57 protein-coding genes (1 of these 57 cut by a window edge) are annotated in these 56,407 nt (G+C 62.8%); 15 read left to right on the top strand and 42 right to left on the bottom strand.

All coding sequences use genetic code 11. The annotated features are described in order from the left end of the window. The first annotated feature begins 108 nt into the window (after positions 1 to 108). Entirely contained in the window at positions 109 to 1,584 is a 1,476-nt protein-coding gene (locus tag ASD63_RS30565) for a M81 family metallopeptidase (protein ID WP_060530307.1), read from the top strand. A 35-nt stretch (positions 1,585 to 1,619) separates the two neighbouring features. Here ASD63_RS30565 and ASD63_RS30560 read toward each other — a convergent pair whose 3' ends face one another. From ASD63_RS30560 to ASD63_RS30495, 14 genes are all read right to left on the bottom strand, one after another. Beyond that, on the bottom strand, positions 1,620 to 1,973 hold the full coding sequence (locus ASD63_RS30560) for a DUF1801 domain-containing protein (RefSeq protein WP_200949900.1): 354 nt from the start codon (positions 1,971 to 1,973) through the stop codon (positions 1,620 to 1,622). After that, positions 1,973 to 2,377, bottom strand: coding sequence for a VOC family protein (locus ASD63_RS30555; protein ID WP_060530306.1), 405 nt, complete (start codon positions 2,375 to 2,377; stop codon positions 1,973 to 1,975). The genes ASD63_RS30560 and ASD63_RS30555 overlap by 1 nt, the downstream gene beginning before the upstream one ends. Positions 2,378 to 2,432: 55 nt before the next feature. Beyond that, entirely contained in the window at positions 2,433 to 2,828 is a 396-nt protein-coding gene (locus ASD63_RS30550; RefSeq protein ID WP_034799542.1) for a VOC family protein, read from the bottom strand. A 126-nt stretch (positions 2,829 to 2,954) separates the two neighbouring features. Beyond that, positions 2,955 to 3,731 (bottom strand): helix-turn-helix transcriptional regulator, encoded by a 777-nt coding sequence (locus ASD63_RS30545; RefSeq protein ID WP_034799539.1) that lies wholly within the window; start codon positions 3,729 to 3,731, stop codon positions 2,955 to 2,957. 152 nt (positions 3,732 to 3,883) lie between these two features. Further along, on the bottom strand, positions 3,884 to 5,017 hold the full coding sequence (gene ugpC / locus ASD63_RS30540) for a sn-glycerol-3-phosphate ABC transporter ATP-binding protein UgpC (protein WP_034799536.1): 1,134 nt from the start codon (positions 5,015 to 5,017) through the stop codon (positions 3,884 to 3,886). Positions 5,018 to 5,112: 95 nt separating this feature from the next. Further along, positions 5,113 to 6,342, bottom strand: a complete 1,230-nt coding sequence (locus ASD63_RS30535; protein ID WP_034799533.1) for an ABC transporter substrate-binding protein — start codon at positions 6,340 to 6,342, stop codon at positions 5,113 to 5,115. 38 nt (positions 6,343 to 6,380) lie between these two features. Beyond that, positions 6,381 to 7,238 carry a carbohydrate ABC transporter permease gene (locus ASD63_RS30530; RefSeq protein ID WP_034799530.1) on the bottom strand — a complete coding sequence of 286 codons (858 nt, stop codon included), beginning with the start codon at positions 7,236 to 7,238 and terminating at the stop codon, positions 6,381 to 6,383. After that, positions 7,235 to 8,119 (bottom strand): sugar ABC transporter permease, encoded by an 885-nt coding sequence (locus ASD63_RS30525; protein ID WP_034799524.1) that lies wholly within the window; start codon positions 8,117 to 8,119, stop codon positions 7,235 to 7,237. The genes ASD63_RS30530 and ASD63_RS30525 overlap by 4 nt, the downstream gene beginning before the upstream one ends. A gap of 13 nt (positions 8,120 to 8,132) precedes the next feature. Then, positions 8,133 to 9,290: a Gfo/Idh/MocA family oxidoreductase gene (locus ASD63_RS30520; RefSeq protein ID WP_060530305.1), complete on the bottom strand. Its 1,158-nt coding sequence runs from the start codon at positions 9,288 to 9,290 to the stop codon at positions 8,133 to 8,135. A gap of 241 nt (positions 9,291 to 9,531) precedes the next feature. Beyond that, positions 9,532 to 10,344 carry a pirin family protein gene (locus ASD63_RS30515; RefSeq protein WP_060530304.1) on the bottom strand — a complete coding sequence of 271 codons (813 nt, stop codon included), beginning with the start codon at positions 10,342 to 10,344 and terminating at the stop codon, positions 9,532 to 9,534. 79 nt (positions 10,345 to 10,423) lie between these two features. Next, the gene (locus ASD63_RS30510) at positions 10,424 to 11,161 is read right to left on the bottom strand and encodes an ABC transporter permease (RefSeq protein ID WP_034799517.1); all 738 of its coding nucleotides are present in this window, start codon (positions 11,159 to 11,161) and stop codon (positions 10,424 to 10,426) included. Beyond that, positions 11,161 to 12,099 (bottom strand): ABC transporter ATP-binding protein, encoded by a 939-nt coding sequence (locus tag ASD63_RS30505; RefSeq protein ID WP_034799514.1) that lies wholly within the window; start codon positions 12,097 to 12,099, stop codon positions 11,161 to 11,163. Before ASD63_RS30505 ends, ASD63_RS30510 begins: the two co-directional genes overlap by 1 nt. Then, entirely contained in the window at positions 12,096 to 13,265 is a 1,170-nt protein-coding gene (locus ASD63_RS30500; protein ID WP_034799511.1) for an ABC transporter permease, read from the bottom strand. Before ASD63_RS30500 ends, ASD63_RS30505 begins: the two co-directional genes overlap by 4 nt. A gap of 99 nt (positions 13,266 to 13,364) precedes the next feature. Next, positions 13,365 to 14,231, bottom strand: coding sequence for an ABC transporter substrate-binding protein (locus ASD63_RS30495; protein ID WP_234798816.1), 867 nt, complete (start codon positions 14,229 to 14,231; stop codon positions 13,365 to 13,367). Between the two features lie 380 nt (positions 14,232 to 14,611). Between ASD63_RS30495 and ASD63_RS30490 the strand changes: the two genes are divergently transcribed. Continuing rightward, positions 14,612 to 15,079: a membrane protein gene (locus ASD63_RS30490; RefSeq protein ID WP_034799505.1), complete on the top strand. Its 468-nt coding sequence runs from the start codon at positions 14,612 to 14,614 to the stop codon at positions 15,077 to 15,079. Next, positions 15,076 to 16,452: an FAD-containing oxidoreductase gene (locus ASD63_RS30485; RefSeq protein WP_034799502.1), complete on the top strand. Its 1,377-nt coding sequence runs from the start codon at positions 15,076 to 15,078 to the stop codon at positions 16,450 to 16,452. The genes ASD63_RS30490 and ASD63_RS30485 overlap by 4 nt, the downstream gene beginning before the upstream one ends. A gap of 26 nt (positions 16,453 to 16,478) precedes the next feature. Here ASD63_RS30485 and ASD63_RS30480 read toward each other — a convergent pair whose 3' ends face one another. The 8 genes from ASD63_RS30480 to ASD63_RS30445 form a co-directional block, all read right to left on the bottom strand. After that, complete coding sequence (locus tag ASD63_RS30480) at positions 16,479 to 17,630, bottom strand: M20 aminoacylase family protein (protein WP_034799498.1); 1,152 nt, start codon at positions 17,628 to 17,630, stop codon at positions 16,479 to 16,481. A 10-nt stretch (positions 17,631 to 17,640) separates the two neighbouring features. Then, a complete protein-coding gene (locus ASD63_RS30475) occupies positions 17,641 to 18,405 on the bottom strand; it encodes an ATP-binding cassette domain-containing protein (RefSeq protein WP_034799495.1) in 765 nt (254 codons plus the stop codon). Between the two features lie 14 nt (positions 18,406 to 18,419). Beyond that, entirely contained in the window at positions 18,420 to 19,121 is a 702-nt protein-coding gene (locus tag ASD63_RS30470; protein ID WP_060530303.1) for an ABC transporter permease subunit, read from the bottom strand. Then, positions 19,121 to 19,834, bottom strand: a complete 714-nt coding sequence (locus ASD63_RS30465) for an ABC transporter permease subunit (RefSeq protein ID WP_034799489.1) — start codon at positions 19,832 to 19,834, stop codon at positions 19,121 to 19,123. The genes ASD63_RS30470 and ASD63_RS30465 overlap by 1 nt, the downstream gene beginning before the upstream one ends. Before the next feature lie 160 nt (positions 19,835 to 19,994). After that, complete coding sequence (locus ASD63_RS30460) at positions 19,995 to 20,795, bottom strand: transporter substrate-binding domain-containing protein (RefSeq protein WP_034799485.1); 801 nt, start codon at positions 20,793 to 20,795, stop codon at positions 19,995 to 19,997. 27 nt (positions 20,796 to 20,822) lie between these two features. Continuing rightward, entirely contained in the window at positions 20,823 to 21,626 is an 804-nt protein-coding gene (locus ASD63_RS30455) for an arginine deiminase family protein (RefSeq protein ID WP_034799482.1), read from the bottom strand. 31 nt (positions 21,627 to 21,657) lie between these two features. Beyond that, positions 21,658 to 22,629, bottom strand: coding sequence for an arginine deiminase-related protein (locus ASD63_RS30450; protein ID WP_060530302.1), 972 nt, complete (start codon positions 22,627 to 22,629; stop codon positions 21,658 to 21,660). Position 22,630: 1 nt separating this feature from the next. After that, on the bottom strand, positions 22,631 to 23,713 hold the full coding sequence (locus ASD63_RS30445; protein WP_060530301.1) for an ornithine cyclodeaminase: 1,083 nt from the start codon (positions 23,711 to 23,713) through the stop codon (positions 22,631 to 22,633). Between the two features lie 92 nt (positions 23,714 to 23,805). Here ASD63_RS30445 and ASD63_RS30440 point away from each other — a divergent pair, with 92 nt between their 5' ends. From ASD63_RS30440 to ASD63_RS30420, 5 genes are all read left to right on the top strand, one after another. Next, positions 23,806 to 24,231, top strand: coding sequence for an Lrp/AsnC family transcriptional regulator (locus tag ASD63_RS30440; protein ID WP_034799473.1), 426 nt, complete (start codon positions 23,806 to 23,808; stop codon positions 24,229 to 24,231). Between the two features lie 52 nt (positions 24,232 to 24,283). Beyond that, entirely contained in the window at positions 24,284 to 24,805 is a 522-nt protein-coding gene (locus ASD63_RS30435; RefSeq protein WP_060530374.1) for a hypothetical protein, read from the top strand. Positions 24,806 to 24,821: 16 nt separating this feature from the next. Beyond that, entirely contained in the window at positions 24,822 to 25,346 is a 525-nt protein-coding gene (locus ASD63_RS30430) for a GNAT family N-acetyltransferase (RefSeq protein WP_060530300.1), read from the top strand. 69 nt (positions 25,347 to 25,415) lie between these two features. Beyond that, positions 25,416 to 25,811 (top strand): MarR family winged helix-turn-helix transcriptional regulator, encoded by a 396-nt coding sequence (locus tag ASD63_RS30425; RefSeq protein ID WP_060530299.1) that lies wholly within the window; start codon positions 25,416 to 25,418, stop codon positions 25,809 to 25,811. Between the two features lie 185 nt (positions 25,812 to 25,996). Beyond that, positions 25,997 to 27,292, top strand: coding sequence for an MFS transporter (locus ASD63_RS30420; protein WP_060530298.1), 1,296 nt, complete (start codon positions 25,997 to 25,999; stop codon positions 27,290 to 27,292). Positions 27,293 to 27,373: 81 nt separating this feature from the next. Here the strand turns inward: ASD63_RS30420 and ASD63_RS30415 are convergent, their stop codons facing one another. The 3 genes from ASD63_RS30415 to ASD63_RS30405 all read right to left on the bottom strand — a co-directional run bounded on the left by ASD63_RS30415 (position 27,374) and on the right by ASD63_RS30405 (position 30,211). Further along, a complete protein-coding gene (locus ASD63_RS30415) occupies positions 27,374 to 27,802 on the bottom strand; it encodes an OsmC family protein (RefSeq protein WP_034799464.1) in 429 nt (142 codons plus the stop codon). Positions 27,803 to 27,927: 125 nt separating this feature from the next. After that, positions 27,928 to 29,517 (bottom strand): ABC transporter substrate-binding protein, encoded by a 1,590-nt coding sequence (locus ASD63_RS30410; protein WP_060518279.1) that lies wholly within the window; start codon positions 29,515 to 29,517, stop codon positions 27,928 to 27,930. A gap of 10 nt (positions 29,518 to 29,527) precedes the next feature. Further along, positions 29,528 to 30,211: an XRE family transcriptional regulator gene (locus ASD63_RS30405; RefSeq protein ID WP_034799462.1), complete on the bottom strand. Its 684-nt coding sequence runs from the start codon at positions 30,209 to 30,211 to the stop codon at positions 29,528 to 29,530. A 210-nt stretch (positions 30,212 to 30,421) separates the two neighbouring features. Between ASD63_RS30405 and ASD63_RS30400 the strand changes: the two genes are divergently transcribed. The 5 genes from ASD63_RS30400 (at position 30,422) to ASD63_RS30380 (ending at position 34,478) form a co-directional block, all read left to right on the top strand. Next, on the top strand, positions 30,422 to 31,414 hold the full coding sequence (locus ASD63_RS30400) for an ABC transporter permease (protein WP_244497291.1): 993 nt from the start codon (positions 30,422 to 30,424) through the stop codon (positions 31,412 to 31,414). Positions 31,415 to 31,427: 13 nt separating this feature from the next. Next, positions 31,428 to 32,333: an ABC transporter permease gene (locus ASD63_RS30395; protein ID WP_034799460.1), complete on the top strand. Its 906-nt coding sequence runs from the start codon at positions 31,428 to 31,430 to the stop codon at positions 32,331 to 32,333. After that, positions 32,333 to 33,166, top strand: coding sequence for an ABC transporter ATP-binding protein (locus ASD63_RS30390; protein ID WP_034799458.1), 834 nt, complete (start codon positions 32,333 to 32,335; stop codon positions 33,164 to 33,166). The genes ASD63_RS30395 and ASD63_RS30390 overlap by 1 nt, the downstream gene beginning before the upstream one ends. Beyond that, on the top strand, positions 33,163 to 33,903 hold the full coding sequence (locus ASD63_RS30385) for an ABC transporter ATP-binding protein (RefSeq protein WP_060530373.1): 741 nt from the start codon (positions 33,163 to 33,165) through the stop codon (positions 33,901 to 33,903). Before ASD63_RS30390 ends, ASD63_RS30385 begins: the two co-directional genes overlap by 4 nt. 68 nt (positions 33,904 to 33,971) lie before the next feature. Further along, positions 33,972 to 34,478 (top strand): GAF domain-containing protein, encoded by a 507-nt coding sequence (locus ASD63_RS30380; RefSeq protein WP_034799456.1) that lies wholly within the window; start codon positions 33,972 to 33,974, stop codon positions 34,476 to 34,478. Between the two features lie 43 nt (positions 34,479 to 34,521). Here the strand turns inward: ASD63_RS30380 and ugpC (ASD63_RS30375) are convergent, their stop codons facing one another. The 15 genes from ugpC (ASD63_RS30375) to ASD63_RS30305 all read right to left on the bottom strand — a co-directional run bounded on the left by ugpC (ASD63_RS30375) (position 34,522) and on the right by ASD63_RS30305 (position 52,546). After that, positions 34,522 to 35,613, bottom strand: a complete 1,092-nt coding sequence (ugpC, locus tag ASD63_RS30375; protein ID WP_034799453.1) for a sn-glycerol-3-phosphate ABC transporter ATP-binding protein UgpC — start codon at positions 35,611 to 35,613, stop codon at positions 34,522 to 34,524. Positions 35,614 to 35,698: 85 nt separating this feature from the next. Continuing rightward, the gene (locus ASD63_RS30370) at positions 35,699 to 37,153 is read right to left on the bottom strand and encodes an extracellular solute-binding protein (RefSeq protein WP_060530296.1); all 1,455 of its coding nucleotides are present in this window, start codon (positions 37,151 to 37,153) and stop codon (positions 35,699 to 35,701) included. A gap of 40 nt (positions 37,154 to 37,193) precedes the next feature. Beyond that, complete coding sequence (locus tag ASD63_RS30365; RefSeq protein ID WP_034799447.1) at positions 37,194 to 38,222, bottom strand: carbohydrate ABC transporter permease; 1,029 nt, start codon at positions 38,220 to 38,222, stop codon at positions 37,194 to 37,196. Further along, positions 38,219 to 39,094: a sugar ABC transporter permease gene (locus ASD63_RS30360; RefSeq protein WP_034799444.1), complete on the bottom strand. Its 876-nt coding sequence runs from the start codon at positions 39,092 to 39,094 to the stop codon at positions 38,219 to 38,221. Before ASD63_RS30360 ends, ASD63_RS30365 begins: the two co-directional genes overlap by 4 nt. Beyond that, positions 39,091 to 40,023 (bottom strand): ribokinase, encoded by a 933-nt coding sequence (rbsK, locus tag ASD63_RS30355; RefSeq protein ID WP_060530295.1) that lies wholly within the window; start codon positions 40,021 to 40,023, stop codon positions 39,091 to 39,093. Before rbsK ends, ASD63_RS30360 begins: the two co-directional genes overlap by 4 nt. A gap of 103 nt (positions 40,024 to 40,126) precedes the next feature. Next, positions 40,127 to 40,579, bottom strand: a complete 453-nt coding sequence (locus ASD63_RS30350) for an RbsD/FucU family protein (protein ID WP_060518285.1) — start codon at positions 40,577 to 40,579, stop codon at positions 40,127 to 40,129. Positions 40,580 to 40,713: 134 nt separating this feature from the next. Further along, the gene (locus tag ASD63_RS30345; RefSeq protein ID WP_060530294.1) at positions 40,714 to 43,098 is read right to left on the bottom strand and encodes an aldehyde dehydrogenase family protein; all 2,385 of its coding nucleotides are present in this window, start codon (positions 43,096 to 43,098) and stop codon (positions 40,714 to 40,716) included. A gap of 5 nt (positions 43,099 to 43,103) precedes the next feature. Beyond that, positions 43,104 to 44,117, bottom strand: a complete 1,014-nt coding sequence (deoC, locus tag ASD63_RS30340; RefSeq protein WP_060530293.1) for a deoxyribose-phosphate aldolase — start codon at positions 44,115 to 44,117, stop codon at positions 43,104 to 43,106. 173 nt (positions 44,118 to 44,290) lie between these two features. Continuing rightward, positions 44,291 to 45,022 carry a DeoR family transcriptional regulator gene (locus ASD63_RS30335; RefSeq protein WP_034799429.1) on the bottom strand — a complete coding sequence of 244 codons (732 nt, stop codon included), beginning with the start codon at positions 45,020 to 45,022 and terminating at the stop codon, positions 44,291 to 44,293. 222 nt (positions 45,023 to 45,244) lie between these two features. After that, positions 45,245 to 47,047: an aminopeptidase P family protein gene (locus tag ASD63_RS30330; RefSeq protein ID WP_082573028.1), complete on the bottom strand. Its 1,803-nt coding sequence runs from the start codon at positions 47,045 to 47,047 to the stop codon at positions 45,245 to 45,247. A 10-nt stretch (positions 47,048 to 47,057) separates the two neighbouring features. Beyond that, entirely contained in the window at positions 47,058 to 48,086 is a 1,029-nt protein-coding gene (locus tag ASD63_RS30325; protein WP_060530291.1) for an oligopeptide/dipeptide ABC transporter ATP-binding protein, read from the bottom strand. Further along, the gene (locus ASD63_RS30320; protein WP_060530290.1) at positions 48,083 to 49,096 is read right to left on the bottom strand and encodes an ABC transporter ATP-binding protein; all 1,014 of its coding nucleotides are present in this window, start codon (positions 49,094 to 49,096) and stop codon (positions 48,083 to 48,085) included. The genes ASD63_RS30325 and ASD63_RS30320 overlap by 4 nt, the downstream gene beginning before the upstream one ends. A 1-nt stretch (position 49,097) precedes the next feature. Then, on the bottom strand, positions 49,098 to 49,967 hold the full coding sequence (locus ASD63_RS30315; protein ID WP_082573027.1) for an ABC transporter permease: 870 nt from the start codon (positions 49,965 to 49,967) through the stop codon (positions 49,098 to 49,100). Further along, positions 49,964 to 50,905: an ABC transporter permease gene (locus ASD63_RS30310; RefSeq protein WP_060530289.1), complete on the bottom strand. Its 942-nt coding sequence runs from the start codon at positions 50,903 to 50,905 to the stop codon at positions 49,964 to 49,966. Before ASD63_RS30310 ends, ASD63_RS30315 begins: the two co-directional genes overlap by 4 nt. Positions 50,906 to 50,968: 63 nt before the next feature. Next, positions 50,969 to 52,546, bottom strand: a complete 1,578-nt coding sequence (locus ASD63_RS30305) for an ABC transporter substrate-binding protein (protein ID WP_060530288.1) — start codon at positions 52,544 to 52,546, stop codon at positions 50,969 to 50,971. 227 nt (positions 52,547 to 52,773) lie between these two features. Here ASD63_RS30305 and ASD63_RS30300 point away from each other — a divergent pair, with 227 nt between their 5' ends. After that, on the top strand, positions 52,774 to 53,394 hold the full coding sequence (locus ASD63_RS30300; protein ID WP_082566307.1) for a cupin domain-containing protein: 621 nt from the start codon (positions 52,774 to 52,776) through the stop codon (positions 53,392 to 53,394). A gap of 71 nt (positions 53,395 to 53,465) precedes the next feature. Here the strand turns inward: ASD63_RS30300 and ASD63_RS30295 are convergent, their stop codons facing one another. Both ASD63_RS30295 and ASD63_RS30290 read right to left on the bottom strand, forming a co-directional pair. After that, positions 53,466 to 54,497: a proline racemase family protein gene (locus tag ASD63_RS30295; protein WP_034799409.1), complete on the bottom strand. Its 1,032-nt coding sequence runs from the start codon at positions 54,495 to 54,497 to the stop codon at positions 53,466 to 53,468. Between the two features lie 293 nt (positions 54,498 to 54,790). Then, positions 54,791 to 55,690 (bottom strand): GNAT family N-acetyltransferase, encoded by a 900-nt coding sequence (locus ASD63_RS30290; protein ID WP_060530287.1) that lies wholly within the window; start codon positions 55,688 to 55,690, stop codon positions 54,791 to 54,793. 253 nt (positions 55,691 to 55,943) lie between these two features. Here ASD63_RS30290 and ASD63_RS30285 point away from each other — a divergent pair, with 253 nt between their 5' ends. After that, positions 55,944 to 56,407, top strand: partial view of a GntR family transcriptional regulator gene (locus ASD63_RS30285; RefSeq protein ID WP_051659493.1) — the 5' portion only. The gene runs 202 nt beyond the window's last position; 464 of the gene's 666 nt are visible here — the first part of the coding sequence; the start codon lies at positions 55,944 to 55,946; the stop codon falls past the right edge of the window.

Here is a 56,407-nt window from a genome sequence, read left to right as displayed (position 1 = left end):
ATGCATCCGGGAAAAATCATGCGCCAGACTTAGAGCCCGCAGCGACCTTAGCACATCCGGCCGGATGAGCGGCGCTGCAGGCGTGACGCAATAGAAAAGGCAACGGCATTGCGGATCTTCACAGCGGCGCTTGCGACCGAGACCAATACCTTCTCCCCGATCTGCATCGACCGCCGGGCCTTCGAAGCCTCGCTCTACGCCCCGCCGGGAGAACACCCGGAAACACCGACGCTTTGCACGGCGCCGATCACCGTCGGCCGGCGCGTCTGCGTTGAGAAGGACTGGGAACTGATCGAGGGAACCGCGACCTGGGCGGACCCGGCTGGCCTCGTCAACCGCGAGACCTATGAGGGCCTGCGCGACGAGATCCTCGGCCAGTTGCGCGCCGCCATGCCCGTCGATGCCGTGGTGCTCGGCCTGCACGGCGCCATGGTCGCCGACGGCTACGAAGACCCCGAAGGCGACCTGCTGACGCGCGTCCGTGCGATCGTCGGTCCCGATATCCTCGTCTGCGCCGAGCTTGATCCCCACAGCCACCTGACGGCCAACCGCGCCGCCGCATCGAACTTCTTCGTCTACTTCAAGGAATTCCCGCACACCGACTTCGTCGACCGCGCCGAGGACCTCTGGAAGATCGCTGTCGACACGCTCGAAGGCCGCATCACGCCCGTCATGTCGATCTTCGACTGTCGCATGATCGACGTCTACCCGACATCTCGCGATCCGATGCGCTCCTTCGTCGACAAGTTGATGCGGATCGAGAAGGAAGACGCAGACGTGCTTTCGCTCTCCGTGATCCACGGCTTCATGGCAGGCGACGTCCCGGAAATGGGAACGAAGCTGCTCGCCGTCACCGACGGCAAGCCGGAGAAAGGCGCGAGCCTCGCACGGGAATTGGGTCTGGAACTCTTCTCCCACCGCGGCACCTTCATCATGCCGCAGATCGACGAGAGGCAGGCGGTCGATGAGGCACTCGCAGCAACCAAAGGTCCCGTCGTCATCGCCGATGTCTGGGACAACCCGGGCGGTGGTACGGCCGGCGACGCGACAGTTCTGCTCGAAGAACTGCTGGCTCGCGGCGCAACCGACGTTGCGGTCGGCACGATCTGGGACCCGATGGCGGTGCAGATCTGCATGGCGGCCGGCGAAGGCGCCGACATCCCCTTGCGCTTCGGCGCCAAGTCGGCGCCGGGAACCGGCAATCCGGTCGATGGCACGGTCAAGGTGGTCAAGCTGGTGCGCGACGCCGAGATGCGCTTCGGCGAGAGCTTCGCCCCCTTCGGCGATGCGGCCCACATTCGCTTCAAAGGCATCGACATCATCCTCAACTCGACCCGCGCGCAGAGCTTCGATCCAAGCCTGTTTTCGGTAATGGGCATCGACCCGACAAGCAAGAAGATCCTGGTCATCAAGTCGACCAACCACTTCTACGCCTCGTTCTCCAAGATCGCGTCCGAAATCCTCTATTGTTCGGCCGGCACGCCTTACCCGAACAATCCCGCCAAGACCGACTACAAGCGCGCGCCGAAGAACATCTGGCCGAAGGTCGACAACCCGCACGGAACCGAGAAGGGCGCGGCCTGAGGTTTGCGGCACCGTCGCCGGGCGCAACCGACCCTTCAGCGATCGGCAGCCTCGCGAGCCATCTTGATGTATAGCGCGACTTGTTTCTCATCTATATCCGCCGGGCCCAGGAGCTTGATGTGGCGGCGAAGCTTGCCTGAACCCTCCAGGACGGCATGTGGATCGGGCAAAGCGGCGCCCCGGCTAAACTCCAGCGTCACGTGTTGGGCGTAGGAAAAGACGCCGCAGAAGCTGTCCTTGGACGAAAACAGGATGCCGCCATACTTTACCTCTTCGGTGACTGCAGGACCCGAGGCAAGCGCGATTTCCCGTAGTCGGGTGACGATCACGAACTGATCGCCGCGATGAAGCTCGATCTCCCGCAGAAGGGTCTGGATCCGGTCATCCATCATGCCGCACCCGAAGCGATGACAAACGGCTTGAACTCCGGCGCGGGTTCGCGATTCGAGTAGATATAGAGCAGGACACCGTTCGGATCCTTTACGGCGAAGCCACGATCTCCCCATGGGTGATCCTCGATCGGCAACGCCGGGGCAAGGCCTGCTGCCCTGATCCGGCTATACTCGCCGTCGACGTCTGCGACGCAGAAATTGTAGGTGAGGCCTTCGGTGTTGCACACAGGCTGCCCCTGTTGCGGTTCCATGAACTGGAGGGACAGGCCTTGGCCGAGTTCCAGGCTGATGTACCAGCTGCAGTCAAACGTCAGCCGTGCGGCGAAATATGTCTGATAGAAGTCTCGCGACGCGGCGATCTGGGTGGTCGTGATGCAGGGCGAGGCAGTGGTCGGGCGCACAGGTGGGCTCCTCCTGAGTCATGGCGTTCGTGGGTTGCGTGGTCGGGCCGGGCGGCTAGGCGGGCGTGGCGGAACAGAGTTCGACAAGGCAGCCGTTGAGATCGCGAACATAGCCGACCACTTGCCCCGACGGCTTTTCTTCCGGCGGCTTCACCGGCGATGCTCCGGCCGAAACAGCCTTTTCATAGGCCTCGTGCGGTGCAGAGCAGACCAGCGCGATTTCGAACCCGGCGGCAAGATCGCTCCTGCGGTTCGCGCGAACAGCAAGACCATTCAGCTCCGCCATGGTTTCGCTGGCAAAGGCCAGAGCCGTCACACCCGTCTCCATCTCCGCATAGAGGCTGCTTTCGTGTACGAACCTGCGCTTCAGACCAAAGGCAGCCTCATAAAACGAGACCGTTGCCGGCACATCGGGAACATAGAGGATTGTGTATCCGAAACGGACGGCCATGGTTCGTCTCCAAGGGTTACTCGCCGCCGAAGTCGGCAACGCGCTAAGCGCGCTACCCGAAGCAGCGCGAACGGTTACGGGCGATCATCATTCATTGCCAGGCTCTGATCTTGAACAATTCGGACATCAGTCCGAGATCGTCACCAGTGTGACTTCGGGCAAGCGCGCCGGCGAGAACCCGCCCAGGCGCCGGAAGACCCGGGTCATGTGGGATTGGTCGGCGAAACCGGCTTCGAACGCGGCATCCGCAGGACTGAGATGGTGATCCCGCAACAGCCGCAAGGCGCGATGGAACTGGATGATGGCGGCAAACGCCTTCGGCGTGAGCCCAGTTGCGCGAAGGAGAACGCGTCTGGCGGTGCGCTCGGAGACACCGTGCATCGCGGCAAGCTCGGCGATGCGCAGCCGCCCGCCCGAGGCGTGCAGCGCGCTTATGATGTTGCGGCCGAGCGGCGCCACTTCAAAGTCGCTCTCGGCATCACGCTTGCGGACAAACCGCACCAGGCGGCCGGCAAGCTCCTGCTGGTCCGATGCCGGCACGCAAAGGGCGGCCATGTCGGGCCATTGACCCAGAACCGCTGCGCCGATCAGGGCGTCACCGTGCAACCGGATCGGCTCCAGGCCCAGAATTCTCTGGAAATGGCCAGGTCGCAGGCGCACGCCGACGAAGGCGGCGCCGGGTTCCAGCGGAACATCGCAATAGCCCGTGGTTGGACCGGTCACGATCGGCGTCAGCTCGCGGAGTGGCAGGGCGTTCAGCGCAAATCGGAGGATGATGTCGCATCGCCCATCCGGCAGGACCCGGTAGCTGCCCTCGTTGCGACTGACAGACGCCCAGACGGCTTCGATCCCGGCATTGGCGTCGGCCAGATGGGGAAGTTCCGTATAGCGGCCAAGCGTCATGATGCTCTATCCAAGTGCGCTTGATCGCCTTTGAATAGAGGGCGTCGGCGACCGGCAATCCTTACAGGTAGAGCTGCCGGATATCCAGCCACAACGGCCAAACACTGGCCGCGCCCTGATTGGCCGCGACCATGATCCTGGCTTCGACGACGTCAGGCAGCCGCGGGGTCGAGCACGCCCATATCGATGTCGGTCAACTCGACGCGACGTTCGAGCGCGAGGCCAGCCTCGTCGAACAGGTGGCAATCGACTGCCTTGATGCCTGTCTGGATGGTCTCCTCCGGTCGCACAGCTGCTGTTCCCGGCAGCATGGCACAGAAGTTCTCGCCCTCACCACCGATAGCCGCATAGGCGACCGTATGGGCGCCGAGCCGTTCGATGACCGTTGGCGTCACCTTGAGGGTCAGGTCGCCGGACCCGAGCATGATATGCTCCGGCCGCACGCCAAGCGTCAGCGTGCGCCCGGCAAGGCCGCTTTGCGGGGTGACGGGGATGACCGCCGTCTGCCCCTTGTAATCGACCTCGACGCCGGCATCGCTGACGCCCTTGCAGGTGACCGGCAGGAAGTTCATCTTCGGGTTGCCGATGAAGCCGGCAACGAAGGTATTGGCCGGCTTGTGGTAGAGCTCGAGCGGCGCGCCGGTCTGGGCAATCTCACCGGCATTGAGAACGACGATCCGGTCCGCCATCGTCATCGCTTCGACCTGGTCGTGCGTGACGTAGATCATCGTTGCTTTCAGTTGCCGGTGCAGTTTCGCCAGTTCGATGCGCATGTCGGCCCGAAGGGCCGCATCGAGGTTTGAGAGCGGCTCGTCAAATAGGAAGATCTTCGGCTCGCGCACGATCGCCCGCCCGATCGCGACACGTTGGCGCTGGCCACCCGAAAGCATGCCCGGCTTCTGCTGCAGCCGCTGGTCCAGGTGCAGGATGCGCGCGGCATGCTCCACCTTGGCTTTCAATTTCTCCTCGGCCATCTTTTCCACGCGAAGCGGAAAGGCGATGTTCTCGAAGACCGACATGTGCGGATAGAGCGCGTAGGACTGGAAGACCATGGCGATCCCGCGCTTGACCGGCGGCAGATCGTTGACGCGCTTGTTCTCGATCAGGATGTCCCCCGAGCTGGTCTCGTCGAGACCAGCGATCATCCTGAGCAAGGTCGATTTGCCGCAACCGGAGGGCCCGACGAAAACGACGAACTCACCGTTCCTGACTTCGAGGTCGATGCTTTTCAGCACCTCGAACGTCCCGTAGAATTTCTGAACCCGATTGAGATTGAGCTGTCCCAAGAAACTGTCTCCGGCCACCGGCGAGAAGCGGCTCATTTATAGCAGAGTTAGGTGGGGCCGCGAACCGATCTTGTCGGCGCGCGGCCCCGGTGGCCTTACTTGTACTCTTCGAGGCTGGAAGCCGCCTTCTTCAAGGCGTCGGCCGGCTCAGCCTTTCCGGTCACGACCGACTGAACCATCTCGATGATGACGTTCTGGAAGCCCTTGTAGTCGGTAAAGAGCGGCTCGGGACCACCATAGGTGATGCCGTCGATGAACGGCTTCCAATAGGGATCCTTCTTGACGAACTCATCGACCATCGGCGACGGACGCAGCGGCGTCAGGCCAGCGCCGCCCTGAAGCTCGTATTCGCCCTGCGGTCCTGGCGAGGTGATGAACTTGGCGAATTCGATCGCCTTCTCCTCAACGCCCGAGCCCTTGAAGATCGCCAGGCTGTCGGTGATGAGCAGCGTGCCCTCGCCCTTTGCTTCCGGGCCGAGCGGCAGCGGTGCTACGCCCCAGTTGACCTTGGTTTCCTTCAGGCGCGTTGCGGCACCCGAGCCCGCCTGGATCATGCCGACCTTGCCGTCAAGGAAGATGGCGCGGATTTCGTTCTGTTCGTAGGCGGTGGCGCCTTCAACAGAGAAAGGCGTGATGTCCTTGTAGGCCTGCAGCGCTGCGAGCACCTGCGGGCTGTCGATGACGATCTTGTCGCCGTCGATGACCTTGCCGTTGTTGGTGTACACCCAGTGCATGAACTGGTGCATGGTGTTGTCGAAGGTCTTGGCCGGCAGGCCGTAACCGGCAATGCCGGTCTTTTCCTTGATCGTCTTGGCGAATTCGATCTCTTCAGCCCAGGTCTTCGGCGGCGTTTCCGGATCGAGGCCGGCCTGCTTGAACAGGTCCTTGTTCCAGTAGAGCGCCTTGGTCGAGAAGGCGATCGGAACGCCCCACTGGTTGTCGTCGAAGGTCACGGTATCGACGATGTTGGGGTAGTAGGTCTTCTTTTCGTCGTCCGTCATCGGCACGGGAACGATAAGGTCGTTCTGTGCAAATTCCTTCAGCGTGCGCGACCCGACATAGGCCATGGCGACCGGTGTGCCGGCGGCGGCAAGGGTCGTTGCCTTGTCCTGGCACTGGGCCCAGCCGACGACTTCAGGCGTTACCTTCCAGCCCGGGTTCTTCTCTTCCCACTGCTTGATGTACTTCTGGTGGACCGCATCCATGGTGTCGCCGCAGTAGATCCAGCTGATCTCCTGGTCGGCCGCCTTGGCGGTCACGGCGCCCAGCGCGGTCGAGCCGAGCAGGGCAAGGGCGAGCACCCCCGTCTTGAATTGAATAGACACGTTTTTATGCTCCCGTTCTCTGGTGGTTGACTTAAGTCTTATTGTTTCACCGCGCCCGCGGTGAGCCCGCTGACGAGATAGCGTTGCAAGAGGAAGATCACGACGACGGCCGGCGCGATGCCGACGAAGCTTGCCGCCATCAGTTCGTTCCAGACCACTTCCTGGCGTCCGAAATAGGCAAACAGCCCGACAGGAAGCGGCATGTATTCGCTCTTGGAATTGAAGGTCAGCGCGTAGATAAACTGCTGAGCATAGGCGCCGATGAAGGTGGTGATCGCCACCACGGTGATGCCGGGCATGGCGATCGGCAGGATCACCCGGCGCAGCGTATAGAAGTGGCTGGCTCCGTCGACGAAGGCGGCCTCGTCCAGTTCACGCGGGATGCGCATCATGTAGGTGCGCAACAGCCAGATCGCCGACGGGATCAGGAAGGCAACGCCCGGCACGATCATGGCCAGATAGGTGTTGAGGACGCCGAAGGTGCGCATCAGCCGGAAGAGCGGGATCAGCAGCACCGCGCCCGAAAACATGTTGACGGCAAGGAATGCCCCCAAAAGCACGCCGGCGCCACGGAAGTTGAAGCGGGCGAAGGCATAGGCAGCGGGTATGACCAGCACCAGCACGATGGCCGTGACGATGGTGGAGATGAAGAAGGAATTGAAGATGTAGCGGGCAAAGCCCGGCACGCTCTCCCACATCGTAAAGTAGGCGGCGAACGAGCCGTTTTCCGGCCAGAAGCGATAGGGTGACGAGAACAGCAGCCCGAGCGGCTTCAGCGACACCAGAAAGCCCTCGACGAAGGGCGCCAGGATAAAGCACAGGAACACGAAGATACCGGCATAGATTCCGACAAGCTCGTACCAGCGGTAGCGATTGATCAGGGCAGGCTGGCTCATTTCTGTTCCCCCTGAGAAAGGCGGCTCGTCACCCGGAAATAGGCAAAGCAGAAGATCGACAGGAAGATGCAGATCAGCACGGCGCGCGCTGCCCCTTCGCCATACTTCTTCGACCCGATCGCGGTGCGATAGGTGTCGATGATCATCGTCGTCGTCTCACCGTTGGGTCCACCCTGGGTGAGGATCCAGATGATATCGAACGAGTTGAAGGTCGCGATCAGCGACAGCATCGACATGGTGATCAGCGACGGCACGAGCAGAGGCAACGTGATGCGGCGGAAGCGATAGAAACGCCCTGCCCCATCGGTCCACGCGGCCTCATAGAGATCCTGCGGGATCGCCTGCATGGCTGCCAGCATATAGAGCGTCACTAGCGGCACGCCGATCCACACGTCCGTGATGATCGTCGCCCAGAAGGCAGTCTCTCCGCGGGCGAGGAAGGCGATCGGCCCGTTCGACAACCCCATGTTCTGCAGCACGCCGGAGATCATCCCGAACTGGCCGTTGTACATCCAGCCCCACATGAAGATGCCGATGGCCATCGGCACGATCCATGGCGGCATGGTGAGCAGACGGAAAAGCGCCCGGCCGGGAACGGCCGCGTTCAGCATCGTTGCGCCGAAAACGCCGATGATCATCTTGATCGACACCGAAAAGAACGTCCAGATGAAGGTCCGGAAGATGACCTCGGCGAAGGTCTCGTTGAAGATCTTGTCGTAGTTGGTCCAGCCGACCCAATTGGTCGTCTTCTTCAGCGACGCGTCCGTAAACGACAGGATGAAGGTGTCGACCAGCGGATAGGCGACGATCACCGTGACGTAAAGAACAGCAGGAAGAAGCAGGATCCAGGCGAAGATGACTGTGCTGCGTTGAACACTCATCCGTCGCCTCCCCTTACGCCGCGCGGGAATGCAGGGCTTCGTCGAAACGGTCCCATATGGGCCGGAGGTCTATGACGCTCTTCTTGCGCCGAGCCTCGTCCATGGAGAGCGCCAGAATGCCGGCTTCCAGCGCATCGCGCGTCGAAACCGGCAGAGGTCGGCCGTCGCGGACGTGGCCGATGATGTCGGTCGCCATCTGCTCGTCGGCACCATAGTGCTGCGACAGTTCGGTGGCCTTATACTTGTTCTCGATGACCTTCTTGCCGGTCAGCATCTCGTGCACGTCGAAGTAACCGCGGATGAAATCGCCCTCGGCCATGCCGCGCGAGCCCATGATGCAGAAGCGGCGGAACTGATCCGGCACGTTGAGATTGGTGTGGAAGTTCATGCCGACGCCGTTGGCGTATTCGACGATCGCCACCTGGTAGTCGATGATGTCGCCGTCGCTGTCGAAGACCTTGTCGGACCCCATCCATCCGCTCGGCTTGCGATGGAACAGTTCGAGGTCGTTGATGCCTTCGCGGGCCGGGTCGTTGGCAGGGATGAAGCTCTTGCGGCCGCCAAAGCTTGCGACGCGTTCCGGCCGGGCTCCGACGACGCCGTTGTAGAGGTCGAGGTCGTGGCAGCATTTCTCCAGCATGAAGCTGCCGGAATAGCGCTCGTAGCGGCGCCAGTCGCGCATGAAGAAGGCGCCATGGTAGGGCTCGATATGCTCGGAAGCCTCGATCGAGACCACCTGCCCTAGCTTGCCTTCGGCAAGCGCCCGGCGGAGGTCGCGGTACATCGGCGCGTAGCGCAGCACGAGACCGACCATCAGCCGTTCATGGCCAAACTTCGCCATCAGCGCTGCGAGTTCCAGGCTTTCCTGGATCGTCGTGACGATCGGTTTTTCGCTGAAGACCTTCAGGCCGGCTTCAAGGCCGATCCGGATGTGGTCGAGGTGCATGTGGTTGGGCGAGCCGATCATCAGGAGATCGAGCTTCTCGTTGGCGATCAGCTCTTCGGGCGTCGCGTAGGCCTTGCCAGGCGAGATGCCTTTTTCGGTGAGCGGGACCAGACCGGCCGGGTTCGGATCGACGTATCCGGCGATTTCGAAGCTCTCGTCCATGGCCTTGAAGACATAGCCGAGATAACCCAAACGGAATCCGAGTCCGATGATGCCAACTTTCATGCTCGTCCTGTTCCCCTGCCTTTTGGCGTAATTTATTTTCGCAGACTGGGACAGTTTTTTCAGGCCGTCAACTCAAATCCGCATATTTTGTAAAATTGTGAAATTCATTTTCATATCTCAGGCAAATGCCGACAAAGCAGGCATTCTACAGACAACCAAGAAGGGTGCACGCATCGCAACTCTACGGCAGGAGGAAAGCGGTCCAGACCACTGCACGTTGCGTGAGGGGTCGCTGATCCACTTAGCTCCTCCGTCGGAGACGATCGCGCAAGCGTAGCAGTGTCAGCAAGGTCCGCGCCAGAACGGGTGACGGGATCTTGGGATGATCGCCGACCGTCCCCTTGCGCGCTGCCGGCGCCCGCGGATCGATCAGGAACGCGACGATCAGCGCGTTGCCGATGCCGACGAGGTCCAATGGTCCGTCCGACTGGTGGAGCCCCTGATCTCCCTCGTCAAACCGGACGCCCCCGACTTCCACCGAACCGGAGAACACATAGAAGTAAAGGTGCCTCCCCTCCTTCCGGGGAAACGCCACCTTTGCCGTCGCCTCGAGCCTGAGATCGAAGAAATCGATGGCGTTGCGCACGTAGAATGGCGCTCCCTCCCCCTCGGCCCCAACGAGATGCCGCCAGCAATTGAGGGGCGCCGGCTCGATCGGACCGTACTGAATGTTTGGCGGGAGATCGACGCTGTGGGGGCGCACGAGAATTTGCAGCATGCGCAGCGGAGGATCACCAGACAAGGTTTCCTCCGAATGCCAGAAGCTTTGCCCGGCGTTCATCACCATCAGATGCGCGCGATCGGTGACCAGTCTGCCGGTCGCCCGGTCGTCGTGGCGCATGACCCCTTCCGGCACCCATGACAGGATCTCGTCGTTCCTGTGCTCGTGCATGGCGACCAGCCTGCCAGGATCCAATATCGTTTCGGCGACCATCGCGAGCGGTCCGTAGCCATGGTCGCGCGGCCATGGCAACAGCCAGCCGGGCATGTTGAGCCTGACCTTGAATCCACCCATGTCCCTGACAACAGGACTTTTGGCGCCGCGGTAGAGCATCGGCCATCCTAACACGGGTAACGGCAGTTTGCTGAGACAGCCGGCCGATTGCCCGGTTGCGCATCTCCACCGCCTGCGCCTAGCGCCCCATCCGCGCGGCAAGCTTCCGCTCCGCCGCCTGCAACCCATCGTGCAAAAGCACCGCAAGCGTTGCGACGATCAGGCCGCCCTGGACGACGAAGGAAAGGTTGTTCGATTGCAGCCCGGCGATGATTACTTCGCCGAGTGTTTTTGCGGCGACCGTCGATCCGATCGTGGCGGTTGCCAGGCTGATGACGACCGAAAGCCGGATACCCGCCAGGATCACCGGCATCGCCAGCGGCAACTCCACCTTGAGAAGCCGCTGGCCGCTGGTCATGCCGGCGCCGCGCGCCGCCTCCATGACGGACGAAGGCAAGGTCGTCAGCCCCGTCAGCGCATTCTCGAAAATCGGCAGCAGGCCATAGAGAAAAAGCGCGATCAGCGTCGGCTTTTCGCCGAAACCGAAGATCGGAACAGCGAGCGCAAGAACCGCGACGGGCGGAAAGGTCTGACCGATATTCACCAGGCTGCGCGACAGCGGCAGGAATTCTGCTCCGGACGCGCGTGTGACGAGAATGGCAAGCGCAAGCGCAACCAGCGCGGCCGCTGCCACCGCCAGCGCCACCGTGCGCAGATGCAAGAACGTCAGGTGCAGCAGGCTTCCCTGGTTGTAGATGACAGGGGCGTTGTCCTGCACCAGCGGCCGCAGCAGCGGCTCGAACCAATGGGGCTGCAGCAGGAACGCGACGAGAACCAGGAAAACCGCGATGCGAATGAGAGTGGCGAGCTTCGGCATCAGGCTGGACCGGCCGCGCGTTTGGCCAACCCCTCCAGGCTGACCCTGCCGATTACGGCGCCGTCGGGACCTGCCACCGGCAACGCATCTCGTCCGGACCAGAGGAGTTCGGCCAGGGCTTCCCTTTGGCTGGCATCGCTCGATATCGGCGCGCCTTCGGCGGCCCCGGGCTCAACCGCGCTCGAGACCGGCGCGATCGCGAGCAGGCGGTAGGGCCGTTCGCCCGCCCCGATCAGGCTTTCGACGAAGGGCGTGGCCGGTTTCAGCAGCATTTCGGCGGGGGTCGCGTACTGCACCACTTTGCCCTTGTCCATGACGGCAATGCGATCGGCGAGGTGAAAGGCCTCTTCCATATCGTGGGTGACGAGAATGATCGTCGTCTGGAAGTGTTTCTGGATGGCAAGCAGGTCGTCCTGCGCCTTGGCGCGGATGATCGGATCGAGCGCCCCGAAGGGCTCGTCCATCAAGAGCACCTTCGGCTCGGCGGCAAGCGCCCGGGCAACGCCCACGCGCTGCTGCTGGCCGCCGGAAAGCTCGTGTGGGAAGCGTGGACCGAAATCTGCGGGATCGAGTTGGAAAAGGCGCAGGAGTTCTTCCACCTTCGCATCGATGCGCGCCCGTTCCCATCCGAGCAAGGTCGGCACGGTCGCGATGTTCTGGGCGACGGTGCGATGGGGAAACAGACCGTGCCCCTGGATTGCGTAGCCGATCCGCCGGCGCAACTCATAACCGGGCAGCGAACGATTGTCCTCGCCATCGAGACGGATCGCGCCCGAGGTCGGCTCAACCAGCCGGTTGACCATGCGCAAGAGCGTGGTCTTGCCGGAGCCGGAGGTGCCGACGACGACGGTGACGGTGCGCGGCGCGATCGTCAGGCTGACGTCGTCGACAACGGTGCTTTCGCCATATCGCTTGGTGATGTTCTCGATCTCGATCATGCGGCCTCTGCCTGCCTGGTGTTGGGTGTGGCCATCTCGATCACCGCGTCGAGCACGATCGCCGCGCCGAACGCCAGCACGACCGTCGGGACGGCGCCGAGCAGCACGAGGTCCATCGCGGTCTGACCGACGCCCTGAAAGACGAAGACGCCGAAGCCGCCGCCGCCGATCAACGCGGCAATGGTCGCAAGGCCGATATTCTGGACGAGCACGATGCGGATGCCGGTGAGGATCACCGGGAAGGCCAGCGGAAATTCGATGCCGACCAGCCGCTGCCAATCGGTCATGCCGATGCCACGCGCGGCATCATTCGCGTCCCGCGGAACGCCTGCCAGACCGACGACGGTGTTGGCGACGACAGGCAGCAGCGAATAGAGAAAGAGCGCAACAAAGGCCGGGGCAACACCGATGCCACGAATGCCGATGGCAGCCGCACCCGGCACATGGAGGGCGATCCAGCCGAGCGGCGCGATGAGAATGCCGAAGAGCGCAATCGACGGGATCGTCTGGATCGCGTTCAGGACGCCGAGCAACCCATCGCGCAGCCGCGTGACGCGGTGGCAGAGGATGCCGAGGGGGATGCCGACGAGGGTCGCAGCCACGAGCGAACCGAGCGCCAGGGTCACATGCTTGCGGCCCTCCGCCCAAAACGTGTCCACCCGGCTTGCATATTCCTTGAGAATCGACAGGCCGTCCCAGGCGCCGGCGAGAAGGATGGCCGAAGCAAAGGCCAGCACGACGGCGAGAACGACGATGCGCACGAAGGGCGCCGGGCGCAGTCGCGTCAAGGCGTCGGCGGCGAGCAACCCGAAGGCAAAGAGCATGATCCAGAAGCCCGAAGCCGGCGAGACGCGGGCATAGGTGTTGGCTTCGGGTGTCAGATGCGTGGCGGCAACGCCGATGCCGAGCGCCAGCGCGGCGAGCGCGACAAAGGCGGCAGCGAGACGCAGGTAAGCGGGCGATCGGACCAGCGCGACGATGACCGCGCAGACCACGATGCCCAGCAGCACGGCACTCCACCCCGCAGGCAGGGCGTCGGCCACCGACTTGACCTCACCGGCGACGATACGGTTGGCACGAAACGTTGCAAAAGGCGCTATGAAGGCGCCGCCGAGCGCCAGGGCCGCAATGATCGCTCCGAGCTTGTCAAAGCGGAGTGCTTTCAAACCACATTCCCTCCCCGCCTGTGCCGGCGCATCTCCGGCACCTGCAGGCCTATCCCCGGAACGCCAGCCATCCGACCAGCGTCCCGGATCTCCGTCAACTTATTTCAGAAAGCCGTTCTTCTTCAGGAAGTCCTCGGCGACCGCCTTGGCCGGTTCGCCGCCGACCTGCACGCGACCGTTCAGGTCTTGCAGCGTCACCAGGTCCAGTTTCTCGAACACGGGCTTCAAGAGTTCCTCGATCTGCGGGTTTTCCTTGAGCACCGCTTCGCGAATGATCGGGGCCGGCTGATAGACGGGCTGGACGGCCTTGTCGTCTTCCAGGACCACGAGGCCGGACGGGGCGATGCCGCCGTCGGTGCCATAGACCATGGCTGCGTTCGCACCGTTGGTCTGGTTTGCCGCGGCCGCGATCGTCGCCGCGGTATCACCGCCGGAAAGCGTGATCAGTTGGTCCTGCTTCAAGGTGAAGCCGTAGGTGGTTTGGAACGCCGGCAGTGCGGCGGCCGAATTCACGAATTCCGACGACGCCGCCAGCACGACCTTGCCGCCGCCAGCGATGTACTTGCCGAAATCGCTCAGCGTCTTCAGCTTGTTTTCGTCGGCGACTTCCTTGCGCAGGCCGATCGCCCAGGTGTTGTTGGCCGGCGATGGCGTCAGCCAGACGATCTTGTTGACATCGTAGTCTAGCTTCTTGGCCGTCTGGTAACCCTTGGCAGCATCCTTCCAGACCGGATCGTCGGCCTTTTCGAAGAAGAAGGCGGCATTGCCCGTATATTCCGGATAGATGTCGATCTCGCCGGCGGTGATCGCCTTGCGTACGACCGGCGTCGCCCCAAGCTGGACGCGATCGACCGTCTTGATGTTGTTGGCGTTGAGCACGGCAAGGATGATGTTGCCAAGCACCCCGCCCTCCGTGTCGATCTTCGAGGATACGACCACATCGGCGCTCGCCGCCGCGGCAGTCATGGTCAAGGCAAGGGCAGTTCCGATAAGCAGTCTGGTCAGGCGCATAGGTTTCTCCTCGGATTTCGATGCGCAAGTTTGATCACGGAACGTCCGCTCCGTCGGGGCAAGCCATTCCATATATGTCAGCCCCCGGCAAAAAATAGGGTTGCATCCAGAGACTGTGGCAGGCGAATATTTTCCTACATTGATAAACACGATCGAAAGCATAGACTACCGTTTATGGCGGTAGCTGATTGGGCGTTGCAATCGCCGGCGTTGTCGGCCACTCTGATCGCGGCCCGCCAGAAACATCCGCTTTCACTCTTGGTTGCGATGCCGCTCGACCCGAACCGCTTGGGGGCTGGTGGCTTGGGTTCGCCCGGCGAACGTTCGGGGACACGATGTCGATCTATTTTCTGACGCTCATTATCGGCGTGGTCGCTGGCCTGCGCACCATGACCGCACCCGCCGCCGTCAGTATTGGCGCAGCCGCGGGATGGCTGCCGCTCAGCGGTACCTGGGCGGCCTTCATGGGCTTTCGCTTCACACCTTACATCTTCGGCCTCCTGGCCCTAGTTGAGTTCGTCACCGACCAATTGCCGAGCACACCGAGCCGAAAGGTGCCGCAACAGTTCGGCGCCCGCATCGTCAGCGGCGCGTTCTGCGGGGCCGCGCTCGGATTGACCGGACATGCTATGCTCCAAGGATTGGTCGCCGGCGTCATCGGTGCCGTCATCGGCACGCTCGGCGGCTATGAAGCCCGCAAGCGCCTCGTCGCGGCCATCGGCGGCAAGGACCTGCCGATCGCCCTTCTCGAGGATGCTGTTGCCGTTCTCCTCGCACTCTGGGTGGTGTCCTCGGTCTCATGACGAAACATTTCGACGCAATCATCATCGGTGCCGGCCAGGCCGGCCCATCGCTTGCTGGCCGGCTGACGGCAGCGGGCAAAACCGTCGCGCTGATCGAGCGCAAGCACTTCGGCGGCACCTGCGTCAACACCGGCTGCATGCCGACCAAGGCGATGGTCGCGAGCGCCTATGCCGCGCATCTGGCGCGACGGGGCGCGGACTATGGCGTGACGACCGGTCCCATCACCATCGACTTTACCCGCGTCATGGCGCGCAAGGACACGGTGCGGTTCACGTCCCGGGGAAACATCGAAAACTGGCTGAAAGGCATGGAGAACTGCACAGTCTTCGAAGGCCATGCGCGCTTCGAAAGCCCGCATGAGATCCGAGTCGGCGCCGCGCTGCTCTCGGCCGACCAGATCTTTCTGAATGTCGGCGGACGCGCCGCAACCCCGGATTTCCCTGGTGTCGCGGAGGTGCCCTATCTCACCAACGTCTCGATCATGGATCTCGACACCCTGCCCCGCCACCTGATCGTCGTCGGCGGCAGCTATATCGGACTCGAGTTTGCGCAGATGTTCCGTCGCTTCGGCTCCGAGGTCACCGTAATCGAGAAGGGGCCGCGGTTGATCGGCCGGGAGGATGCGGACGTTTCAGACGCCATTCTCGCGATCCTCGAAAAAGAGGGCATCCAGTTTCGCCTCAATGCCGAATGCATCCGCTTTGCCAGGAGCGGCGACGATGTCGTCGCCGGCGTGGATTGCACGGCGGGCGCACCCGAGATCGTCGGCTCTCACCTGCTGCTGGCAACCGGCCGCCGGCCGAACACGGACGACCTCGATCTCGGCCGGAGCGGCGTCAAGACTGACGCCCGCGGCTATGTTGAAGTCGACGAGACGCTTAAGACCAACGTGCCGCACATCTTCGCGATGGGTGATTGCAACGGTCGCGGCGCCTTCACCCACACGGCCTATAACGACTTCGAGATCATCGCCGCCAATCTGCTCGACGGAGAGGCGCGGAAGGTCAGCGATCGCATTTCAACCTACGGCCTCTTCATCGATCCGCCGCTCGGCCGCGCCGGCATGACCGAGACCGAGGCGCGCAAGTCGGGGCGCAAGCTGCTCATCGGTACGAGGCCGATGACCCGCGTCGGCCGCGCCGTGGAAAAGGGCGAGACTGAAGGCTTCATGAAGGTGATCGTCGACGCCGACAGCAAGGAGATCCTCGGTGCATCGATCCTCGGAACGAGCGGCGACGAGGCTGTGCAGAGCATCCTCGACGTGATGTATGCGGGCAAGCCCTACACGACGATCACGCACGCGGTTCATATCCACCCAACCGTGTCGGAACTGATCCCGACGGTCTTCGGCGACCTGCACCCGGCCACCTGAGCGGCCGGGCAATTGATGCCGCGCGCTTAAACGAGCGCTGCGCGTGCGAGCTGGTAGAAATAGGTCGCGCCGCGCTCAAGGATGTCGTCGTTGAAATCGTAGCGGGTTGTGTGCAGCCCGCTGCTGTCGCCATTGCCGATCAGCACATAGGCGCCCGGCACCTTTTCCAGCAGGAAGGAGAAGTCCTCGCTGCCCATCAGCGGCTCGGGCAGTTCGACATAGGCATCCGCGCCGAATGTGTCGGCGATCACCGCACGCGCATCCTCGACCGCCTCAGCATCGTTGATCGTCGCGGGATACCCGACCTGCCAGTCAAAGACGGCTTCGGCGTTGTAGCTTTCCGCCTGCAGGCGGGCGACCTGCTCGACGCGCTCCTGCAACTGCTTGCGGACAACAGGATCCATCGCGCGCATGCTGATTTCCAGCACTGCGGTATCCGGAATGATATTCGAGGCCGAACCCGCCTGGAACGAGCCGACCGTCAACACGGACGGCTGGTGCGGCGACACATTGCGCGACACCAGCGTCTGCAGCGCCATCACCACGCTGGAACCGACGACGACCGGGTCGACCGTCAGTTCCGGCTGGGCGCCGTGGCCGCCCTTACCCTTGATCGTCAGCGTCAGCACGTCGATCGATGCCGCCATGGCACCGGCGCGGCTGGAGAACTGGCCGACCGGAAGACCCGGCCAGTTGTGAAGCGCATAGACCCGCTCGCAAGGGAAGCGCTCGAAAAGGCCGTCTTCGATCATCAGCTTGCCGCCGCCGAAGTTTTCCTCGGCCGGCTGGAAGATCAAATGAACCGTACCGTTGAAGCTTTCGTCCTTCGACAGCGCCCAGGCGGCACCGAGCAGCATGCTGGTGTGGCCGTCATGGCCGCAGGCATGCATCGCGCCCGGATGCTTGCTCTGGTAAGCAAGACCGGTCTCTTCGTGCATCGGGAGCGCGTCCATGTCGGCGCGAAAGCCGATGGCGCGGTTGCTGTTGCCACGCTTCAGCGTTGCAACGATGCCGGTTATCGCAAGACCGCGCGTAACCTCGAAACCCCAGGACTGCAGCAGTCCCGCAACGAACTCCGAGGTCTTCACCTCGGAAAGGCCGATCTCGGGCATTTCGTGCAGCTTGTGGCGGATATCGACGAGTTCGGGCAGGAACTCGGAAAAATTGGTGTCGCGCATCGGGGTTTCCTCAAGCCATCTGCAGGAACTGGCGCAGGCGCGCCGATTGCGGGTCACGCATCATCTGCTGGGGGGCGCCGCGTTCTTCGACCAAACCCTTGTGCAGGAAGATCACTTCGCTGGAGATATCACGGGCGAGTGACATTTCGTGGGTGACCATCACCATGGTGCGGCCCTCTTCGGCAAGCTTCTTGATGACGAGCAGCACCTCGTTGACGAGTTCCGGATCAAGCGCCGAGGTCGGCTCGTCGAAAAGCATCACCTCAGGCTTCATTGCCAACGCGCGGGCGATTGCCGCGCGCTGCTGCTGACCGCCCGAGAGCTGATTCGGATAGTGGTCGCGCTTGGGCGTGATGCCGACCTTCTCCATCAGCAGTTCGGCTTCGCCGATCGCATCCTTCTTGGTCATGCCGAGCACGTGGATCGGCCCTTCGATGATGTTTTCGAGAATGGTCTTGTGGGACCAGAGATTGAAGCTCTGGAACACCATGCCGAGGCGCGTGCGGATATGTTCGAGCTGCCGCTTGTCGGCTGCATGGAACTTGCCGTCCTTGCCCTTGATGGTGCGGATCACCTCGCCGGAGACGGAGATCTCGCCCTCGTCCGGCGTCTCCAGATAGTTGATGCAGCGCAGAAGCGTGCTCTTGCCCGAGCCGCTGCTGCCGATCAGCGAGATGACGTCGCCGGACTTCGCCTCGAAGGAGACGCCTTTCAGCACCTCGACGGATCCGAAGCTCTTGTGAATGTTGTTTACGGAAAGCGCTGATGCAGCCATGTCCGTTCCTCCTCTTATGCCTTCGCCGTGCGGTAGCGCGTCAGCCGCTTCTCGACCACGCCCATGACGCGCGTCAGGATGAACACGACGGTGAAATAGATGATGCCGGCGGCGATCAGCGGTTCGAAGATCAGCAGCGACTGGCGCTGCAGCATGCGGGCGGTGCCCATGACCTCAAGAATGGTGATGGTCGAGGCAAGCGACGTCGTCTTCAGCAGGATGATCAGGTCACCCGTCAAAACCGGCAGGCATGATCGGAACGCCTGCGGCAGGGTGATGCGGCGCAGGACCATCGACGAGCGCATGCCGATCGATTTTGCCGCCTCGATCTGGCCGCGCGGGATCGCCTTGATCGCGCCGCGGATGACCTCGGCATTGTAGGACGCCTGGTTGAGGCTGAGTGCAAAGATCGCATACCACAGGCCGTCACGCAGATAGGGCCAGAGGAAGCTATGTCGCACCCAGGTGCCGGGTAGGATTTGCCCGAGGCCGTAATAGATCAGGTAGATCTGCACCAGAAGCGGCGTGCCGCGGAAGGCGAAGGTGAAGACATAGGCCGGAACCGAAAGCACGCGGCGACCGGAAAGCCGGGCGAGCGCCACGAGCGTGCCGATGACGAGGCCGAAGACGCCGGCGACCGCCGTCAGAAGCAGCGTGAGCGGTGTCGCCTTGATCAGCGCCGGCAGGAAGCCGACGACGTTGGAGATCGTTTCCATCAGTTGTGCCCCCGATTGAGGCGGCGCTCGATCTGGGCGATCACCAGGACGGACACGAGCGTAATTGCCAGAAACAGAATGGCCGTCAGCCCGTAGAAGAAGATGTACTGCTTGGTGCCTGCCGCCGCGCGATAGCCCGTGTAGAGCAGCTCGCTGAAGGAGCCGAGCACGCTGATGATGGCGCTTTCCTTGGTGATAGACAGCCAGAGATTGCCCATGCCGGGGACCGCGTGGCGCATCATCTGCGGGAAGATGATGCGGGTGAAGACCTTGCGCCTGTTCATGCCGATCGAAACCGCCGCCTCGATCTGGCCCGGCGGCACGGAGAGGAAGGCCGAGCGCAGCACCTCGGTCATGAAGGCGCCGGAGACGAAGGCGAGCGCGATGATCGCCGCCCAGAACGAGCTGAACTGGAAGGTTTCGGCGACGAGCCCGAAGTGCTTCAACAGCCGCTCGGCACCGCTCGCGACCGAGAAATAGAGAAGCAGGATGACGAGCAACTCAGGCAGCGAGCGCACGACCGTCGTGTAGATATCGGCAAGGAAACGCGGGATCCGGTGCTTCGACAGTTTGCCGGCAGCGCCCAGGAAGCCGAAGAGAACCGCAACCGCATAGGCGACCACGGAGACCTGCAGGGTCATCACCAGGCCCCAGGCGAAATCGTCGCCCCAGCCCTCGCCGCCCCAGGCAAGCAATTGCCAGTAATAGTCCATCCGTCGTTACCTGTTCCCGATTGTCTCGTCAGCCCCTACGCCGCTGCCCGATCGGTGCGGGCAAGGTGGCTGTAGCGGTTGCTGCGATGGTGCCCCGGCGCTGCGGCCGGTTTTGGCGAATGAGGGCGGCGACGCTGGCCGCCGCCCTCCGAAATTCGGTTTACTTCTTGCCGAAGATCCACTTGTCGACGAGCTTCTGCGTCGTGCCGTCCTTTTCGAGCGCGGCAAGGCCGGCATTGACCTTGTCGAGGGTCGCAGCGTCACCCTTGCGGACGGCATAGGCGACGCCTTCGCCGAGCGTGACGTTCTTCGGCACTTCGACCTTGACCTCGTAGTCGGCGCCTTCAGGCGTCTTCAGGAAGGTCTGGATGTAGAGGTCGGGGATGAGCACGTAGTCGACGCGACCGGCGATGAGGTCGGCGACCGAGTTGTCGGCGGTGTCGTAGCTCTTGGCTTCGGCGCCGGTCAGGTACTTGGCGACATAGGCCGACTGCACGCTCGACGTCTGCACGCCGATGATCTTGCCCTCGACGCTTGCCGGGTCGATGATCTTGCCAGAACCGTCGGCGGCGTCGGCCGTCTTGATCTCGCTCGTGTCACCCTTGGAGCCAACGAAGGACGTGCCTTCGGTGTAATAGGGCGTCGAGAAATCGACGACCTGGCGGCGCTCGTCGGTGATCGAGAAGGCGCCGATGATGAAATCGACCTTGTTTTCCTTCAGCGACGGGATGAGACCGTCCCAGGCCATCTGGTTGATGTCGCACTTGACGGCCATCTTCTCGCAGAGCGCGCGGGAGAGATCGGCTTCAAGGCCCTCCCACTCGCCGCCGGCGTTCACCTGGGTGAAGGGCATGTAAGGCTCCGGCGTCATGCCGAGGCGCAGCGTCTCCTCGGCAAACGCGCTGCCGGCAGCCATGGAAAGGGCGATCCCTGCGAACAGGGCGGTCTTCAACGTCTTCATATGTTCCTCCTCGGGGATTGCGTCGGATCAGAGCGTGTTGCTGAACCAGCGTAGCGACATGCAGGAAAGACCTGCGTCGATCTTGCCGATCTCCGTCGTCTTCATCGGCACGACCTTGTAGCCGAGCTTGTCGAGCATCTCGATCGTGCGCGGGAAGTCCGAGCCGACCATGACGACGTCGTTGACGCGCAGCGCATTCGCTGCCGGCTCTTCGCCTTCGGGAATGATCACCTGCTTGAAGCGCTCGAAGGCGCCGGACTTGGCGAGGCGCGCGGTCGAAAGCACGGTCTCGTCGTCGAGCAGCGAGCAATCGGTCTTGAAGTGCAGCACGCCTTCAGGCGTGGCGACGATCTCGCTTTTGCGACCGAGCTTGGTCAGGCAGGCCTGAAGTGCTTCGGCGCCAACCTTGTTGGTACGGGCCGAAAGGCCGATCATCACGCTTTCGCGGGTGGTCAGAACGTCGCCGCCATCGGCAAAGCCGGTGCCTGGCAGATCGAGAACCGTTTCGAACATGGCGCGAAGCGTCGGCTCGATCTCCGGCGTTTCCTTGACGCGGGTTTCGGCACCCGGACGCAAGAGGATCGCGCCTTCGGTGAAGACCAGCGCCGGATCTTCGACGAAGATCGAGTCCGGGAAGGCTTCGAGCGCCGGCAGCACCGTCACCTTCACGCCCGCGTCCTTCATCGCCGCGATATAGGCATCGTGTTCTGCCTTTACACCTTCGAAGGTGGGGTTGCCGCGGTCATCGGCGCGAAGGCCGTTGACGACCGACTTCGACGGGGTGCGGACGATGATGTTGTTGAACTGGTAGACGGGGCGTGACTGCGACATTTGTAGTACCTTTGGCTTGGATGAGGTGCTTCTATCGATCGGACATGGCGGCGTAAAGCGGTTGCTTGTTCACGTTTTCCCGACGTGACAGGTGAACGCCAGCGAGCATGCAGCGCACGGAGCCGCCCGCGAGCTCGATGGTCGGAACGTCGAAGGCGAGAACATGGGCAGAGACTTCGAGCGCCTTGATCTGGTCGGCGCGGAGCGAGGCGAGCGCGCGAGCCGACATGACCACGACGCGGCCATCGGCACCGTCGAGTTCGATGGCATTGCCGGCGAAGTTCTCGATTTGCTCCAGCGTCAGATCGATGACCTGGCGGCCGGTTTCCTCAAGCCGCAAGCAGATCTCCTGGCGACGGGCGAGATCCGGGATCATGCTCGTGCCGATCAGCGCAAACTCGGTGCCGATGCACATCAGCACGTTGGTGTGGTAGATCGAGTTGCCCTGGCGATCGATCGCGCCGAAGATCATCGGCTCGAAATTGAAGTGGGTGCAGAAGCGTTCTAGCGCCACTTCATTGGTGCGGTTGGAACGTGCGGCATAGGCGACGCGACCGATATGGTCGAGCACCATGGCGCCCGTGCCTTCGAGATAGACGCCGTCCTTTTCAAGGCCGGAGTAATCGATCACGTCCTGAACGCGGTACTCGTTCTTCAGCATCTCGATGATGTCGGAGCGGCGCTCGCTTTGGCGGCTTTCCGAATACATCGGATAGATCGCGACATGGCCACCCGAATGGGTCGAGAACCAGTTGTTGGGGAACACCGAGTCCGGCCGCGTCGTCGTCTCGTCTTCGAAGAGATGGACTGCGACGCCGGCGTTCGAAAGCCCGTCGGCCATGCGGCTCACTTCGTCATAGGCGGCCTTGGCGATCGCAGTCGGCTGGCGCGCCGCGTCGGTCGCCTGGAAGGCATTGTCCTTGGCCGTCATCGGGTTGGGGCCGAAGTGGTGCGGGCGGATCATCACGACGCCCTTCGGCGCCTGTACGGACAGTCTCTTCATGTTATGCGGCACTCCGCTCGGCAGGGACCGCCGGCTGCTGCCGGAACAGGCCGTAGAGATCGCGCGGATGGTCCGGCTGGGTCGTAAGGTCGAGCTCGGTGTAGAATGCGGTACCCTGGATCTTGTCGCGCAGGAAGCGCAGGGCCGAGAAGTCTTCGGTAGCAAAACCAACGGAATCGAAGATGGTGATCTGGGCGCTCGAGCGACGGCCTTCGGCCTCGCCGGCAATCACCTGCCAGAGTTCGGTGACCGGGAAGTCCGGCGCCATCTGCTGGATCTCGCCCTCGATGCGGGTCTGTTCCGGATATTCGACGAAGACGTCGGCGCGGCGCAGGATGTCCCCCTGCAACTCCGTCTTGCCGGGGCAATCGCCGCCAACGGCGTTGATGTGAACGCCGGCGCCCACCATGTTGTCGGAGAGGATCGTGGCATTGCGCTTGTCGGCCGTGACAGTCGTGATGATGTCCGCGCCAGCAACCGCTTCTTCCGCCGTGGTTGCGACGACGATGTCGAAGTCCATATCCGAGAGGTTGTTGCAGAACTTGGCGGCGGCTTCCGCATCGATATCGAAGACCTGAAGGCGCTTGACGCCAAGAAGGGCGCGGAAGGCGAGCGCCTGGAATTCGGACTGGGCGCCGAGACCGATGATCGCCATCGAGCGGGCATCAGGACGTGCGAGGTACTTCGCGGCAAGCGCCGATGTCGCCGCCGTGCGCAGTCCCGTCATGATCGTCATTTCGGAAACGAGACAGGGGTAGCCGGTGCTGACGTCGGAAAGAACGCCGAAGGCGGTCACCGTCTGCAGGCCGACATTGGGGTTCTTCGGATGGCCGTTGACGTATTTGAAGCCGTAGTGCTCGCCGTCCGAGGTCGGCATCAACTCGATGACGCCGGTCTTCGAGTGGCTGGCCAGCCGCGGAGTTTTTTCGAAAACGTTCCACCGGCGGAAATCGTCTTCGATGTATTCCGCAAGACCCACAAGAAACGTCTCAATGCCGATCGATTTGACCAGCTCGATTACGTTGCCGACACCGACATACTGAACCACGTTTAAAACTCCATCGGAGAAATTCGATGAAGTCAGCCTAGGCTTGCAAGAAGTGAGTTGAAATTTTAAACCTGCGCAAAATTACAGGACATATTGAGCAATTTGCGCAATCGTAATATACACCTTTCATGCATATCTTCGATGACCTCGACCACCAGCTCATCTCGCTCCTGCGAGAAGACGGGCGCGCGCCCTACTCCAAGATCGCTGCGGTGCTCGGCATATCGAGGGCGACCGTGCAGACTCGCATCGACCGGCTGCTCGAAAGCGGCGCGGTCCTGGGCTTCACGCTGCGCGTGCGGCAGGATTATGACGATCGCGCCATCCGTGCGATCATGATGATCGAGGTGAGCGGCCGAAACACCACCAAGGTGATCAAATACCTGCGCGGCCTGCCGGAACTTTATGCCCTGCACACCACCAACGGCGGTTGGGACCTGGTCGCCGAAATCCGCGCTAACAGCCTTAGCGATTTCGACCGCATCCTGCGCGAAGTGCGCGACGTCGAGGGCGTGTCGAACAGCGAAACGAGCATTCTGCTCAGCACCGTCTGACGCTCCTACCCATCATCTGCGCAGCTCGCGCACGACCAAGACAGGCATGACCATGAGCCATATCCCCCAGATCGACTACGACACCGCCTCGGATGAAATCCGCGCCGCCCACGACGAGGAGGTGCGCGTGCGTGGCCGCATGACCAACATGAAGCGCACGCTTTTACATTCGCCGGTCGCGCACCGGATCTATGCGGAATGGTTCACGCTCCGCGAGGAACTACGCCCTACCCTCGACGACAGGGCGATCTGGTTCCTCTCCCATTCCATTTCGGAGGCCATGAAATCCCCAATCGCCATGGGCTTCTTTCGTCGCGCCTTCGCCAATGCCGGCATCGATTTTCACACGGACGTGCCGAGCGAAGACGAACAGCGCCTGATCGCGTTCGGCCGCGCCATCGTCGCCGACAGCAATGCCGTTCCGGAGGAAATCTGGGTTGGCCTCAAGGCACGCTACGACGCCAAGGCGCTGGTCGACCTCGTCGCTTTCTCCGGCATCATGGTGGCGACTGCGCTTTTCAACAATGTCGTCGAAGTGGAGTTCGACAAGGAACTGGAACCCTTCGTCGATTGAGACAGTGAAGAGCAGCGTGACAAACGATATGACGATCAGGCGCGCGACCGTCGCGGATGCGTCAAGCCTTGCGGCGATCAGCCTGGAAGTCTGGCTGAACACGTTTATCAGGGATGGCGTCAACGCATTCTTTGCCGATTATGCGCTGGAGCACTTTACCACCGCGCGCTTCGAAGAAATTCTGGGCGACCGCAACGAGACCGTCTGGGTTTCGCAGAACGTTGTCGGTATCGACGGCTTCTTGCACATGTCCGCGAATTCGCCGGCACCGGTCGATATCGCCTCCGACCTGGAAATCACGACGCTCTATATTCAGCCCCGTCACCATGGTCGCGGCCTCGGCAAGGCGCTCCTGAAGACCGGCCTGCAATTCTGCCTGGACACGGGCCAGCCAGGCACCTGGCTGGCGGTGAACGCCGAAAACGAAAAAGCCACGGCCTTCTACCTCGCGAGTGGCTTTGAGATGGCGGGACAAACCCATTTCACGATCGGCGACCAGGTTTACCCCAACCACGTTCTTCAGTTTCGCTTGGACCGCTGATCGCTTCGAACAGCGCCTTCACACCACGAAACGGTTGACGCCGATCGATTGCGTGTATATACACACATTATGTCTCGTTGCTATTGTGCCCTCTTACGCAAAGCCACCCGGCGAGTGACGTCAGTCTATGACGACGCGCTGCAGCCGATTGGTCTTAACCTTGCCCAGTTCAGCCTGCTTCGGCACATCGCACGCGATGAACCGATCTCGATGACCGAGCTTGGCCGCAAGATCGAACTCGAGCGATCGACGGTCAGCCGCAACGTCAAGGTGCTGGAGGGAATCGGGTTGGCCGCAACTGGAAACGGAAAGGATCAGCGGGAGGCCATTGTCGAACTTACGGAGAGCGGCCACCGAATACTGGCTGACGGCGCGCCGCTCTGGCAGGCCGCTCAGGACAAGATCGAGGCGCGGCTGGGAGCCGACGCCGCCGCCCAGCTGGAGGACCTGCTGCTGGCGCTCTAGCGCGTCGTTTCCAGACCAATTTTCTGGTCGCAGGCTGCGACTTGAGGCCAGAAGAATCCGGGCAGCCTAAGCCGCCAGGAACCGGCAGAAAACTGCCAAACAACCGCTCAATCTGCGACCTGCGCTCCGAAAGCCCGCGCAGCGCTGTCGCACGCCCTAAAAACACCGACGAAAGGAAGTCGACGATGCTCGGTCCGGCGCTTGCGCGTTATCTTGCCAGACGCAATATCCACTACGGCTGGGCTGTCGCCGCCGTCACCTTCCTGGTCATGCTTTCGACAGCCGGCGCCATGGGCTCGGCCGGCGTGCTCATCAAACCGCTCGAGACCGAATTCGGCTGGACCAATGCGCAAATCTCGCTGGCGCTCGCCATCCGGCTTTGCCTTTTCGGTCTGCTCGGTCCGTTCGCAGCCTCGTTCATGAACCATTTCGGCGTGCGCCCGGTCGTGTCTACGGCGCTGATCCTGATCATCTCCGGCATCGCCGCATCGTTCTACATGACGGAACTCTGGCACCTGGTGGCGATCTGGGGCGTCGTGCTCGGCGTGGGTACCGGCATGACGGCGCTGGTGCTCGGCGCGACGGTCGCAACGCGCTGGTTCGACAAACGGCGCGGGCTCGTCGTCGGACTGATGACCGCCAGCAACGCCACCGGCCAGCTGGTCTTCCTGCCGTTGCTCGCTTCTCTCACCGAAACGATCGGCTGGCGCTCGGCGCTGACGCTGATCATCGTCATCCTGCTTGCGGCCTTCACCCTGGTCCTGCTTCTGATGCAGGATCGCCCTGGGGACCTTGGCCTTGCGCCCTTCGGCGGCAAGCAAATGGTGGCGGCGCCGCCGAAGGCGAAGAGCTTCGGGGAACTGCTGATGGCACCGATCCGGGCGCTTTCCGACGCCGCCAAGACCAACACCTTCTGGGTGCTGTTTGCGACCTTCTTCGTCTGCGGCTTCAGCACCAACGGGCTGATCCAGACCCATTGGGTTTCGATCTGCGGCGATGTTGGTATTGCCCCCGTAGCAGCAGCCAGCCTGCTGGCGCTGATCGGCGTATTCGATCTGATCGGCACCATCGGTTCCGGCTGGCTCTCGGACCGTTATGACAACCGCTGGCTGCTCTTCTGGTTCTACGGCCTTCGCGGCCTGTCGCTGATGTTCCTGCCGTTCAGCGGCTTCAACATCTACACGCTGTCGATCTTTGCGATCTTCTACGGCCTGGATTGGGTCGCGACGGTACCGCCGACGGTGAAACTTTCGGCCGAACGCTTCGGTCCGGAACGCGCCGCCCTCGTCTTCGGCTGGGTCTTCACCGGTCACCAGCTGGGTGCGGCCAGTGCGACCTTCCTCGCAGGCGCCAGCCGGACGTCGCTTGAAACCTATACGCCGGCGCTGATTGCCGCCGGGACGCTCTGCATTGTCGCGGCCCTGCTGGTGCTGACGATCGGTCGGCGTCAACCGGAGGCGCTTACGCCGCAACCGGCCTGAGTCCTTCTGCCAGTTGCATCGAAAAGGGCGGGCTGCCAATGGCAGCCCGCCCTTTTGTTGGACGCTGAGACCCAATGAACGTCAGTGGGCAAACTCGGTCACGAATTCCGGATTGCCGCGGATCGTATTGCTAACGGTGCAGATCTCGTTTTCGGCGGCTTCCGCGATCGCATGGCGGACCGTGTCGTCAAAATCACCCTTGATGTCGAAGACGATGTTAAACTTCGCCACGCGGGACGGCTCGTCATGGGCTTTCTCGCCCGTCACCTTGGCACTCACTTGCGTCAGCCGGTCGAGCACGCCAAAACGGCTGGCGGCGATGCGGGCGCTCAGCACCAGGCAGCTTGCGAGCGACGCATAGAGCAGATCGAGCGGGCCGTAGCCCGCCTGCGACGGGCCGGTGACGATATCGAGTTCACCACCGGTGACCGAGGTCACATGCGGAAAGCCGGTCTTGCCGACCACAGCCGTCGCACCGGTTTCCCGCGTTCTCACCTTCACATCCGCCATGTCGTAAAACCTTCCCAGAACTTATCAAACCGATCGGTAGAAACACGTCGCCCCGGGCCGGAAGGCCCAGGGCGTTTTGATATGTGCGCCTTTTTCTCATCGGCGCAAGGGCGATCGCTGGCGGATCAGTTCTTCTTCACCAGGCGGTAGAAGACATAGTCCGAGATGGCGCCATTGACGTAGCCTTCGACCTTGTCCTTCATCGCGACCTGGGTCGCTGCCTGGAACATGATCACGATCGGCGACTTTTCCTGAACCTTGCGCTGCAGGTCGACATAAAGCGCGTCGCGCTTGGCCGGATCGGCTTCCTTGAGGGCTGCCTTGGTCGCTTCGTTGAGTTCCGCCGGAACCGCCCAGCCGTTACGCCAGGTGGTCGTCGACTGATACTTGTCGTCGGCGTTGTCTTCGTTGTAGGCGAAGGCCTTGGCGTTCGAATGCGGGTCCATGAAGTCCGGGCCCCAATAGAGCAGCATCGCTTCGTGGGTGCGCGCGCGGTATTTGGTGATGACCTGGCTACCGGTGCCCGGGATGATCTCGAAGTTGATCCCGGCTTCGGCGAAGGACGCCTGCAGTGACTGCGCCATGTCGGTGAACGGCGTCGAGTTGATGACGTCGAGGGTCACCTTGATCGGCGTCTTGATGCCGGCATCGGCGAGAATCTTCTTCGCCTTTTCGACGTCGTAGCTGTAGGGGGTCTCGTCGAGCGAGCCCGGGAAGCCCTTCGGCCAGAAAGCCTGGTGAACTTCCATCTGGCCTTTGAGGAAGCTGTCGGTCATGCCCTTGTAGTCGACCAGGTAGCGGGCGGCTTCCCAGACTGCTTCCGGCTGCAGTGCTGCGTCCTTCTGGTTGAACGACAGGAAGTGTACGGCGGCCTGCGGATAGGATTCGACCTTCACGCCGTCCTTGCCTTCAAGACCCGAAACCTGGTCCGGGGTCAGGTTCTTCGCCATGTCGACGTCGCCGGTCTGCAGCATCAGCTGCTGGGTTGCGGCTTCGGCCACGTGACGGATGATGACGCCCTTGATAACAGGAGCGCCGCCGAAGTAGTTCGGGTTGCTCGCAAGGTTGAGCAGCTCGCCGGCGCGGAAGGCCTTGAGCACGAACGGGCCGGTACCGGCCGAATTGGCCTTCAGCCACGCATTGCCGAAGTCGCCATCGGCCTCGTTGGCCTTGACGGTTTCCGCGTCGATCACCGAAGCCGGGCGAGCGGCGAGAACGTTGAGAACGAAGGCCGACGAGAAGTCGCCGTCATACTTGACCGTGACCTTGTTACCTTCGGCGGTCACCATCTTGTCGATGTTTTCGGGCGTCCAGCCGAGCTGCGTCAGGATGAAGGCCGGCGCCTTGTTGAGAACGACGACGCGCTTGAAGGAGTAGACGACGTCTTCGCCACGCAGCGGATTGCCGGAGGAAAAGGTAACGCCATCACGCAGCGTGAAGGTGATCGTCTTTGCCGCATCGTCGACCGTCCATTCGGAGGCAAGACCCGGTGCCAGCTTCTTCACGTCGGGCGCATCGTACTGCACCAGGCGGTCATAGGTCTGGGTGACGTATTCGCCCGAGGAGAACTCGTAGGCCTCGGCCGGGTCGATGCTGACGATGTCGTCGATATTCTGGGCAACGACCAACACATCGGCTGGCGTTTCGGCGAGTGCGGCCGGCGCCACGCTCATCATCAGGGACGCCGCGAAGACCGCGGCCTTGAACATTCTCATCATCATTCTCCTATTTTCGATGAGGCTTGGTTTTTGTCGGTGCCGGCTTCAGCGCCGATTGCGGCTGACCGGTCTCGTTGGATTGGGAAGCGCGGGGCCGGAAGAGCGGCAGGGTGCCGGTCCAGATCAACCGCACGGGTGCGTCTGTCTTGTTCCACCAGTAGTGGGGCTGGATGCCGCGGAAGTGCAGGCCGTCGCCAGGCGAAAGCATGGTGTCGTCGCCATCGAGCCCGAAGAGGATCTCGCCTTCGAGCATGTAGACGAGCTCTTCGCCCTCATGGCTGAAGACCTCGGAGCGATGCCCCGGCGGAATGGTGATGACGAAACTCGAAAGCTGGTTGCCGGCGAAATCCGCGCCAATGCGCTCATAGGAAACAGGCGAGCCGCCGACCGAAAACACCATGCGCCCCTCGGCGCGCGAAAGCCCGGTGTCGATCGCCGGTGCCAGGATGAAATGGTTGAGTTCGGCGCCCAGGCCTTGCGCAATCTGGGCCAGTGTGCCGAGCGAGGGCATGGCAAGATCGCGCTCGATCTGACTCAAATAGCCGACCGAAACGCCCGCTGCGTCGCTGAGCGTCTGCAGGGTCATATGCATCTGCCGGCGGCGCGCACGCACCAGCGCGCCCACCTTCGGCTGCCCTGCCCCGGCCGATTTGCCCGAAGCGGCTTGCGTATCCTCTGACGGATCGCTCACAGCGGTTATTCCTCCCGTTTCCGCCCCAGTAAAATTTTTTTGATTTAAGCAAACTTATTTATATACTCCAAGCAAATTTTTGCGGTATCGACAAGTGAGACCGCAAGCGAAGAGGGATGGTGACGCCACGTGGCAAACGACAGCACGACAGCAGCAGCGCCGGCGCGCCGCGCCGCCAGACCCAGTCGGGGACGGCAGCGCCTTCTTTCACTGGCAGGCTTCCTGGTAACGCTTGCGATAACCTTCCTCGGCCTGCTCGCAATCACCTTCTTCATCGGCCGCATCGTGCCGATCGACCCGGTTCTGGCTGTCGTCGGCGACCGCGCACCCGTCGCCGTCTATGAGCGCGTGCGCCAGGAAATGGGGCTCGACCAGCCGCTGATCACGCAGTTCGTCAGCTACGTACGTGACGTCGCCACCTTCAATTTCGGAACATCGGTTTCGACGGGCAAGCCGGTTATCGAGGACCTCGCTCGCGTCTTCCCGGCAACACTCGAAATGGCGACGCTCGGCATCATGCTCGGCGTGCTGATCGGCGTGCCGCTCGGTGTTTTTGCCGCCGCCCGCCGTGGCTCCTGGCTCGATCAGGGCATCCGCGTCATCGGTCTGCTCGGTTATTCGGTGCCTGCCTTCTGGCTCGGTCTCGTCGGCCTGGCGATTTTCTACGCGAAGCTGAAATGGGTCGGCGGCCCCGGCCGTGTCGATATCTTCTACGACGGCTTGGTGTCGCCGGTCACAGGCCTGATCCTTGTCGATAGCATCATTGCTGGCGAATGGGAGATCTTCCGCAACGCCGTCTGGCACCTGATCCTGCCGGCGTCCTGCCTCGGCTTCTTCTCGCTCGCCTATATCGCCCGCATGACGCGCTCCTTCATGCTCGACCAGCTGAGCCAGGAATATGTGACGACCGCCCGGGTCAAAGGCGTGCCGGAGCGCCTGGTCATCTGGCGCCATGCCTTCCGGCCGATCCGCGTGCCGCTGATCACCGTTATCGGCCTGTCCTATGCCGGCCTGCTCGAAGGCTCCGTGATGATCGAGACGATCTTCTCCTGGCCCGGCATCGGCAACTACCTGACCGTCGCTCTGCTCAATGCCGACATGTCGGCCGTGCTCGGCTCGACCCTCGTCATCGGCGCGGTCTTCATCGGCATCAACAAGATTTCGGACGTGCTCTACCGCGTGCTCGATCCGCGTGCACGCTAAGGGAGGAGCGACCATGACCACACTTCGCGACTGGCTGATCGACGACAGCCCCGCCTCGCCGATGCAGGCGCGCCTCGGGCGCTTCTATCGCATCTTCGGCGCGCTGATGCGCAATCCGCTCGCCGTTGTCGGCGCCGTCATCATCCTCGTTCTGGTGCTGACCGCGCTCTTTGCGCCGTGGCTCGCCACCCATGATCCGCTGCGCCAGTCGCTGAGCGAACGCCTGCTGCCGCCGAGTGCTGCCCACTGGATGGGAACCGACGAACTCGGCCGCGACATCTGGTCCCGCGTTGTCTACGGTTCACGCATCACGCTGGCCATCGTCACGCTGGTTGCAGTGCTCGCAGCCCCCGCCGGCCTGGTGATCGGCGTGGCCGCCGGTTATTTCGGTGGCTGGGTCGACCGTATCCTGATGGGCATTACCGATATCTTCCTGTCGCTGCCGAAGCTCATCCTGGCGCTTGCCTTCGTTGCAGCCCTTGGTCCCGGCATCGAGAACGCGATCATCGCGATCGCGATCACCTCCTGGCCCGGCTATGCCCGTGTCGCTCGTGCGGAGACGCTGACCTTCAAGAACTCCGAATTCATTTCGGCGGTGCGTTTGCTCGGCGCGTCGAGCCTCCGGGTCAATCTCGGCCACGTGCTCCCGCTCTGCACCTCATCGATGATCGTCCGCGTCACGCTCGACATGGCCGGCATCATCCTGACGGCCGCCGGTCTCGGCTTCATCGGACTTGGCGCTCAGCCGCCACTTCCCGAATGGGGCGCGATGATCTCGCGCGGTCGCTCCTTCATTCTCGATCAGTGGTGGGTCGCGACCATGCCCGGCTTTGCCATCATTCTCGTTAGCCTCGGCTTCTGCTTCCTCGGTGATGGCCTGCGCGACGTGCTCGATCCGAAGAGCGGGGAGCAGCGCTGATGAGCAATCTTCTCGAAGTCGAAAACCTGCGCGTCACCTTCCCGACGCCCCGCGGTGATCTCGAAGTCGTGCGCGGCATCTCCTTCACCCTCGGCCGCGAACGCCTCGGCATCGTCGGCGAGAGCGGCTCGGGCAAGTCGATGACCGGTCGCTCGATCCTGCAGCTGATCCGGGCACCGGGTCGGGTCACCGCCGACAAGCTCGTCTTCGACGGCGTCGACCTCCTGAAGCAGTCCGAGCGGCAGATGCGCGCCATCCGCGGCGCCCGCATTTCCATGGTGATGCAAGACCCGAAGTTCTCGCTGAACCCGGTCATGACCATCGGCGAGCAGATCGCCGAAGCGTTGCTGACGCACCAGAAGCTGCCGCGCCGCGAGGTCAACGCGCGCGTGCTTACGATGCTGGAATCGGTGCGCATTGCAGATCCGGAACGCGTCGCCAAGCTCTACCCGCACGAAGTCTCCGGTGGCATGGGCCAGCGCGTGATGATCGCGATGATGCTGATCCCCGAGCCGGACCTTCTGATCGCCGACGAGCCGACCTCGGCGCTCGACGTTTCCGTCCAGGCCCAGGTGCTCGACATCATCGACGAACTGGTGAAACGCAAGGGCATGGGCCTGATCTTCATCAGCCATGACCTCAATCTCGTCTCCAGCTATTGCGACCGCATCCTCGTGATGAACACCGGCGAGGTGGTCGAGGAATGCAAGGCCGGCGAACTGATGGCGGCCAAGCACCCCTATACGCGCGGGCTGATCGCCTCCATTCCGCGCCTCGATGAAACACGGGACGAGCTGCCGGTGCTCGACCGCAGCGCATGGGCCAAGGCATGACCGCGCTCTCTCTGAAGAACCTCGACATCTCGTACGGCGACGTGCAGATCACCCACAACGTCAATCTCGATATCGCCGACGGCGAGAGCTTTGCCCTTGTCGGCGAAAGCGGCTCGGGAAAATCGACGGTGCTGAAGGCAATCGCAGGTCTCGCGCCGGAATGGACCGGCGGGATCACCGTGCTCGGCTCGCCCCGCGGCCACGGCATCGACCGCGCCTTTTCGCGTCAGTGCCAGATGGTGTTCCAGGATCCCTACGGCTCGCTGCACCCGCGAAAGACGGTCGACGCCACGCTCGGCGAAGCGCTGACGATCCACGGCATCGGCGACCGCAACGCCCGCATCGAAGAGGTCATGACCTCGGTCGGCCTCGATCGCAAGTTCCGCTTCCGTTTTCCGCACCAGCTCTCGGGCGGCCAGCGCCAGCGCGTGGCAATCGCCCGGGCGCTGATGCTGAAGCCGAAGGTGCTCTTACTCGACGAGCCGACATCCGCGCTCGACGTTTCGGTCCAGGCCGAAATCCTCAACCTGTTGAAGCGCCTCCGGCGCGAGCAGAACCTCACCTTCCTGATGGTCACCCACAACCTGGCGGTCGTCTCCTTCCTCTGCGATCGCCTCGCTGTCATGCGCCAGGGCCGGATCGTCGAGATTGCCGATGTCGCCGACCTCAAGCGCGGTGACCTCAAGGATCCCTATTCGCGCGAGCTGATGCAGATCAGCGCCGCGCATGCCAACTAGGATATGACAACACCGACGATTTATTGTCTGTCCCCTTCTAAGATATCGAGTAACCCCAAGGACATAGCATGAACAGTGAACAGATCGCTGCCGCGCTGGCGGAATTCGACGCGGCCATTGCCAAGACCACCGATGCCGATGCGGTATGGACCGCATTGCAGACGCTTAGCCGCCAGGTGATCGGCGCCAAGCTCTTCACCATCATGACCGTAGACATGGTCAACGAAGTCGCGCGCCGCGCCTACACCTCGCACCCCGCGGAGTACCCGACCTCGGGCACCAAGCCGATCCGCTACGACAGCTGGTTCGACATCGTGCACAAGGCGCACCAGACCTTCGTCGCCAACACCATCGCCGATATCGCCAAGGTTTTCCCGGACCACGAGACGATCTGGTCGCTCGGCTGCGGCTCGGTTGCCAACATCCCGGTCGTTGTCGGCGGCGAGCTGCTCGGCACCGTCAACTGCCTCGACGTCGAGCATCACTACACGCCGGAGCGCGTGGCACTCTCCAAGCACCTGGAGCTGCCGGCGAAGCTCGCCTTCCTCGCCGCAGCACGCGCCGAGAAGAAGTAAGACAGCAGGCCGGAGGCGTCATCGCCTTCGGCCATCCATCCGCTCAGCGGCCGATCGCCCCACCGGTTTCCTTCAGGAAGAAATGCATTTTCTCCGTCTCGATCGGCACCGCGATCTGGTCATCGGGGCCGATGCGTGACGCAGCGTGAACCTGCGCCGTGAAAGCGGCGGGCCCGACCCGGCCAAGAGCCAGCGTATGCGGGCCGAGCGGTTCGATATCGCGCACGATCAGCCTGACTGTGGGCGCATTGGCGTCCGTCGCCATCGTATGTTCCGGCCGGATGCCGAGCACGACCGCTTTTCCGACGTAGGCGCCGAGTTTTTCGGCGCGGTTTTCCGGGATAGCCACTGCCACGTCCCCATCAGCTATGAACTGCATCCCTCCATCGCCGCGCTCCAGCCGCCCCTCGAGGAAATTCATGCTCGGCGCACCGATGAAGGCGGCGACGAAAAGATTGGCGGGGGCCTCATAGAGCGTGATCGGATCGGCCGCCTGCTCGATGCGGCCCTGGTTCATGACGACGACGCGGTCGGCCATGGTCATGGCTTCCACCTGATCGTGGGTCACGTAAACGGCAGTCGTCTGAAGACGCCGGTGCAAGAGCTTGATTTCGGTGCGCATTTCGATGCGAAGTTTGGCATCTAGGTTCGACAGCGGCTCGTCGAAGAGGAAGACATCCGGCTGGCGTACGATCGCCCGGCCGATCGCCACGCGCTGGCGCTGGCCGCCCGAAAGTGCGCTCGGCTTGCGATTGAGATAGGCGCCGAGGTTGAGGATGCGAGCGGCATCCGTTACCGCCTTTTCGATCTCCGCCTTCGGCGTGCCGCGCACCTTCATGCCGTAGCCGATGTTCTCGGCGACCGTCATGTGCGGATAGAGCGCGTAATTCTGAAACACCATGGAGCAATTGCGCAGGCCCGGTCTGAGATCGGTCACGTCGCGATCGCCAATCCGGATCGAACCCGAAGTCGCAGTTTCGAGGCCGGCAATCATCCTGAGCGTCGTCGTCTTGCCGCAGCCGGAGGGACCGACGAGCACGACGAACTCACGATCGGCAATGTCGAGATCGAGCGGCGGAATGACGGTGACGCTCCCGAAGGACTTGGTGATCTGCTGCAATCGGACCTGTGACATGCTGTAGCCTCTGATGCTGTCTGTGCCCGGTCTCGCCGGGGACGGTGGCGCCCGCCCCGATCGTTTCGGGGCGGGCGTGGGTTCGTTACTGCTGCGGCAAGCCCATCGAGGCGCGATAGGCGGCAAGCTGCTTGTCGCGGCCGAACTCGTCGGTCAGCTTGTTCCACTGTTCCGCGACGCTATCGAGCGCCTGTTGCGGCGTCACTTCGCCGGCAAGCGCCTTGGAAAGCTCGATCTCCAGCACTTCGGTATAGGAGAAGTAGCCGGGAAGGCGCATGTCGAGCGCGATGTTCTTGGCGGTCACCGCCTCCTTCTGCGCACCAAGATATTCCTTCGCCTCACGCTCGGAGAAGATCTTCGACCAGAGATCGAGATTGGTCGTGTGCGAGATGCGGTAAGGGTTCACACCGGTGCCGCCGGTAATCGCCGCCTGGCCCGAGACGGCCGGGCTCGTCAGGTACTGGATGTAGTTCCAGGCTGCTTCCTGCTTGGTCGAGGTCGCGGGAACTGCCGCCTGCCAACCGCCGAAGGCCATGAAGGAGGTCTGGACGACGTGGTCGAACTTGTCCCACTTCTTGGTCTTGTAGTTCCAGATCTCGTCCGATCCCGGCAGCGATGCCGAGCCGACATTGCCGGCCACCTTCGACTGCTTCGTGTCGGCACCGATGACGCCGGTATCACCCCAGCCGATCGATTCCGCCACCTGGCCGCCGGCAAAAGCGGCGTTCACTTCGCCGAAGGAGAAGTTCAGCGCGTTCGGCGGCGCGAGCTTTGAGGCCCGGATATATTCCTCGAGGCCACGAACCCAGCCGGGATTGTTGACCTGCGCATCCATCGTTTCCGGATTGAAGAACATGGCGCCCGGATTGTCCGGATGGCTGGTATAGCCGGCGACGTGGCTGAACAGGAACCAGAACTGCTGGCCGCCGCGGCGGAAGGCTTCCGCCGTGCCCCAGAGGTTGTTGGCCGGCTGGTTGAAGTATTCGGCGATGTCCAGGTACTGCTTCCAGGTCTTGGGCGGCGCCAGATCGTAGCCGTACTTTTCCTTGAAGGCCTTCTGGTTGTCGGCGTTCTCGAAGAGGTCGATGCGGTAGCTGTAGGTATGGGCGTCGCCGTCCATCGTCTGCGACAGCACCTTGCCGTTCCAGACCATCAGCTGTTCGCGGTAGACGGGCGCGATATCGTCCCAGTCGGCGCCCTTCTGCATGTCGGCCGGCATTTCCGACAGGAAGTCGGTGAAATCAGGGGCCCAGGCCGGTGCAAAGGCGATCACGTCGAAAGCGTCTTCGCCAGAGGTCAGCGAGGTCACGATCTTCGGATAGAGCTCCGACCACGGGAACTCGACGACCTTGACCTTGCCGCAGGTCTTTTCCTCCCAGCCCTTGGCCGCAAGCTGCAGCGCCGAGGCAATGTAAGGACCGGTCTGTGTGGTCGCCGTCAGCTCGACGCCGGTGTAATCCGGGTCGCAGGCGAGCGCCGTTCCCGCGCTCCCCGATGCGAGTGCGGCGAGAGATGCAGATGCCAGTAGCAATTTCCTCATTCTATCCTCCCTGTGAATGAATGCATGCCAAAGCGGTTGGTTACTTGATCGCTCCAAGAAGCAGGCCGGAGCGCATGAGCCGGCTCAAAAGCCCGGCCATGACCATCATCGGAATGATGGCAACGAGGGCGGCAGCGGAAATCGCCCACCATTCGTCGCCGCGCTGGCTGTTCTGGCCGGCAACGAGAATGGGCAGCGTCTGCCATTTGGAGTTGGTCAGGAACAGCGCGAACAGGAACTCGTTCCAGACGAAGGCGAGCGTGATCATGAAGGTGGCGATCAGACCCGGCTTCGACATCGGCAGCACAATGCCGAAGAAGATCCGCCACGACGGCACGTTGTCGACCATCGCCGCCTCCTCGACCTCCACCGGCAGCGCCTCGAAGAAGTCGCGCATCAGCCAGATGACGATCGGCAGCGAGAAAGCGATATAGGCGAAGGTCAGGCCGATATAGCTGTCGACCAGCTTGAAGCCGAGTTTGCCCATCTCGGTGTACATCAGGTAGAGCGCAAAGGCAGCGACGATCGGCGGGAACATGCGCTGGCTGACGAACCAGAAGACGATGTCGTTGTTGCCAAGTTCCGGCCCCGGAAGGCGAAAGCGGCTCGAGATCACCGCAAGCGCGAGCGCTGCGACAAAGGCATAGACCAGCGAGATGCCCTGGCCGTAGCCAAGCACATGGCGGCCGAGCAGGAAGCCGCCGAAGGCGATCACCACGAAGATCAGTGCCGAGAGCAGGCGAAAGCGGAAGGTGAAGCGCACCAGCGCATAGGCTGCCATGGCGCCGATGAAGGTCGCGGCGATCGACGCCGAAAGGCCGATGATTGTCGAGGCCAGGAAGGTGTTGAAGAACTGGCCACGCTGGCCCGACAACAGCTCGCTCCAGGCCGTCAAGCTCGGTTCGAAATCAACGAAGGGTAGATAGGTCGGCCCGCCGACGACAGCGATCGGCGTCTTGAACGAGGTGATCAGCACCCAATAGAGCGGAAAGAAGGTGATGGCGAGCCAGACGAGGCAGCCGCCGAGCGCCAGCCAGCGCCGTTTCCCTTTGAGAGTGCGCACGCTCATTTGTGCTTCTCCAGATAGGGCTTGAGGATGGCGAGATAGACGAGACCGATCACTGTGATGACAATCAGGAACAGGAAGGAAAGCGCCGAGGTGTAGCCGAGATTGAACTTCTTGAAGCCTTCCTGATAGGCAAACAGCGTCAGCGTCTCGGTCGATATCCCCGGCCCGCCGCCGGTCATGACGAAGACCGTGTCGATGATCTTGTAGCTCTCGATCAGCCGGATGAAGACGACGGCAACCGAGATCGGCAGGAGCATAGGAAAGGTGATGTCGCGGAACTGCTGCCACGGCGTGGCATTTTCGAGCGCGGCCGCCTCGTAGACGTCGTCGGGCAAGGTCTGCAGCCCGGCAAGCAGCATGAGGATGACGAAAGGCGTCCATTGCCAGACCTCGACGGCGATGATCGAGCCGAGTGCCCAACTGGTCTGGGTGAGGAACGGCAGGTTGGGGAACCCGATTGCCGTCATCAGCTCGTTGAGCGGGCCCATCGTCGGGTTCAGCACCTGGCGGGCGATCAGCGCGACGGCGACCGGCGCCACCAGCATCGGCAGCAGGAAGCTGACGCGGAAGATGCCCTCTCCCGGCACTCTTGAATTCAACGCCAACGCCACCGAAAGGCCGATCACATATTGCAGCCCGACGGAGATGAAGGCGATCAGCGTCGTCGTTCCCGCCACATGCCAGAACCGCGGGTTCTGCAGGAGATCGAGATAGTTGCCGAAGCCGACGAAGCGGGCCGGCGTCGGCGGCACCAGCCGCATGCTCATGAAGCTGGTCGTCAGCGAATAGACGAGCGGGAAGATCGAGATCATCAGCACGATGATCAGCGCCGGCCAGATGAAGAAGTGCTTGATCGGGTCGTTGCGCGTCATGCGGACGCCCCGCGCGCAAGCAGCGCCTCGATCTCGGCCAGCGTCGGCATGGCGGGCGCGGTGCCGCGGCGGGTGACCGCGATGCCGGCGGTGGCGCAGCCGAAGCGTACAGCGTCAACCGGTGAAAGGTCGCGGGCGAGCGCTGCGGAGAAGCCTCCGACAAAAGCGTCCCCCGCCCCGGTCGTGTCGATTACCGGCCCGCTGGCGATCGCCGGCACCAGCACCGACTGCTCGTGGTTGTGATAGAGCACGCCGCGTTCACCGAGCGTGATCAGCGCCGTTTTCGCACCCTTCTTCAGGATCGCGTCACCGGCACGACGAACGTCGTCTGCCGTGGCGAGCGCAAAACCGACGATGGCTGCGGCTTCCGTCTCGTTCGGCACAAGATAATCGCAGAGCGGATAGATCGCATCCGGGAAGGCTTCGGCCGGCGCCGGGTTGAAGACGGTGATGACGCCGGCCGCATGGGCAATTTCGAGCGCCCGCCGAGCGGCGGCCACCGGCTGCTCCAATTGGGTGACGAAGATACGCGAACCTTCGATCGTCTCGCGCGCGGCCTCGACATCGTCGATCCCGATCGAGCCGGCGGCTCCGGGATAGACGATGATGGCGTTTTCGCCGTTCTGGTCGTTGACATAGATGAAGGCAGCCCCCGTCGGCAGATCGTCCATCTCAACGATCTTCGGCGTCACGCCGGCCTCGGCATAGGTGCGCAGCGCCATCTCGCCAAAGGTGTCGCGGCCGAGCTTGGAGATGAAGGAAACGGGACTTCCCGCCCGAGCACAGGCGACCGCCTGGTTCGAGCCCTTGCCACCCGGCCCGACGGAGAAGCCGCTGCCAGTAATCGTTTCACCGACAACCGGCATGCGCCGCGCCAGATAGGCCGTGTCGGCCACGAAGATGCCAAGGATCGAAACACCAGTCTTCATTCAAGCCTCCCCCTGCGACCGCACCGCAAGCAAAGCGGCGTGCCCAGGCAATCTCTCGCGATTTCATCTGTCGTCTCGTGCCGCGCGGCGACCGCGCGGTCCGTCAGGTCTTGGGCGGAATGACGCCCTTGGTGAAGAGGAAGCAGCCATAGAAGCGCGTCTCGCCCGTGGTGATGACGCAATAGGCCTTCTTGGCTTCCTCGTAGAACTTGAAGCGCTCGATGCCGTACATCGGCGCCGATTTACCCTCAGCGCGATCGATTACCGCCTGCACTTCCTGCTGCACGGGCAGCACTTCGTCGGGCGCACCCATCACCTCCATGCGCCCGGCCGAAGGCTGCAGCGGCGTATCGAGCGGCAGCACGGAAAGCACCGCTTCGACGGCACGCGCAGCCGAGACGTTGTCGATGCGCAACAGCGTGCCCAGCGTGGTCTTGCGGGCAATGGCGTCGGACGGGAAGTTGGTGTCGGAAATGACCAGCGTGTCGCCGTGTCCCATGGACCTGAGCGCGTGCAGCACATCGGCGTTCAGCGCCGGATCGATATTCTTCAGCATACAGTCCTCCTCCTGGCGCGCTCCGGTTTCCGTGGCGCGCAATGCATTCCCCCTTGCAGGCGAACGCGTCTCCCTACTGTTCACTTGTCCCACAGCGCGGGCCGGCTCCCCCCGCCCCGCGCGTGGTGGCTCTCCTACTCGCCGTAGGGGATCCAGATGTTCTTGACGTCCGTCGCGCGGCGCAGATAGGCCGGGCCTTCTGCCGCCTCGCGATCGAGCCAGTTCGTCGCCTTTCCGTAGTCGACAAAGGTGCGCTTCAGGTTGCCGACCGAGAGCCTCTCCACGAGGGTCGAAAGTTCCGCCGAGCCGAAAGCCCAGAGCGCATCCACGTCGTTGTGGCTTGCGAGCGTCTTTGCCAGTTCGATCGTCGAACCGGTGACGATGTTGACGACGCCGGCCGGGACGTCTGATGTTTCGAGCACCGTATAGAAATCGGTGGCCGCCAGCGGATGCTGTTCGCTCGGCACCACGACGACACGGTTGCCGGTGGCGATCAGCGGCGCGACCAGGCTGATCATGCCGAGCAGCGGCGCTTCCGGCGGGCAAACGACGCCGACGACGCCGATCGCCTCGGGGATCGCAAGTGCTACGCCGCGAAGCGGCGGCTGGTGGATCGCGCCTTCGTACTTGTCGGCCCAGGCGCCATAGGTGAACAGGCGTGCGATCGAGGCTTCGACTTCCGCCTTGGCGTTGGCGGCAGACGCGCCGGTCATGTCGGCGATCCGATCGGCGAATTCGCCCGCACGGCCACTCAGGTTTTCGGCGATGTAGTAGAGGATCTGCGCGCGGTTGTGCGTCGTTGCCGACGACCAGCCGGATGCGGCTTGCGCTGCGACGACTGCGTTGCGGATGTCCTTGCGGTTGCCCTCGCCGACCTCGCCAAGCACCTTGCCCTTGGGCGAGAGCACGTTGCGGTTATAGTTGCCATCCGGCCGTGCCTGCTTGCCGCCGATGAAAAGCTTGGCGGTACGGTCGACGTCAGGCATGGCGAAATCGCCAGCCACGGGCTTCAATGCCGGTTCGGCGGCGGCGGGACGCAGCTTTCGGCCGACCCAAGCCTTCGGCTTCAGATATTCGTAGCAGCCCTCGCGACCACCCTCGCGGCCGAAGCCGGATTCGCGCTTGCCGCCGAAACCGGCAGACGCATCGAAGAGGTTAGTCGCATTGACCCAAACCACACCGGCGGCGAGCTTGGCCGCGACATGCAATGCCAGGCCGATCGTCTCGCTCCAGACGCTGGCGGCAAGGCCGTAGCGCGTATGGTTGGCAAGCTGGATCGCCTCTTCCGGGGTGCGGAAGGTCATGGAGACGGCGACGGGGCCGAAGATCTCTTCCGTCGCAACGATCGAGGTCGGCTGCACGCCGGTGAGCAGGGTCGGCGGATAGAAGCTGCCGCCCTTCGGCAGTTCGATCTTCGGCTGATGCAGCGCTGCTCCTTCGGAGACGCCCTTGGCGACCAGGTCTTCGATCCGCTGCAACTGCACCGGCGCGACGATTGCCGCCATGTCGATCGCCTTGTCGAGCGGATGGCCGACGCGCAGCGTCTGCATGCGGCGCTTCAGGCGCTCGTAGAACAGCGGTGCCACGCCTTCCTGCACGAGGATGCGCGAGCCGGCGCAGCAAACCTGGCCCTGGTTGAACCAGATGGCGTCAACCACGCCTTCGACGGCGCCGTCGATATCAGCGTCGTCGAAGACGATGAAGGGTGACTTGCCGCCGAGTTCGAGCGTCAGCGACTTGCCGGTGCCGGCGGTGCGCTCACGGATGAGGCGGCCGACTTCGGTCGAGCCGGTAAAAGCGATCTTGTCGATGTCCGCATGCTCGACAATAAGCGCGCCGGTTTCACCTTCGCCGGTAACGACGTTGAGCACGCCGGCCGGAAGACCTGCTGCAGCGGCCAGTTCGGCAAAGAGCAGCGCCGTCAGCGGCGTGAATTCCGCCGGTTTCAGGATCACCGTGTTACCGAGCGCCAGAGCGGGCGCGACCTTCCAGGCGAGCATCAGGAACGGGAAGTTCCAGGGAATGACCTGGCCGACGACGCCGACCGGAACCTGATCGGCAAATTCGGTTTCCTGCAGCTGCGCCCAGCCGGCATGGTGATAGAAGTGGCGGGCGGCCAGCGGCACGTCGATGTCGCGGGTTTCGCGGATCGGCTTGCCGTTGTCGATCGCCTCGACCACGGCGATCAGGCGCGCGTGGCGCTGGATCATGCGAGCGAGCGCATAGAGATGGCGGGCGCGGGCATGGCCCGGCAGCTTCGCCCAGGCGGCTTGCGCCTTGCGGGCAGCGGCGACGGCGTCGTCAACATCCTTGGCACCGCCGAGCGCGATCTTGGCGAGCAGCTTGCCGGTTGCCGGCTCGTTCGTCTCGAAGGTCTTGCCGGACGCGGAAGCGACGAAGGCGCCGTTGATGAAGTGGCCGAATTCGCCCTTGTGGCGCGCCAGCCACTGGCGGGCTTCCGTGTCGGCTTCCGGTGCTGGACCATAGGACATTTCGTCAAAATACCTTGCGACAGTCATCGGGATCATCCAATCGGGTGACGGTTGAGGGCCGAGTAGGCGCCGGTAACGTGGTGTTCGAGCTGGCGCTCGATATCGGCAAGCAGGCTCGATGCGCCGATGCGGAAGAGATCCGGCTCGAGCCATTCGCGCCCGAGCTCGTCCTTCATCAGGAACTGGTAGTTCAAGATGTCCTTCGCCGCAGAAATGCCGCCGGCCGGCTTGTAGCCGACCTTGAGGCCGGTCTGCTCCTGATAGGCCCTAATCATGCGCAGCATGATGAGCGTCACCAGCAGCGTCGCGTTGACGCCTTCCTTGCCGGTCGAGGTCTTGATGAAGTCGGCACCGGCCATCATGCAAACGAGCGAGGCGCGCGCGACGTTGCGCAGCGTCTTCAGGTCGCCGGTCGCAAGAATCGCCTTCACATGGGCATCACCGCAGGCGGCACGGAAATCGCGCATCTCGTCGTAGAGCGCCTGCCAATTGCCGGTCAGCACATGCTCGCGGGTAATGACGATGTCGATTTCCTTGGCGCCATCGGCGACAGAGGCTTCGATCTCGCGCAGCTTCACGTCATGCGGGATCAGGCCGGCAGGAAAACCGGTGGAGACGGCTGCCACCGGGATACCGGAACCTTCGAGCGCCTCGACGGCGGTGGAAACGAAACGATGATAGACGCACACGGCACCGGTCGTGATACCGCGACTGCCCATGCCGATCGCATCGAGCAGATCCTGGCGCACCGGCTGGCGGGCCTTGGCGCAGAGGCGCTTGACGCGCTCGGTCGTATCGTCGCCGTTGAGGGTCGTCAGATCGATGCAGGTAACGGCCTTCAAGAGCCAGGCGGCCTGCGCGTCCTTCTTCACCGTGCGGCGACCGGGCAGCGTCGCAACGCGACGCTCGGCGGCCGACAGATTGACGCGCTGGTCCAGCACCCAGCCAAGATCGAGATCGATGCCGTTGTTGCGCGGCCAGTTATGGCCCGCCGCCGGCGAATGCGCGGCCTTCGGCGCGCCAGTTTTCACAGCAAGGTCTTCCAAGCGATGGCTCCTTGAACTCCCTGTCACGACCAGCCGCACTCGAGCACAGCCGCCGAGAACTCATTTTTGTTATTTTTCTATCGAATTTTTGTGACTATTCCATCAAGAACAGAGAGTGTCAAGCGAGACACTGCCGTTTTGACGATTTCGTAATATTTTTGCGGATGCCGCGTTCACAGGCCCGGCAGCTGCGTTTCGCCCTCTTCGGTGATGATAGAGCGAAAAACGCCGATTGGCGCGAAAAAAGCCGGCTTCAGCTTGCCGATCTTGCTGAGGTCGACGACCAGATGGCTCTCGCGCGCCAGCGAGATGACCTTCTGCTTCACCGACACCTCGTGGAAATGCACGCAGGTCGCACCACGCGCCGGATCGATGCCGGCGGCCGACAGGAAGGCGACGTTGATGCCGAGCGAATCGAGAGTCTCCAGACCGGAGTTGCCGGAAAAAGACGCAGACGAAGGGTGATAGACTCCACCAAGCATGACGATCCGAACATTCGGCTTATGGGTCAGCTTCTCCGCCACGTTCAGAGAATAACATACTGCTGTTATTGAATAATTCTCGGGAACGAGGTCGACGAGATATTCGAGTGTGGTGCCGCAATCGATGAAGATCGTCTCGTCCGGGCGGATATGGCGCGCCGCGTGGACACAGGCCTCGCGCTTGGCGGCAGCGTGGCTGTCTGCCTCGCGTGCCAGCTCGTAGGGCGCATCGCCTTCGATCTCCGACGCCGGCACGATATGTCCGCCGAGAAAAGCAAACTGTCCGGGATTGTCGGCAACGTCACGACGGATCGTCATTTCAGAGACGCCGAGCAGGGCCGCGGCGTCGCGCAAGTGCAAGACTCTCCGTCCTGAAAGGGCATCGGCGAGCTGGATGATGCGGGCTGTCTTGCGGCTGACCATGATTTCTTTCGTGTCCGACGAGTTCTGCAGCCGTTCATGGCGTGAACAGGTTTTGTGAAAAATATCACAAACCCTCTCCCCCAAGCAAGAGGAGTCACATTGATTGAAAGCGACCTGATCGCGGCCGGGGAGCCGATCGCCAAAAATGACAACGGCGGACCAACCGGCCCGCCGCTCCACTGTCGTCATATCAATCGGCGTGAAGAAGCGGACGAGGCGCTATCACGCGCTGATCGGCGCCGTCCGGTCGGAAAGCCAGCCCACCGTCTCCGGTTCAAGCAAGCCGTCCAGTTCCTGCGCGACGCGACTGTGATAGGCATCGATCCAGGTCCGCTCGGCCGCCGTCAGCAAGCCGAAATCGGCCAGCCGCAGATCGATCGGCACCAGCGTCAGGCTGCGGAAGCTCAGGAAACCGTCGCCGTCGTCGACCACCTCCACCTGGTTTTCGATGCGGATGCCGTAGGCGCCGGCCTTGTAGTAGCCCGGCTCGATCGTCGTCACCATGCCCGGCTTCAGCTCGATCTCGTTGACGCGGCGATCGAAGCGCTGCGGCTGTTCGTGGACCGAGAGAAAGTGACCGACCCCATGGCCGGTGCCGTGGTCATAATCGAGACCAAGATCCCAAAGCGGGCGGCGGGCAAAAGCGTCGAGCTGATGACCGAAGCTTCCCCTGGGGAATTTCAGCGACGCCATGGAGATCAACCCCTTAAGGACGGCCGTGTAGGCGCGCCGGATCTCGTCGCTGACCGGACCGATCGCCGTCGTGCGCGTGGCATCGGTGGTGCCGGTCAGATACTGCCCGCCAGAATCGAGCAGATAGACACCGTCCTTGCGGATCAGCCCGTTGCTCGCCTCGGTGGCTGCATAGTGACACATGGCGGCATGACCGCCGGCTGCCGAAATCGAGCGGAAGCTCGGCTCGACGAAACTTTCGGCCATCTGGCGATAGGCGAGGATACGCTCTTCCGCTTCCAGTTCGGTCACCGGTTTGCCGCTCGCCTCCCGTTCGGCGGCGTGCCGCTCGAGCCAGGCAAAGAAGCGAACCCAGGCGGCGCCGTCCAGACGGTGACAATCGCGGAAGCCCGAGAGCTCGGTCGCGTTCTTGTGCATCTTGGCGAGCGTGATCGGGCTCTTCGCGAGCTGCACGGTGCCACCTGCGGCACGTGTGGCATGGGCCGTGGCCGACGGGGCAAATCCGGGATCAATCAGCGCCGTGCGTCCGGCCGCCATCGCCCTGACGCGGTCGAGCAGCTTGCCAGGCTCGGCAATGGCAACATCGTCAAGCTCGAAGTCCGAGAGGTCGTTCGGAAGCTTGCGATGATCGACCAGCCACTCCGTTTGCCCGGCGCGGTCGAAGATCAGGAAGGACTGCGGCATCGGGTTGAAGGCGACGTCGCGGCCGCGGACATTGAGGAACCACGCGATATTGTCCGGCTGCGCCTCGATCAAAAGATCGGCCCCCTGCTCCGCCAGCATGGCGGCGATGCGGCGCCTCTTCTCTCCAACACTTTCGCCGGCATTGGCGACCGGGAAGGCGGTAATCTTGCCGAGCGGTTTTTCCGGCTGGTCGGTCCAGATCGCGTCGACAAGATCCCCGTCGACAGGCGTCCAGACGCCACCCGCCAGCTCGACCGAGCGGCTGCAATCCGCATCCCAGGTGGACGGCAGCAGCATCGCATTGAAGCCGACGCGTTCGCCGTTGCGCAGATTGTTCTTCAGCCAATCCTTGAGCGGTGCGTCATAGAAGTGTTCGATCGCGAAGGTGCCGAGATCCACTTCGTCGCGCACCTGCACCTGATAGCGACCATCGACGAAGATCGCGGCGCGGTCGCGCATGACGATCGCCACGCCGGCCGAGCCAGTGAAGCCGGTGACAAAGGCCAGTCGATGGTCGTGTGGCGCGCAGTATTCGCCCTGATGTTCGTCGAAGCGCGGCACGACGTAGCCGTCGAGCCCCGCTTCCGCAAGTTTGCGCCGCAGCGCGCCGATGCGGCCGGAGATATCCGGCCTTGCTCTCGTATCCATGATGTCTTTCCTATCGAGTGGCGTTTGAGGCGCCGCCGATCGTCTCGGCGAAATGGCAGGCGGTCATGCCCGATCCGACCGGGCGCAACGCCGGCTTTTCGCGGCGGCAGCGTTCGGTCGCGTGCGGGCAGCGCACGTGGAAGGGGCAGCCGGGCGGGATGGCGAGCGGGCTCGGCAGCTCACCCGACAGTGCCGGTGTGCGACGCCTGGCGCCCGGGTCAAGCGACGGTGCGGCAGCAAGCAGTCCCTTGGAATAGGGATGCATCGGCTTCGAAAACAGCGCCTCCGACGGGCCGATTTCGACGATGGCGCCGAGATAGATGACGGCGACGCGGTGCGAGACATGGCGTACGAGGCGAAGGTCGTGGGCAACGAACAGCACCGTCAGGCCCAGCTCGTCCTGAAGCTCGATCAGGAGATTGACGACCTGCGCCTGCACCGAAACGTCGAGCGCGGAAACGAGTTCGTCGGCGACCAGGCAGGTCGGTTCCAGCGACAGCGCCCGCGCAATGCCGATGCGCTGGCGCTGGCCGCCGGAGAACTCGTGCGGGAACTTATCCGCGGCCCCTTCGGGCAGCCGCACCAGATCCAGCAGCTCGTCGACGCGACGATCGATCGCCGCTCCATCGCGCATGCGATGCACCGTGATCGCCTCTCGCAAGGTATCGCGCACGGTCATGCGGGGGTTAAGCGAGGTATAGGGGTCCTGAAACATCATCTGGACGCGCCGGTTATAGGCGCGCCGCCGTGCCCCCTTGAGGCCAACGACGCTCTCGCCCTCGAACAGGATATCGCCTGATGTCGGCCGGTGCAGGCCGGCGATCAGGCGCGCAAGCGTGGACTTGCCGCAGCCGGATTCGCCGACGATACCGAGCGTCTCGCCGGGCATCACATCGAGATCGATGCCGTTGACCGCCGAGACGACCTGCTGCGGACGGCGGGCGAGCGTGTCGGACAGCGAGCGCCGTTTCTCGAACTGGATCGACAGCGCACGCAGCGAAAGCAAAGGCGTTGTGCTTGCTGAAGTGGGCATGATCATTGCGCCGCCTCCCGCGGTCCGAAATGCGCTTGGGCATCTTCAAGATGATGGCAGGCAACGAGCCGCGACGAACCGATCTCTTCGAGCGCTGGCCGAATGTCAGGACATTCGCGTCCTGCGACCGGACAGCGGGCGCTGAAGGCGCAGCCGCCTGGAAGCGCGTTCAACGCCGGCGGCGCGCCGGGGATCGAATAGAGCGGCGTTCGCGGCGCAACGTCGCGCGGGATCGAGCGCAACAACCCCAAGGAATAGGGATGGCGCGCATCGGCGATCACATCCGTCGTCGTACCGACTTCGCAAAGCCTGCCACCATACATGACGGCCACGCGATCGCAGGTCTCGGCGACGACACCCATGTCATGGGTGACGAGGATCACCGCCATGCCGAGATCGCGGCTCAGCGACTGGATGAGCCTGAGGATCTGGTCCTGGATGGTGACATCGAGCGCTGTCGTCGGCTCGTCGGCCAACAGCAGCTTCGGATTGGAGGCAAGCGCAATCGCGATCATCACCCGCTGGCGCATGCCGCCGGAGAACTCGTGCGGGAAATCGTCGAGACGATTGCGGGCGCCGGGGATGCCGACGAGATCGAGCAGTTCGATCGCGCGTGCCTTCCGCGCTTTGGCGTCGAGGTTCGTATGCGCCACGAGGTTTTCCTGGATCTGCAGGCCGACCGTCAGCAGTGGATTGAGCGACGACATCGGCTCCTGGAAGATCATCGCGATCTCGCGGCCGCGGATGCGCCGGAGACGCGCCTCGTCGAGCGGAACGAGGTCGCGGCCGTTCCAGAGGATTTCGCCGGCGACCCGGCCGCGCGGCCGGATGATGCCGAGGATCGAGCGCAGCGTGATGCTCTTGCCCGAGCCGGATTCGCCGACCAGCCCAAGGATCTCGCCCTGCCCCACCTGGAACGAGACGTCGTCCACCGCGACCAGTGGGCGATCTTGCGGGCCGAACTCGGTTCGAAGGTGCCTGACGTCGAGCACGACCGGTTTTTCTGTGCTTTTCATCTCAGCGCCCCTTCGGCCGAAGCAGATCGGCCAGCGCGTCGCCGACGAGGCTGAAGCCGAGCCCGGTCAGGACGATGGCGATGCCCGGCATCAGGCTCATCCACCAGGCCGTCATCAGGAAGTTGCGGCCCTCGGCGATCAAGACGCCCCATTCGGCAGCCGGCGGCTGTGCGCCGAGGCCGAGATAGCCGAGCGACGAGCCGAGCAGGATCGCGAGCGCCATATCGGTCATCCAGTAGACGAGGATTGGCGAGATCGCGTTCGGCAGCAGATGGCGGAAGATGATGCGGCGATCGGAGTAGCCGAGAACCCGGCCGGCCGCGGCATAGTCGTTGGCCTTCTGCGCCATGATTTCGGCGCGCGTCAGCCGGGCGTAATAGACCCAGTTCACCGCGGTGATCGCCACATACATGTTGACGAGGCCAGGGCCCAGCACCGCGACGATCGCGATCACCAGCACCAGAAAGGGAAAGGTGATGATCGCGTCGACGCAACGGCCGAAGATCACGTCGGCAATGCCGCCGTAGTAACCGACGAAGGCGCCAACGGTGAGGCCGATCAAAAGTGCGAAGATCGTCGCGAAGAAGGCCATCTGCATGTCGACGCGATAGGCCCAGATGACGCGCGAGAGCACATCGCGGCCGAAGTTGTCGGTGCCGAAGGGATGCGCAAGGCTCGGCCCCTGCTGGATCGCCTGGAGGTCGAAGGCAAGCGGGTCATAAGGAGCAAAGAGCTGAGGGAACACCGCAAGCGCCAGCGACAGGCCGAGAATGACAATGCCGATCACGAAAGAAGGACGGGCGAAGGCGCGTGCCAGAAAGGCCGCCAGCCGTCCCCGCGTCCGCGAATGGGTTTGGGTCAGGACCGTCATGATTGGCGAAGCCTCGGGTCGAGCCAGGATTGCACGACATCCGTCAAGAGGAAGACGACGGAGACGAGCACGGCGAAGGTGAGCGTCAGGCCCTGGATCAGCGGATAGTCGCGGGCAAAGATCGCCTCCAGCATCAGCCGGCCGACACCAGGAATGGCAAAAACCGTCTCGGTCACCAGCGTGCCGCTCATCAGGTTGCCGATTGACAAACCCAGCAGAGTGACCGTCGAAACGAGCGCATTGCGCAACACGTGCCGGGTCATGATGGCGCGCGGCGACAGGCCCTTGGCCCGCGCGAACTGCACATAGTCGGCGTCGAGCACCTCGATCAGCGAGGCGCGCAGATTGCGCAGGATGATCGCCGACGTATAGAGCGCGACGCTGAGCGCGGGCAGGATCAGGTGATAGAGATTGGCGAAAAAGGTCTTGCCGTAGCCGCCGACCGGAAACCAGCGCAACTGCGCCGCAAGCACGGTGAGCAGCAGGAGCCCGATGTAAAAGACGGGCATGGAAAGACCGACCTGAAAGACGCTGCGGATGGCGACATCGACAGGGCTGTTGACGCGCGCTGCCGCGAGGAAGGCGAGCGGCCCGGCGAGGAACACAGCAAGCACGACCGCATAGAGCGCCAGGAAGATCGTCGTCGGCAACCGGCTGAGAATGACCTCGGTCACCGGCGCCTTCAACATGATCGAGCGGCCGAGATCGCCGGTCAGCGTGTTCTTGACGAAGACGAGGAACTGCACCGGCAACGGCTCATCGAGACCGAGATTGTGCCGGATCTGTTCAAGCTGCGCATCGGTCGCCTTGGCCTCGGCCATGGCGATGGCCGGATCTCCCGGCAAAAGGCGCACGAGCAGGAAGATGAAGATCATCACCAACAGGAACGTCGGGATGATCTGCAGCAGCCGTGCAACGAGATAGGAAAGTGAGGGCATGGTTCCAACCTTCAACGGAGAACCGGGCGGCTTGCCGCCCGGTTTTCGCAGATCGTTCCGCTATCAGTCGGCGCGCCAGGCTTCAGAGAAGTCATTGGCGCCGAGCGGCGTCTGGACGTAGCCTTCGATCGATTTCGAGACGGCGACGGCAAACGGCGTTTCGAACAGGAAGAGCAACGGTGCCTCGGCCGCGTAGATCTCCTGCATGCGCTTGTATTCGTCCTTGCGCTTGGCCGGATCGGTCTCGACGTTGGAGGCCTCGAACAGCGTGTTGAATTCCTGGTTGTTCCAGCCGGTGCCGACGGCCTGACGCTGCTTGTAGTAGCCGAGCCAGCCGGTCACCTGCGCCGGGTCGTTGACGTCGTTCGCCCAGCCATAGGTATGGATGTCGAAATCGCCGGACCGGTTCTTCTCGCCGCGGGTCGGGTTGTCGACCTGCTCGACCTTGAGGTTGACGCCGAGTGGCGCCCACATCTGCTGAAGTGCGGTAAACAATGTTGCATCGTCTGCGCTGCCGGCAAGCGTCGTCAGATTCACCTCGAAACCACCGCTGAGGCCAGCTTCGGACAGCAGCTGTTTGGCCTTTTCCGGATCGTAGGGGTAGAGCGGCTCGGGGCCATAGTGGAGCTGCGTCGCAGCCGACATCAGCGAGGTCATCGGCTTGCCGGTATCGAAGGTCACGAGCTTGATCAGCACGCTCTTGTCGGTCGCATAGTTCAGCGCCTGGCGCACCTTGACGTCGGCAAGCGGGTTCTTCGCGCCGTCCTTCTTCGCTTCGCGCGTGTTGATCGGCGCGTAGACGATGCGGGTCGAGGGGAAGAGCTCCATCTTCAGGTTCGGATCGGCGCCTAGCTCGCCGACGCGGGCAAACGGAATGAACTCGGCGGCGTCGACTTCGCCGGCCTGAAGCTTGAGGATGCGGGTCGCGTCATCCGGAATGACGAGGAATTCCACCCGGTCGAGATAGGGCAGCGGCTTGCCGTCTTCGCCCTGGCGCCAGTAGTTCGGGTTGCGCTCGAAGCTCATGCTCGAGCCCTGCACATGGCTCTTCATGACGAAGGGCCCCGATGTCACCGGACCGGCCGAGAAGAAGGCGCGCGCCTTTTCCTGGTCGGTCGCGCCGGCCGCCTTTTCGAAGGCCGCCTTTGGCATGATGCCGGTGTTGAAAGTTGCAAGGATCGAGATGATCGTCGGGTCGGGATTTTTCAGCGACACAGTGATCTTGTTGCCATCGGCCGTGACCGCGTCGACGGCGCCGAGCAGCCCCGCCCAGGGGCCGAGTTCGGCATTGCGTGCCCGATCCAGCGAGAAGACGACATCGGCGCCGGTAAGGTCGGAGCCGTCGGAAAACTTGAGGCCGCTTCGAAGCGTCAGGGTGATAGTCTTGCCATCTGCCGAAACCTCGTGAGCCTCGGCGAGACCCGGCACGATCGAACCATCCGGACCGTTGCGGAGCAGCGTTTCGTAGAGACCGTTCACCATCCAGAGATCGGGATTGCGGTCGGCGTAAACGGGATCGATGACGGTCGAGTCGTCGTAGCGGGCGAATGTCATCGCGCCACCGCGTTCGATCGCAAACGCCGAGGTGGCCGCAAGCAGACCCAGCGTCGTGCCGAGCAGAATAGGCAATATAGGTTTCATCTCACTCCTCCTTTTGACCGCAGCCGACATCGATCGCGCGCTGAACACGTTTATTGGATATTGGATCCAATTTTTCTTAGTGTTTTTTGCCGCCGACGGATTGCCGCGAAGACGTTCTTGTAGTTCCCCTTTTCAAGAAGGCTGGCATACGATCTGATCGGCTTGCCGAACCAACTTTAGCTGGACTAAAGTACATCGATAGACGTGAGTCAAGCGGAAAGAAAGTCATGCCCCTGAAGATCGAAGAGGCGCCCGGAGCCCATGAAGGCGCCTCCCTCCCCGAAGCCTCGACACCCGCCTCGCTCGGGCAAATGCTCAGAGCCCGCCGCAAGGAAATCGGCAAGACAATGAAGGACGTGGCGCGCGAGGCCGGGCTTACGGAAGGCTTCATCAGCCAGATCGAGCGCGGCATTTCTACCCCGTCGCTAATCTCGCTGTACAACGTCGCCAATGCGCTCGGCACCAGCGTCGACACCTTCCTGTCGCAGCCGCCGCAGCATTCGCATTCGATGGTCTCGCACGCAGGGGAACGCCCCGGCTACAATGTCGAGACCAAGGAGCGCGTCTACGAACTGATCGAACGCGGCTTTCCGGGCGCGGCGCTCAACGGCTGCATCACCCATATGCCGCCGGGCTATGCGTCGGAACTGACCAGCCACGAGGGCGAGGACTTCCTTTACCTGATCGAGGGCGAGATGCTCTACCAGATCGATGGCAAGGACTATCTGCTGAAGGCCGGCGACACGCTGCACTTCCCCGCCTCGCTGCCGCACCGCGCCCGCAATGTCGGCGCGGGACCGGCCCGCGAACTCTGGGTCGGCACCACCCGGATCATCAAGGAAGACTGAACCGGCAGAACAATCCAAAGGCCTGGGCCGAAAGGTACGGGCCGCAACGAGGCGGCCCGCAAAGGCAGACCTTACTGCTTGCGCGGCCAGGTGTCGGCAAGGCGATAGCCGGCCGGCCACGGATCGGCCGGGTCGAGCATCACCTGGTGCGTGCCGGTGATCCAGGCGCGTCCGGAGATCTCAGGCACGATCGCCGGGCGTCCGCCGACCGTCGTTTCGCCGACGATGCGGCAATTGAAGGTCGAATCGATGATCGAGTGGCCGCTGAAGCGCTGGCCGACCTTCATCAGCCCACGCGCGTGCAGCACCGCCATGCGCGCCGAGCAGCCGGTGCCGGTCGGCGAGCGGTCGAGCTTGGCCGGCTGGATGACCACGGTGTTGCGGCCATGCAGGATGCCGTCCTTTTCTTCGACCGGCATCGTCAGCTGGCAGAAGGAGATATGATCCCATTCCGGATTTTCCGGATGGGTGAAGCCGAGCTGTTCGTTGGCCGCGCGGGTGATTTTGATGCCGGTTTCGGCAAGCTCGCGCGCCTCGTCTGGCGTCACCGAGAAACCAAGAGCGCGAGCGTCGGTGATGACGAAGCTGTCGCCGCCATAGGCGGTATCGACCGTCAACGTGCCCAGACCCTCGACTTCAAGCTTGGCGTCGAGCTTGTCGGCAAAGGACGGCACGTTGGTGACGGTGATGCGCTCGGCCTTGCCGTTGCGGCACTCGGCAACGACGTTGACCAGTCCACCGGGCGCTTCCAGCACCATGCGCGTTTCCGGCTCCTGCATCGGTACGATGCCGCTGTCGAGCAGAACGGTGGAGACGCAGATCGAATTCGAGCCGGACATCGGCGGCGTATCTTCGGGCTCCATGATGATGAAGCCCATGGTCGCGCGCGGGTCCTTCGGCGGCACAAGCAGATTGATGTGGCGGAAGACGCCACCGCGCGGCTCGTTGAGCACGAAATTGCGCAGCGCCTGGTCTTCGGCGATGAAGCGGCGCTGTTCCCAGAGCGTGTTTCCAGGCGGCGGCGCGACGCCGCCGACGATGACGTCGCCGACTTCCCCTTCCGCGTGGCAGGAAACGATATGAACGACCTTGTTGCTGCGCATGCGCTTTCTCCTTCCGTGACGGTGGACGGACGCCACCCGGGCGCGCCCTTCACTTGCGGCCGCTCCCCCATTTCACTGGGTGACGCGATGGCGTCGCCCGTCGACGAAACGACTCTTAGAAAAATTGGATCCAATATACAATCTGAAAATACTCATAATCCAAATCCGGCCAGAGAGGCCTGCAAACGTACGCCGTGACAGTCCGCCGACCGGCTTGTCGGCAGCGACGTCGAAATAGTTGCGCTTTGAGTTCGATCAGCGACATGGAAGCGCCTCGAGCACACCTCAAGAGCTCACATGAACCCCGGATTGCGGGGCAGATAGCGCGTCCAGTCGCCATAACCGGGAGACGCCATCAGCAGCATTGGAAACGTGATCCGCATCCCCTGATTGACCGCAAGGCTCAAAGCGCCGTCGCATGCCCCGGGCAAGAAGGCCGAAATCCTCTCAGACGTGCCCGCGGCGGCCAATCGCAACGCGGCCGCGAAGGCATCTTGAACATTGTAGGGCCACAGGACGGCGAGTGGGCCGATGTGCCCGTTGGCGCCGATATAGCCGTATCCGGCAGGATCGCTGCCGGCGTAAAACAGAAACCCTCGGGTTGCCAGATCGCCAAGCAGGTAGCGATGGTGCTTGTCCCGCGATACGCCGATGGCGCAGCGATCGACCGTCGCCAGCGTCTCCATGGTCGCTGCATCGGGTTCGATCGGCACGGCGCGCAGGACCGCCTCCGGCAACATCCGCACTGCCTCCCGCCTGGCATCGAAAAAAATAGATCGGCGTGCGCGGAAAGAGCCGTGTCGCATGTAGAGCCCCTGCGACACCCGATTGAAGGTGAAGGTGATCAGCGCCTTGTGGGCTGCGCCTGACTTGCGCGCATGTTCCAGAGTTCGTTCCAGCAGCGAATTTCCGATGCCCCGGCCCTGTTGAGCGGGATCGACGAACAACTGGGCGAGAAACCAGAGATCCCCGCAAGTCCAACTCCAGGCGCATCCGACGATGCCCCCGCCCTCTTCGGCCACCCAGAGGCCGTCCGGATCGTTCCTAAGGCAAAAAAGCTGAAAATTGGGAGGGCTTGTCGCCGCCATCGGGCCGAAGCCGTGCCGAATGGTAAGATCGTTGATGCTTGAGACGACCAGTGCATCGGTCGCAGCCAATTCGTCGGCTTGAGCGGGCCTGTAAACGAGCGGCATTGGTAACACCACGAGAGGTTTCCAGGACAAGGCTGGCTTCGCAGGCTCGACCATATCACGCTCTGCCGCTCCGCTTCATCAGAGACCTTTCCTCCGTCAGACGATTTCCGGCTCCGGCGACGAGATCGTCGCGCCTACTTTCCAAAGCTCTGTTGCCCGGCGCCCGGATTGGACCTATGACCGTTGACCAACAGCGCGAAAACGCTTCCGAATTCGCCGTGCCGAGAGGCTTGGCCAGCGGGGTTTGAACAGGATGAAACTCGACGCCGTCGATGTCAGGCAAGCCGCCTCAGCGGCCGATATCGTCTATGAGGCCTTGCGCAAGGCGATCATCGAAGGCGACCTTGCCGAAGGCGAGAACCTGCGCCAGGACCACATCGCCCAGATGTTCAACACCAGCCGCATTCCGGTGCGCGAGGCGCTTTCGCGGCTGGAGCAGCATGGGCTGATTACCACCGAGCGCTATAAGGGCGCCGTTGTCGCCGGCCTCTCGATTGAGGAAATCGAGGAGATTTTCGAGTTTCGCGCACTGATCGAGGCTGAGGTCATTCGGCTTGCCGTACCCAGTCTCGACCGCCGTACTCTGGACCTTGCACGCCAGCATTGCGAGGAATTCGAGCAGGAGGAAAATTCCGACCGCTGGGGCGAAATCAACCGCAACTTCCACTACAGCCTCTACGAGGCAGCACGTCGCCCCTATTACCTGCAGATCGTTCG

The sequence above is a fragment of the Ensifer sp. Root558 genome (genome assembly GCF_001427045.1).
Taxonomy (GTDB): Bacteria; Pseudomonadota; Alphaproteobacteria; order Rhizobiales; family Rhizobiaceae; genus Ensifer; species Ensifer adhaerens.
Note: the sequence above shows the minus strand (reverse complement) of the source record. Positions and strands in the feature narration are given on the sequence as shown.

Coding starts and splice junctions, on each gene's coding strand:
- ASD63_RS30560 (WP_200949900.1), bottom strand. CDS start 1,973: ATGGATGACCGGATCCAGACCCTTCTGCGGGAGATCGAGCTTCATCGC.
- ASD63_RS30550 (WP_034799542.1), bottom strand. CDS start 2,828: ATGGCCGTCCGTTTCGGATACACAATCCTCTATGTTCCCGATGTGCCG.
- ASD63_RS30545 (WP_034799539.1), bottom strand. CDS start 3,731: ATGACGCTTGGCCGCTATACGGAACTTCCCCATCTGGCCGACGCCAAT.
- ASD63_RS30530 (WP_034799530.1), bottom strand. CDS start 7,238: ATGAGCCAGCCTGCCCTGATCAATCGCTACCGCTGGTACGAGCTTGTC.
- ASD63_RS30525 (WP_034799524.1), bottom strand. CDS start 8,119: ATGAGTGTTCAACGCAGCACAGTCATCTTCGCCTGGATCCTGCTTCTT.
- ASD63_RS30520 (WP_060530305.1), bottom strand. CDS start 9,290: ATGAAAGTTGGCATCATCGGACTCGGATTCCGTTTGGGTTATCTCGGC.
- ASD63_RS30515 (WP_060530304.1), bottom strand. CDS start 10,344: ATGCTCTACCGCGGCGCCAAAAGTCCTGTTGTCAGGGACATGGGTGGA.
- ASD63_RS30510 (WP_034799517.1), bottom strand. CDS start 11,161: ATGCCGAAGCTCGCCACTCTCATTCGCATCGCGGTTTTCCTGGTTCTC.
- ASD63_RS30505 (WP_034799514.1), bottom strand. CDS start 12,099: ATGATCGAGATCGAGAACATCACCAAGCGATATGGCGAAAGCACCGTT.
- ASD63_RS30495 (WP_234798816.1), bottom strand. CDS start 14,231: ATGACTGCCGCGGCGGCGAGCGCCGATGTGGTCGTATCCTCGAAGATC.
- ASD63_RS30490 (WP_034799505.1), top strand. CDS start 14,612: ATGTCGATCTATTTTCTGACGCTCATTATCGGCGTGGTCGCTGGCCTG.
- ASD63_RS30485 (WP_034799502.1), top strand. CDS start 15,076: ATGACGAAACATTTCGACGCAATCATCATCGGTGCCGGCCAGGCCGGC.
- ASD63_RS30480 (WP_034799498.1), bottom strand. CDS start 17,630: ATGCGCGACACCAATTTTTCCGAGTTCCTGCCCGAACTCGTCGATATC.
- ASD63_RS30475 (WP_034799495.1), bottom strand. CDS start 18,405: ATGGCTGCATCAGCGCTTTCCGTAAACAACATTCACAAGAGCTTCGGA.
- ASD63_RS30470 (WP_060530303.1), bottom strand. CDS start 19,121: ATGGAAACGATCTCCAACGTCGTCGGCTTCCTGCCGGCGCTGATCAAG.
- ASD63_RS30465 (WP_034799489.1), bottom strand. CDS start 19,834: ATGGACTATTACTGGCAATTGCTTGCCTGGGGCGGCGAGGGCTGGGGC.
- ASD63_RS30460 (WP_034799485.1), bottom strand. CDS start 20,795: ATGAAGACGTTGAAGACCGCCCTGTTCGCAGGGATCGCCCTTTCCATG.
- ASD63_RS30455 (WP_034799482.1), bottom strand. CDS start 21,626: ATGTCGCAGTCACGCCCCGTCTACCAGTTCAACAACATCATCGTCCGC.
- ASD63_RS30450 (WP_060530302.1), bottom strand. CDS start 22,629: ATGAAGAGACTGTCCGTACAGGCGCCGAAGGGCGTCGTGATGATCCGC.
- ASD63_RS30440 (WP_034799473.1), top strand. CDS start 23,806: ATGCATATCTTCGATGACCTCGACCACCAGCTCATCTCGCTCCTGCGA.
- ASD63_RS30435 (WP_060530374.1), top strand. CDS start 24,284: ATGAGCCATATCCCCCAGATCGACTACGACACCGCCTCGGATGAAATC.
- ASD63_RS30425 (WP_060530299.1), top strand. CDS start 25,416: ATGTCTCGTTGCTATTGTGCCCTCTTACGCAAAGCCACCCGGCGAGTG.
- ASD63_RS30420 (WP_060530298.1), top strand. CDS start 25,997: ATGCTCGGTCCGGCGCTTGCGCGTTATCTTGCCAGACGCAATATCCAC.
- ASD63_RS30415 (WP_034799464.1), bottom strand. CDS start 27,802: ATGGCGGATGTGAAGGTGAGAACGCGGGAAACCGGTGCGACGGCTGTG.
- ASD63_RS30410 (WP_060518279.1), bottom strand. CDS start 29,517: ATGAGAATGTTCAAGGCCGCGGTCTTCGCGGCGTCCCTGATGATGAGC.
- ASD63_RS30395 (WP_034799460.1), top strand. CDS start 31,428: ATGACCACACTTCGCGACTGGCTGATCGACGACAGCCCCGCCTCGCCG.
- ASD63_RS30390 (WP_034799458.1), top strand. CDS start 32,333: ATGAGCAATCTTCTCGAAGTCGAAAACCTGCGCGTCACCTTCCCGACG.
- ASD63_RS30385 (WP_060530373.1), top strand. CDS start 33,163: ATGACCGCGCTCTCTCTGAAGAACCTCGACATCTCGTACGGCGACGTG.
- ASD63_RS30380 (WP_034799456.1), top strand. CDS start 33,972: ATGAACAGTGAACAGATCGCTGCCGCGCTGGCGGAATTCGACGCGGCC.
- ugpC (WP_034799453.1), bottom strand. CDS start 35,613: ATGTCACAGGTCCGATTGCAGCAGATCACCAAGTCCTTCGGGAGCGTC.
- ASD63_RS30370 (WP_060530296.1), bottom strand. CDS start 37,153: ATGAGGAAATTGCTACTGGCATCTGCATCTCTCGCCGCACTCGCATCG.
- ASD63_RS30365 (WP_034799447.1), bottom strand. CDS start 38,222: ATGAGCGTGCGCACTCTCAAAGGGAAACGGCGCTGGCTGGCGCTCGGC.
- ASD63_RS30360 (WP_034799444.1), bottom strand. CDS start 39,094: ATGACGCGCAACGACCCGATCAAGCACTTCTTCATCTGGCCGGCGCTG.
- rbsK (WP_060530295.1), bottom strand. CDS start 40,023: ATGAAGACTGGTGTTTCGATCCTTGGCATCTTCGTGGCCGACACGGCC.
- ASD63_RS30350 (WP_060518285.1), bottom strand. CDS start 40,579: ATGCTGAAGAATATCGATCCGGCGCTGAACGCCGATGTGCTGCACGCG.
- ASD63_RS30345 (WP_060530294.1), bottom strand. CDS start 43,098: ATGACTGTCGCAAGGTATTTTGACGAAATGTCCTATGGTCCAGCACCG.
- ASD63_RS30335 (WP_034799429.1), bottom strand. CDS start 45,022: ATGGTCAGCCGCAAGACAGCCCGCATCATCCAGCTCGCCGATGCCCTT.
- ASD63_RS30330 (WP_082573028.1), bottom strand. CDS start 47,047: ATGGATACGAGAGCAAGGCCGGATATCTCCGGCCGCATCGGCGCGCTG.
- ASD63_RS30325 (WP_060530291.1), bottom strand. CDS start 48,086: ATGATCATGCCCACTTCAGCAAGCACAACGCCTTTGCTTTCGCTGCGT.
- ASD63_RS30320 (WP_060530290.1), bottom strand. CDS start 49,096: ATGAAAAGCACAGAAAAACCGGTCGTGCTCGACGTCAGGCACCTTCGA.
- ASD63_RS30315 (WP_082573027.1), bottom strand. CDS start 49,967: ATGACGGTCCTGACCCAAACCCATTCGCGGACGCGGGGACGGCTGGCG.
- ASD63_RS30310 (WP_060530289.1), bottom strand. CDS start 50,905: ATGCCCTCACTTTCCTATCTCGTTGCACGGCTGCTGCAGATCATCCCG.
- ASD63_RS30305 (WP_060530288.1), bottom strand. CDS start 52,546: ATGAAACCTATATTGCCTATTCTGCTCGGCACGACGCTGGGTCTGCTT.
- ASD63_RS30300 (WP_082566307.1), top strand. CDS start 52,774: ATGCCCCTGAAGATCGAAGAGGCGCCCGGAGCCCATGAAGGCGCCTCC.
- ASD63_RS30295 (WP_034799409.1), bottom strand. CDS start 54,497: ATGCGCAGCAACAAGGTCGTTCATATCGTTTCCTGCCACGCGGAAGGG.
- ASD63_RS30290 (WP_060530287.1), bottom strand. CDS start 55,690: ATGCCGCTCGTTTACAGGCCCGCTCAAGCCGACGAATTGGCTGCGACC.